This window comes from Asaia krungthepensis NRIC 0535 (assembly GCF_025995175.1).
GTDB lineage: Bacteria > Pseudomonadota > Alphaproteobacteria > Acetobacterales > Acetobacteraceae > Asaia > Asaia krungthepensis.
Genome location: NZ_BAPV01000060.1, coordinates 1 through 57,671, shown reverse-complemented (window position 1 = coordinate 57,671; position 57,671 = coordinate 1). Strand labels below are relative to the sequence as shown.

At 60.4% G+C, this 57,671-nt stretch carries 42 protein-coding genes, 1 tRNA gene and 2 pseudogenes (1 of these 45 running past the window's edge); 20 read left to right on the top strand and 25 right to left on the bottom strand.

Translation table 11 applies throughout. The annotated features are described in order from the left end of the window. Window positions 1-447 carry the 3' portion of a hypothetical protein gene (locus AA0535_RS13650; RefSeq protein WP_264817170.1) on the top strand. Its footprint begins 183 nt before the window's first position, so only the last 447 of its 630 coding nucleotides appear in the window; the start codon falls outside the window, past its left edge; its stop codon occupies window positions 445-447. A 47-nt stretch (window positions 448-494) separates the two neighbouring features. Here AA0535_RS13650 and truA read toward each other — a convergent pair whose 3' ends face one another. Genes truA through def form a run of 3 tightly spaced genes read right to left on the bottom strand, consistent with a single transcriptional unit; the run spans window position 495 to window position 2,740 of the window. After that, a complete protein-coding gene (gene truA / locus AA0535_RS13645) occupies window positions 495-1,286 on the bottom strand; it encodes a tRNA pseudouridine(38-40) synthase TruA (RefSeq protein WP_264817169.1) in 792 nt (263 codons plus the stop codon). Further along, window positions 1,276-2,190 (bottom strand): methionyl-tRNA formyltransferase, encoded by a 915-nt coding sequence (fmt, locus tag AA0535_RS13640; RefSeq protein WP_264817168.1) that lies wholly within the window; start codon window positions 2,188-2,190, stop codon window positions 1,276-1,278. The genes truA and fmt overlap by 11 nt, the downstream gene beginning before the upstream one ends. A gap of 4 nt (window positions 2,191-2,194) precedes the next feature. Continuing rightward, complete coding sequence (gene def / locus AA0535_RS13635) at window positions 2,195-2,740, bottom strand: peptide deformylase (protein WP_264817167.1); 546 nt, start codon at window positions 2,738-2,740, stop codon at window positions 2,195-2,197. 187 nt (window positions 2,741-2,927) lie between these two features. On the opposite strand from def, the gene AA0535_RS13630 reads away from it, so the two are divergent. From AA0535_RS13630 to AA0535_RS13620, 3 genes are all read left to right on the top strand, one after another. Further along, window positions 2,928-3,425, top strand: a complete 498-nt coding sequence (locus AA0535_RS13630) for an Hsp20 family protein (protein ID WP_264817166.1) — start codon at window positions 2,928-2,930, stop codon at window positions 3,423-3,425. An 85-nt stretch (window positions 3,426-3,510) separates the two neighbouring features. Beyond that, on the top strand, window positions 3,511-3,765 hold the full coding sequence (locus AA0535_RS13625) for a DUF1150 domain-containing protein (protein ID WP_264817164.1): 255 nt from the start codon (window positions 3,511-3,513) through the stop codon (window positions 3,763-3,765). A gap of 1 nt (window position 3,766) precedes the next feature. Then, entirely contained in the window at window positions 3,767-4,129 is a 363-nt protein-coding gene (locus AA0535_RS13620) for a RidA family protein (protein ID WP_264817163.1), read from the top strand. Between the two features lie 39 nt (window positions 4,130-4,168). Here the strand turns inward: AA0535_RS13620 and rpoN are convergent, their stop codons facing one another. The 7 genes from rpoN to AA0535_RS13585 all read right to left on the bottom strand — a co-directional run bounded on the left by rpoN (window position 4,169) and on the right by AA0535_RS13585 (window position 10,183). Beyond that, window positions 4,169-5,632, bottom strand: coding sequence for an RNA polymerase factor sigma-54 (gene rpoN / locus AA0535_RS13615; RefSeq protein ID WP_264817162.1), 1,464 nt, complete (start codon window positions 5,630-5,632; stop codon window positions 4,169-4,171). Between the two features lie 6 nt (window positions 5,633-5,638). Continuing rightward, entirely contained in the window at window positions 5,639-6,367 is a 729-nt protein-coding gene (lptB, locus tag AA0535_RS13610; RefSeq protein WP_373319353.1) for an LPS export ABC transporter ATP-binding protein, read from the bottom strand. 106 nt (window positions 6,368-6,473) lie between these two features. After that, complete coding sequence (locus AA0535_RS13605) at window positions 6,474-7,445, bottom strand: LptA/OstA family protein (RefSeq protein ID WP_264817319.1); 972 nt, start codon at window positions 7,443-7,445, stop codon at window positions 6,474-6,476. Beyond that, window positions 7,445-8,227, bottom strand: coding sequence for an LPS export ABC transporter periplasmic protein LptC (gene lptC, locus AA0535_RS13600; RefSeq protein WP_264817158.1), 783 nt, complete (start codon window positions 8,225-8,227; stop codon window positions 7,445-7,447). Before lptC ends, AA0535_RS13605 begins: the two co-directional genes overlap by 1 nt. Beyond that, on the bottom strand, window positions 8,224-9,258 hold the full coding sequence (locus AA0535_RS13595; protein WP_264817156.1) for a KpsF/GutQ family sugar-phosphate isomerase: 1,035 nt from the start codon (window positions 9,256-9,258) through the stop codon (window positions 8,224-8,226). The genes lptC and AA0535_RS13595 overlap by 4 nt, the downstream gene beginning before the upstream one ends. Before the next feature lie 121 nt (window positions 9,259-9,379). Further along, complete coding sequence (locus AA0535_RS13590; protein WP_264817154.1) at window positions 9,380-10,027, bottom strand: ribonuclease D; 648 nt, start codon at window positions 10,025-10,027, stop codon at window positions 9,380-9,382. A gap of 69 nt (window positions 10,028-10,096) precedes the next feature. Then, window positions 10,097-10,183 (bottom strand) — tRNA-Leu (locus AA0535_RS13585). 115 nt (window positions 10,184-10,298) lie between these two features. On the opposite strand from AA0535_RS13585, the gene AA0535_RS13580 reads away from it, so the two are divergent. The 3 genes from AA0535_RS13580 (at window position 10,299) to gltB (ending at window position 17,393) form a co-directional block, all read left to right on the top strand. Continuing rightward, window positions 10,299-11,228, top strand: a complete 930-nt coding sequence (locus tag AA0535_RS13580; protein WP_264817152.1) for a complex I NDUFA9 subunit family protein — start codon at window positions 10,299-10,301, stop codon at window positions 11,226-11,228. A gap of 178 nt (window positions 11,229-11,406) precedes the next feature. Next, a complete protein-coding gene (locus AA0535_RS13575) occupies window positions 11,407-12,867 on the top strand; it encodes an NAD(P)-dependent oxidoreductase (RefSeq protein WP_264817150.1) in 1,461 nt (486 codons plus the stop codon). A gap of 5 nt (window positions 12,868-12,872) precedes the next feature. Then, window positions 12,873-17,393, top strand: a complete 4,521-nt coding sequence (gene gltB, locus AA0535_RS13570) for a glutamate synthase large subunit (RefSeq protein WP_264817149.1) — start codon at window positions 12,873-12,875, stop codon at window positions 17,391-17,393. An 866-nt stretch (window positions 17,394-18,259) separates the two neighbouring features. On the opposite strand, the pseudogene AA0535_RS15850 reads toward gltB, so the two are convergent. The 3 genes and pseudogenes from AA0535_RS15850 to AA0535_RS13565 all read right to left on the bottom strand — a co-directional run. Further along, a pseudogene (locus AA0535_RS15850) lies at window positions 18,260-18,463 on the bottom strand (transposase); the annotation flags it as partial. A 173-nt stretch (window positions 18,464-18,636) separates the two neighbouring features. Next, window positions 18,637-18,726 (bottom strand): annotated as a pseudogene (locus AA0535_RS15845) (transposase); the annotation flags it as partial. 255 nt (window positions 18,727-18,981) lie between these two features. Next, window positions 18,982-20,400: an alpha/beta fold hydrolase gene (locus AA0535_RS13565; protein WP_264817145.1), complete on the bottom strand. Its 1,419-nt coding sequence runs from the start codon at window positions 20,398-20,400 to the stop codon at window positions 18,982-18,984. A 1,076-nt stretch (window positions 20,401-21,476) separates the two neighbouring features. Between AA0535_RS13565 and AA0535_RS13560 the strand changes: the two genes are divergently transcribed. The 4 genes from AA0535_RS13560 (at window position 21,477) to AA0535_RS13545 (ending at window position 30,963) form a co-directional block, all read left to right on the top strand. Continuing rightward, window positions 21,477-22,778 (top strand): sugar MFS transporter, encoded by a 1,302-nt coding sequence (locus tag AA0535_RS13560; RefSeq protein ID WP_264817143.1) that lies wholly within the window; start codon window positions 21,477-21,479, stop codon window positions 22,776-22,778. Next, window positions 22,775-23,689: a Gfo/Idh/MocA family protein gene (locus AA0535_RS13555; RefSeq protein ID WP_264817141.1), complete on the top strand. Its 915-nt coding sequence runs from the start codon at window positions 22,775-22,777 to the stop codon at window positions 23,687-23,689. Before AA0535_RS13560 ends, AA0535_RS13555 begins: the two co-directional genes overlap by 4 nt. Window positions 23,690-23,865: 176 nt before the next feature. After that, window positions 23,866-28,866, top strand: a complete 5,001-nt coding sequence (locus AA0535_RS13550) for an alpha-2-macroglobulin family protein (protein ID WP_264817139.1) — start codon at window positions 23,866-23,868, stop codon at window positions 28,864-28,866. A gap of 63 nt (window positions 28,867-28,929) precedes the next feature. Continuing rightward, on the top strand, window positions 28,930-30,963 hold the full coding sequence (locus AA0535_RS13545) for a transglycosylase domain-containing protein (RefSeq protein ID WP_264817138.1): 2,034 nt from the start codon (window positions 28,930-28,932) through the stop codon (window positions 30,961-30,963). A gap of 42 nt (window positions 30,964-31,005) precedes the next feature. Here AA0535_RS13545 and AA0535_RS13540 read toward each other — a convergent pair whose 3' ends face one another. The 4 genes from AA0535_RS13540 to AA0535_RS13525 form a co-directional block, all read right to left on the bottom strand. Next, entirely contained in the window at window positions 31,006-32,436 is a 1,431-nt protein-coding gene (locus tag AA0535_RS13540) for an efflux transporter outer membrane subunit (protein WP_264817137.1), read from the bottom strand. Then, complete coding sequence (locus AA0535_RS13535; protein ID WP_264817135.1) at window positions 32,433-33,626, bottom strand: HlyD family secretion protein; 1,194 nt, start codon at window positions 33,624-33,626, stop codon at window positions 32,433-32,435. Before AA0535_RS13535 ends, AA0535_RS13540 begins: the two co-directional genes overlap by 4 nt. Next, window positions 33,623-35,092, bottom strand: coding sequence for a hypothetical protein (locus AA0535_RS13530; protein ID WP_264817133.1), 1,470 nt, complete (start codon window positions 35,090-35,092; stop codon window positions 33,623-33,625). The genes AA0535_RS13535 and AA0535_RS13530 overlap by 4 nt, the downstream gene beginning before the upstream one ends. A 442-nt stretch (window positions 35,093-35,534) precedes the next feature. Further along, window positions 35,535-35,882, bottom strand: coding sequence for a DUF6525 family protein (locus AA0535_RS13525; RefSeq protein ID WP_264817131.1), 348 nt, complete (start codon window positions 35,880-35,882; stop codon window positions 35,535-35,537). Window positions 35,883-35,973: 91 nt separating this feature from the next. Here AA0535_RS13525 and AA0535_RS13520 point away from each other — a divergent pair, with 91 nt between their 5' ends. The 4 genes from AA0535_RS13520 to AA0535_RS13505 all read left to right on the top strand — a co-directional run bounded on the left by AA0535_RS13520 (window position 35,974) and on the right by AA0535_RS13505 (window position 42,031). Then, window positions 35,974-37,422, top strand: a complete 1,449-nt coding sequence (locus AA0535_RS13520; RefSeq protein ID WP_264817129.1) for an AMP nucleosidase — start codon at window positions 35,974-35,976, stop codon at window positions 37,420-37,422. Between the two features lie 123 nt (window positions 37,423-37,545). Further along, window positions 37,546-39,357, top strand: a complete 1,812-nt coding sequence (locus AA0535_RS13515; RefSeq protein WP_264817127.1) for a M3 family oligoendopeptidase — start codon at window positions 37,546-37,548, stop codon at window positions 39,355-39,357. 3 nt (window positions 39,358-39,360) lie between these two features. Continuing rightward, window positions 39,361-40,728, top strand: coding sequence for an ABC1 kinase family protein (locus tag AA0535_RS13510; protein WP_264817125.1), 1,368 nt, complete (start codon window positions 39,361-39,363; stop codon window positions 40,726-40,728). A gap of 352 nt (window positions 40,729-41,080) precedes the next feature. Then, window positions 41,081-42,031, top strand: coding sequence for an FkbM family methyltransferase (locus AA0535_RS13505; RefSeq protein ID WP_264817123.1), 951 nt, complete (start codon window positions 41,081-41,083; stop codon window positions 42,029-42,031). 279 nt (window positions 42,032-42,310) lie between these two features. Here the strand turns inward: AA0535_RS13505 and AA0535_RS13500 are convergent, their stop codons facing one another. Beyond that, window positions 42,311-43,672: a cytochrome P450 gene (locus AA0535_RS13500; RefSeq protein WP_264817120.1), complete on the bottom strand. Its 1,362-nt coding sequence runs from the start codon at window positions 43,670-43,672 to the stop codon at window positions 42,311-42,313. Window positions 43,673-43,741: 69 nt separating this feature from the next. Here AA0535_RS13500 and AA0535_RS13495 point away from each other — a divergent pair, with 69 nt between their 5' ends. Together AA0535_RS13495 and AA0535_RS13490 are read left to right on the top strand one after the other, a co-directional pair. Further along, a complete protein-coding gene (locus tag AA0535_RS13495; RefSeq protein WP_264817118.1) occupies window positions 43,742-44,416 on the top strand; it encodes a TetR/AcrR family transcriptional regulator in 675 nt (224 codons plus the stop codon). Window positions 44,417-44,839: 423 nt separating this feature from the next. After that, the gene (locus tag AA0535_RS13490; protein ID WP_264817117.1) at window positions 44,840-45,367 is read left to right on the top strand and encodes a 2'-5' RNA ligase family protein; all 528 of its coding nucleotides are present in this window, start codon (window positions 44,840-44,842) and stop codon (window positions 45,365-45,367) included. Window positions 45,368-45,645: 278 nt separating this feature from the next. On the opposite strand, the gene AA0535_RS13485 is transcribed toward AA0535_RS13490, so the two are convergent. Further along, complete coding sequence (locus AA0535_RS13485; protein WP_264817115.1) at window positions 45,646-47,268, bottom strand: ABC-F family ATP-binding cassette domain-containing protein; 1,623 nt, start codon at window positions 47,266-47,268, stop codon at window positions 45,646-45,648. Between the two features lie 164 nt (window positions 47,269-47,432). On the opposite strand from AA0535_RS13485, the gene AA0535_RS13480 reads away from it, so the two are divergent. From AA0535_RS13480 to purU, 3 genes are all read left to right on the top strand, one after another. After that, on the top strand, window positions 47,433-48,515 hold the full coding sequence (locus AA0535_RS13480) for a zinc ribbon domain-containing protein (RefSeq protein WP_264817113.1): 1,083 nt from the start codon (window positions 47,433-47,435) through the stop codon (window positions 48,513-48,515). Between the two features lie 10 nt (window positions 48,516-48,525). Further along, window positions 48,526-48,951, top strand: a complete 426-nt coding sequence (locus tag AA0535_RS13475; RefSeq protein WP_264817111.1) for a GNAT family N-acetyltransferase — start codon at window positions 48,526-48,528, stop codon at window positions 48,949-48,951. A gap of 246 nt (window positions 48,952-49,197) precedes the next feature. Further along, entirely contained in the window at window positions 49,198-50,082 is an 885-nt protein-coding gene (gene purU / locus AA0535_RS13470) for a formyltetrahydrofolate deformylase (RefSeq protein WP_264817109.1), read from the top strand. A 148-nt stretch (window positions 50,083-50,230) separates the two neighbouring features. Here the strand turns inward: purU and AA0535_RS13465 are convergent, their stop codons facing one another. The 6 genes from AA0535_RS13465 to AA0535_RS13440 all read right to left on the bottom strand — a co-directional run. Continuing rightward, on the bottom strand, window positions 50,231-50,845 hold the full coding sequence (locus tag AA0535_RS13465; protein ID WP_264817107.1) for a YagU family protein: 615 nt from the start codon (window positions 50,843-50,845) through the stop codon (window positions 50,231-50,233). Beyond that, window positions 50,832-52,040 carry a major royal jelly family protein gene (locus AA0535_RS13460; protein WP_264817105.1) on the bottom strand — a complete coding sequence of 403 codons (1,209 nt, stop codon included), beginning with the start codon at window positions 52,038-52,040 and terminating at the stop codon, window positions 50,832-50,834. The genes AA0535_RS13465 and AA0535_RS13460 overlap by 14 nt, the downstream gene beginning before the upstream one ends. Then, window positions 52,037-53,272 carry an SMP-30/gluconolactonase/LRE family protein gene (locus tag AA0535_RS13455; RefSeq protein WP_373319349.1) on the bottom strand — a complete coding sequence of 412 codons (1,236 nt, stop codon included), beginning with the start codon at window positions 53,270-53,272 and terminating at the stop codon, window positions 52,037-52,039. The genes AA0535_RS13460 and AA0535_RS13455 overlap by 4 nt, the downstream gene beginning before the upstream one ends. A gap of 495 nt (window positions 53,273-53,767) precedes the next feature. Continuing rightward, on the bottom strand, window positions 53,768-54,133 hold the full coding sequence (locus AA0535_RS13450) for a Hint domain-containing protein (protein ID WP_264817101.1): 366 nt from the start codon (window positions 54,131-54,133) through the stop codon (window positions 53,768-53,770). Window positions 54,134-54,211: 78 nt separating this feature from the next. After that, a complete protein-coding gene (locus AA0535_RS13445; protein ID WP_264817099.1) occupies window positions 54,212-54,709 on the bottom strand; it encodes a hypothetical protein in 498 nt (165 codons plus the stop codon). 1 nt (window position 54,710) lies between these two features. Then, window positions 54,711-57,671: Hint domain-containing protein (locus AA0535_RS13440; RefSeq protein WP_264817097.1), on the bottom strand; the 2,961-nt coding region annotated here is incomplete at its 5' end.

The window sequence follows — 57,671 nt, the reverse complement described above, 5'->3', positions numbered from 1 at the left end:
ACCTTCGTCCAGGGCTATAATTCCACCGAGATTACCAAGGTTCTCATCCTGGTTTCGGCGCTTCTGACCCGGCTTGTCGTCTCCCAGTATGCGGCGCGCTTCTGGTCACGCGAGGCACTATGGCCGCGCTATGCCACAGCCCTGCTCTGGAGCAGCTGGCTGCCCATGGTCCTGTCGCTGATTGTGATCTGCGTCATGCAGCTTCTGATGCCAGGCATGGCGACATCGCGACCGGCGTTGGCCGGGGTGATGATCGGCGTCGAGCTTTACGAGCTCTGGCTGGCCTGGTTCGTCGCCCGCGCCGGTCTCAATATTTCCGGAGGCAAGGCCGCCCTTCTGGTGGTGCTTATCAACGGGGCTGTCGCGGCGCTGTATCTGATCGCAGCACTTCTTCCGCCCCATTACAACGCGTTGAAGGAAATCATGGGACCGTTGCCCAAGCCTTGAGGGTACATTTCCCGCCTGCGCCAGCATTGGCTGGATAGCAGGCCGGATCAGGCGAAGGGATCGCTCTCATAGCCAACCGCGACAAGGCAGAGCCCCTCTGACGGGGCTGTCGGTCCGGCCTGTCTTCGGTCGCGAGCCTCGAGGACCTGACGCAGCTTGCTCACAGGCCATTGACCGCTGCCGATCATCTGGAGCGAGCCTGCAAGATTGCGCACCTGATGATGCAGGAACGACCGCGCCTGCACATCGATATGCAAATGTAGCCCTTGTCGCGTCACGTCCAGAACATCCAACGTGCGGATGGGGCTGCTTGCCTGACAGGACGCCGCACGGAAAGACGAAAAATCATGGCGGCCCAGCAGGCTCTGTCCTGCCTCACTCATGAGCTTGGCGTCGAGCGGTCGCCTCACATGCCAGACATGATCGGCATCCAGCACCGGGCGTGTCGGCCGGTTCAGGATGGTGTAGCGATAGCGGCGCCAGATCGCCGAGAACCGGGCGTGCCAGCCCTGTGGCGCAGCGGCGGCCTCAAGCACGGCGACACGATGTGGCTTGAGGTGGAAGCTGATCCCGTCCCTGATCTGTCGGGCGTCGAGCCTGTCCTGTTCGGGCAGGTCGAGCTGAACCACCATGGCCGAGGCATGAACCCCCGCATCGGTGCGCCCCGCGGTGGCGCTCATGACAGGCGCATCGCCAGCGAGTTTCGAGGCGGCCTCTTCCAGGAGTTGCTGAACGGAGAGGCCGTTATCCTGTCTTTGCCAGCCCACCAGACCGGTCCCGTCATATTCGATCTTCAGCGCCCAGCGGCGATAGCCCGGGGCGGGGCCGTCATGAACCAAGGATCGATCCTCTGGTCACGGGCGTGCCACGCAGATAATCCGTGGCCTTCATCATCGCCTTGCCCGGGCGCTGCAGGGTCAGGATTTGCAATGCCCCCTCGCCGCAGGCAATTGTCAGGGCGTCATCGAGCACCGTTCCCGGCGGGAGCGGGGACGTGGCAGAAACGAGGCGTGCCTGGCCGATCTTGAGCACCACGCCATCCTGCGTGGTGAAGGCCCCAGGCCAGGGCGTGAGCCCGCGTATCTGACGGTCGATGATTACTGCCGGTTTGGACCAGTCGATGCGCCCGCTCTCGCGTGTCAGGCGCTCGGCATAGGTCACGCCCTCACTCGGCTGGGGCGTCGGGAGGAACGGTCGGCGCAGGGTCTCGATCAGCAGCTCCGCGCCGAGATAGGAGAGACGATCATGGAGGGTGGCGGCGGTCTCATCGGGACCGAGATCGACGGCGGCTTCAGCCAGTACGTCACCCGTATCGAGGCCGGCATCCATCTGCATGATCGCCACACCGCTGCGCGCATCGCCCGCGAGCAGGGCGGACTGAATGGGGGAGGCTCCCCGCCAGCGCGGCAGCAGGCTGGCATGAATGTTCAGGCAGCCTTTCTTGGGGGCGTCGAGCATGCGTTGAGGCAGGATGAGCCCATAGGCGACGACGATGGCGATGTCGGCCCCGAGCGCTTCGAAAAAGGCCAGCTCTTCCTCGTTGTTTCTGATGCGCGTGGGAGAGCGCACGGCGATGCCCGCACGTTCTGCGGCATTCTGGACCGGAGAGGCGCGCAGAGCCTTGCCGCGCCCGGCCGGGCGCGGTGGCTGGGTGTAGACAGCCACGATGTCGTGCCCATCGGCCCGGAGTGCCTCAAAGACCGGCACAGAGAAGTCCGGCGTCCCCATGAAGACCACGCGCATGGTATCAGCGCCCTTTCTGTTCCTTGGCGAGGCGGCGCATGATCATGTTGCGCTTGAGCTTGGACAGGTGATCGACAAAGAGAATGCCGTCCAGATGATCGATCTCATGCTGCAGGCAGGTTGCCAGAAGATCGTCTGCCTCCATTTCCTCGATGGCCCCTTCGAGCGTGCGGTAGCGCATGCGCACGCCGACCGGGCGGATGACCTCAGCATATTGGTTGGGCAGGGAAAGGCAGCCTTCCTCGCGCGCCGCAAGCTGTTCGGTTTCTTCGATGATTTCTGGATTGATCAGCACCATCGGGTTGCGCTCGCCTTCATCGGATACGTCGACCAGCGCAAAACGCAGCCCGAGTCCGATCTGCGGAGCGGCAAGCCCGATGCCCGGCGCCTTGTACATGGCGGAAAACATGCCGGGCAGGTGGGACTTCACCAGCGCCATGTCATCTGCCGTGACTTCACGCGCGATCGCACGCAAGACAGGCTGGGGGGCGACCAGGATCGGTGTCGGGGCGATGGACTCGATGTCCGTGAGGAAGGAGAGGGCTGTCATGATGCTGCGGATGTAACGAGTCGGCCTCCAGAAAACCAGTTCTAAAGGGGCTAACCCTGCGAAACTTCATGGGTTTGTGCACGTGGCTGCGCTTGCAGCGCGCGCCAAATATGCCCATATCGGGAAAGTGATCTTGCGCCGTATTCGGGCTCGATCTCTCTTATGTCTCGCTCATGGAGGAGGCTGCATGTCAGGCCGTCTGTTTACGTCACCCATGTTCCTCGGTTTCGACCATCTCGAGCAGATGCTCGAACGCGCCTCCAAAACCGCGTCTGACGGCTATCCCCCCTATAATATCGAGCAGCTCAATCAGACCACCCTGCGAATCACTCTGGCGGTCGCAGGCTTCGTGATGGACGATCTTCATATTACCCAGGAAGATAATCAGCTCGTGATCCGTGGGCGTCAGACCGATGACAGTCAGGGCCGGGTTTTCCTGCATCGCGGTATTGCGGCGCGTCAGTTCCAGAAAGCCTTTGTGCTGGCAGAGAATATCGAGGTCGGCGAAGCATGGCTCGATAACGGATTGCTCCATATCGACCTGTTCCGTCCGCAGCCGGAGGTGAGGGTCAAGCGGATAGAGATCAGTGCCGGTCGGCGGGAGCATCCTGTGACGCGGGCTACCCATATCGAGATGCCCAAACCACGCCGAAGCCGCGCCATTCGCGATCTCGACGACGAGTGATACTGGAACAGACAGCCCTGAAGTCCCAGGCATCTGGGTTCCATCGGGTAGCTTGCCTGTTTCGATCTGAGTGAAAGTAAGCAGTATGACCAAAACCGTGCGCAATGAAGAAGCGGCAAGCCCCCAAGCGCTCCCGTCCGATCTGCGTCGCATGACGCATGAAGATCTGAAGGAGTTCGGCATGAGCCGCGTGGCTTACGTGAAGCCCGTGGTCTATGAGGGCGAAGCCGCTTTTGCCATCCACGCGGCCGATGGAACACCGATGGCGCTGGCCGAAGACAGATCGAGTGCTTTCGAGGCTATCGTTGACCATGAAATGATTCCGGCCTGGGTGCATTGAGATGAACCACCGTTCCGTCGATATCCAGCGTTTTGCGGAAGAGAACCGTCTGAGCGGCGCTGTGCGGCATGGCAATACGCTCTATCTGGCGGGTCAGGTTGCCGACGACTCGTCGCTCGATACTGAGGGCCAGACCGCCGATATCTTGCGCCAGATCGATGTGCTTCTGGCGGAAGCCGGTACAGACAAGACCCGTCTGCTCTCGGTGCAGATATTCCTGACCGATATCACCGAAATCGACGGGATGAATCGCGCCTGGGATGCCTGGCTGGATCACAACCACAAGCCTGCTCGCGCCACCGTCGAGGCGCGCCTCGTCAATTCCGCATGGCTGGTTGAGATCACCGCTGTCGCTGCGCTCTGAATCCCTGCAGGCGTCGGGCCGTCAAGCAGGGGGGATCGATCATCCCCGCGCTGCGAGGGTGGCTTTCATCCTGTAATCGCGCCGTCGCTGCGCCGAGCCTGCAATCCCAAGAGCTTCACGGTACTTGGCGACGGTTCGTCGCTGTATCGCAATCCCGTCCGCCTGCAACGTCGCTGTCACCGCATCATCCGACAGGATGGCGTCCGGGTTCTCTGCGTTGAGGATCTGTCGGATGCGGGCCTTGATGGCGTCTGCGCTGGTTTCTTCCGCTTCTTCCCCGAGAGCCGTCGAGAAAAACCGCCGCAATGGCAGGACACCATGGGGCGTTTCGACCAGGCGGGTCGCGGTGACGCGACTGACTGTGCTCTCATGCAGCCCCGTCGCACTGGCGATCTGTGCCAGTGTGAGGGGACGCAGGGCTGTGATGCCCTCGATCAGAAAATGAAATTGATGTCGGGCAACGGCCTCACAGATCAGAAGCAGAGAGCGTGCCCGCTGCTCGACGGCGCGAAGCAGCGTTCTGGCCTCTCCCTGCTTCTCCCTGGCGTATTCGTGATCAGTCTCCCGACCGCGCAGCAGCTTGCGATACAGGGCGTCGTCAATTTCCAGACGCGGCCATGTCGCAGGGTTGAGGGAAATGACGGGGTTATGGTCCTCCAGAGCGATGATCAGATCGGGAGCGGCCTCGTGGAATGAATCGGGATCATGAATCGCTGCATCCAGCCGGGCTTGCGCAAGCGCAGCGCCGGGGCGCGGATCCAGGGTCCGTAACTCCCTGAGAAGATCGGCATAGTCATTCTCGTCCAGACCGCAGGCCTTGCGCAGCCTCTCATGCTCGCCACGCGCAAGCCAGTCGAGGTGATTGAGCAGACATGCCACCGAGGGATCGTATCGGTTTTCCGCACGAAACTGTGCTGCGAGACACTCGGCAAGAGTGAGTGCAAAGCATCCGGGCGGGTCGAAGAGGAGCATCTGCTCCCTCATCGCCTCGATTTCCCCCGGCGTGCAGCCCAGCTCTGCCGCGAGAGTCTGCGGCGGGGTGTCGAGACGGCCATTCTCATCGAGCGCATCAAGAAGAGCGAGGGCGATGGCCTGTTCCCGAGGAAAGGGGAAACAACGCCGGATCTGCGCCAGAATATGATCGAGCACCGAGGGCTCTGCGGCCCTCGGCTCCAGCCCGGTGCGGTCTTCGCTATCGAGGGCACCGTGACGCAGAAGGGGATCGTCCTCCCAGCGCGACAAATCGGGTGGGGCAGTATCGGGGTCCAGATCGGGTGGCAGGTCGACGGAGCGTTCATCCAGGGCGGTGCAGGGACGCTCCTCATAGCCGGGCTCGTCCGCGCCGGGGGCTGAGACGATCAGAAGCGGATTGGCCTCCGCCGCCAGGGTGAGTTCGGTGAGGAGTTCCTGATTGGAGAGCTGAAGCAGGCCGATAGCCTGTTGCAGCTCGGCCGTCATGACGAGCCCGGTCGTCTGGCGCGGCTGAAGAGTGAGCCGCGCCATCAGCGATCAGAGGGAGAAGTTTTCTCCCAGATAGACGCGGCGCACGTCCTCATTGGCAACGATCTCCTCGGGGATGCCTTCCATCAGCACCTGACCGGAATGCATGATATAGGCCCGGTCGATGACCTCAAGGGTTTCGCGAACGTTATGGTCGGTAATCAGCACACCGATACCGCGATCCTTGAGATGCGAGACAAGATCGCGGATTTCGCCTACGGCAATCGGGTCGATGCCCGCCAGAGGCTCATCGAGCAGGATGTAATTCGGCTGGCTCGCCAGCGCACGAGCGATCTCGAGGCGACGTCGCTCGCCGCCTGACAGGGCGAGCGAGGGCGAATGGCGCAGATGAGAGATACCGAACTCGGCCAGCAGCCCATCGAGCATGGTCTGGCGGCGGTCATAATCGGGCTCGACCACTTCCAGAGCTGCGAGGATATTCTGCTCGACATTCAGCCCACGAAAAATGCTGGCTTCCTGCGGCAGATAGCCGATCCCGAGGCGGGCGCGGCGATACATGGGCAATTGCGTGATGTCGGCACCATCGAGGGTAATCGTGCCGGTATCCGGCTGGACCAGCCCCACGATCATGTAGAAGCTTGTCGTCTTGCCAGCGCCGTTCGGGCCGAGCAGCCCAACGGCCTCGCCACGCTGAACCTGGATCGATACATCGCGCACGACCTGACGCTTCTTGTAGCTCTTGCCGATACCATGGGCGATAAGCCCTGTGCTGGTCATCGGATCGTCCCTGAGCGTACGCAGGACGACGGTTTCCTCATTGTTCGTCACGGTATCGTTCATCCCCGTTCCACCGGCGCTGTCACAAGCGTTCCTTCTGCACCCGTCATTGCATCGTTCCGGGCTTGCTGCTCGCAGCCTCGTTGGGGATGACGAGTCCCTCGACACGCTGGCCTGGGGCCGGGTTCATGATAGCCACCCCGGTTTTCATGTTCACGATGGCAGAGGCCCCGTTATTCTGGTTCTGACCGCTGGTCACGTGCACATGGCCGATCAGGCGGGCCATCTGGGTGTCGAACACATACACGCCCCGGTCGCCGGTGGCAGTCTCGTTCGGTGTGCGCAGCATCACATGGCCCCATGCATAGGCACGATCGAGCTTGGACGACCGTGCAGTGCCATCACCGCCTGGGGCAGGAGACTGGGGAGTATTCGTCTGGGCGGAGTCGGGCTTGCTGAAGGCCACGAGCACATCGGCCTTGATTCGTTTACCATCATTGGTGGTCACGGTGGCGTCACCGCGCCCGACCGACATGCGGGTATTGGCGTGATACTCCATGACGTCACGCGCTGTCATGACGTCCTGAGGGGTGGTGAGCTTGAGTGCCTTGCCCGTCATGACCAGAACGGCTTGGTCGATATCGTAGAGCGCCTTGTCCCCCCAGGCCTGATCTGTGCTGGTATAGATATGCACGTGACCGATTGCCTCCATGCGGTAGAGCTCCATCGATCCCCCCATGGCACCATCGTCACCGGGTTTCTTGTCGGCGCCCTGGTCCTCAGCAGGCTTCGGGGCATTCGGATCCGGGGCCTTCTTGCGCAGAAAACCGATCAGCTGGTCGGCATCGATCGTCACATCCCCGCGTATGGCGCGCGCCTGATCAACAAACGTGACCGTCTGGGCGTCGTGATCATAGGTCTGGGGGCCGGCGGAGCTGATATTGACCTGCTCCCCGTGCGACATGTCGATCGCCTGGGCGCGGGCCGACGGTACCCCAAGGCCGGTAATCGAAGCGCCGGGAACCGGCAAGCCCGTCAGCAAGGTGCCGAGGGTCAGGGCAGGAAGGAGGCGGCGCATCATGGGGCCTTGTGTGCAGGTGAAGTGAGAGACGGCATGGCATCCTGGCGGTCATCATTGCGAATGACCCGCTGGGGCCCGACAAATTGCAGCAGATTGGCGTGCTGGTCGATAAAATAGCCTTGCGCGTCGAGGATGCCAAATGGCCCTTCCGCATGGACCCAGTCATTCGAGGCAATCACGCTGCGATGCAGATCGATATCGGCGGTCAGGCCGTTCAGCAGCGTGCCGTCATCGCGGTATAGAACGACATGCCCGGTCAGATTGAGTGTCTGCTCATGCTGCATGTAGACGCCCGTATCTGCCTTGATCTCTGCCCAGCCTCCACCGGCCATATGGGTATCGGCCACAGGATCGACCAGATCCACCCGGTCGGGTCCGTTCTGATGGGCGATGCGCGCGGTGATCATGTAAGGCCGGTTATGGGCATCGAGGCCGCGATAGATCGCCCCCTCGAGATTCCCACTCTCCACCTTCATGCGGGACATTTCCTGCATCACTGCGCGATTGGCGCTGAGCCAGCGAGCGATTTCCGGCCAGACGGCAATCGATCCGAGAAGCAGCGCGGCCAGAAGAGGGAGCGCCCATTTGGCTGTGTCCAGCAGGCGTCGGCGCGAAGCGAGGTCGGACGAGGTCGGGATATTGCGCTGGCGTGACTGGCCCTGGTCGCGCATGGCCTCGCGCAAAGCGGCCAGAGCGGCGGCATCGCGTGAGAAATCATCGCGCTGCGGGCGCTTGCGATCATCCGAGGAACCCGCGTCGGGGGTATTGGGCGCGGTCATGCGATTCCCGTCCTCAACAGATCATGAAGATGGATAATCCCGATCGGCCTTCTTGTCTCGTCCAGTACGAAAAGACTGCTGATGGCCTTTCGTCCGGCGGTCATGAGGTGGATGACCTCCTGAGCGAGGACGTCGCCATGGGTGGTGATGGGTGCGCGGTTCATGATCTCGCCCGCACGGGTCATGTTCAGATCCCGGTTCAAGGCGGGGCGCAGGTCTCCGTCGCTGACCAGCCCCACCAGCACGCCCGATTCATCGACGATGCCGATACAGCCGAAGGCCTTGCGCGTCATTTCGATGATCACGTTCGACAAACTCATGTCAGCCGTCCCCAGAGGCATGGCCGCGCCCTCATGCATCAGGCGGCGCACCGGTCTGAGAAGTGCGCCAAGAGACCCGCCCGGATGGAAAGCGCTGAAATCATTGGCCGTGAAGCCTCGACGTTCAAGCAGGGCGATCGCCAGGGCGTCGCCGAGCGCAAGCTGCATGATTGTGCTGGTGGTGGGGGCCAACCCCATGGGGCATGCCTCGCTCGCGCGTGGCAGGCACAGAACCACGCTGCTTGCGCGCGCCAAGGTGGAACTGCGCGATGCCGTGATGCCAATAACCGGAAGGGCATGGCGGGCAGCATGTTCAAGCAGTGCGGCAAGTTCGCTGGTTTCGCCCGATTGCGAGAGGAGAAGCATGACATCGCGGGATTCGATCATGCCGAGATCGCCGTGTGCTGCTTCTGCGGGGTGGACGAAGATCGCCGAGGTCCCGGTCGAGGCGAGGGTGGCCTGGATCTTGCGCCCGATGTGACCGGACTTGCCGATACCGGACACAACCACGCGTCCCGTCGTGGCCTCGATAAGGGCGACGGCCTCTGTAAAGGCGCTTCCCATCGACCCGGGCGTGGCAAGCGCCTCCTGCAGAGCGGCAAGGCCGGTGGCCTCGGAAGTAAGGGTAGCCTGTGCGCTGTCCAGCGCTGAGCGATGCACTGCCTTTGGCAGGATCACATTATCGGCACCTTGGTGGGGAAGCTCGGTCATGCGCTCTCTTCCCGCTTTGCAGGCCTGACGTCAATCACCCTGCCATGGGAAGCCGGGTCTTTCCAGCCGCTATTCCGGTTGAGAAAACAGGCGTTGACCCGTTAAAGCAGGTCTATCGGACTCAGGCGCGATGCGAGAAGATATCGGGCTCTTCATAGCCGAGAATGTCCAGACGGCCACGCGCGGGCAGGAAGTCGTAGCATGCCTGGGCGAGTTCGCGACGCCCTTCACGGATCAGCAATGCCTCGAGCTTGGCCCAGAGCGCGTGAAGGTGCAGGACGTCTGAGGCCGCATAGCTCAATTGTTCAGGGGTCAGGATCTGGGAGCCCCAGTCAGACGTCTGCTGCTGCTTCGCCAGATCGACACCCAGAAGCTCCCGGCACAGATGGGCCAGACCATGACGGTCGGTGAAGGTGCGGACCAGACGCGCGGCGATCTTGGTGCAGATGACGGGAGCGACCGTGATGCCGAGCGCATGCTGAAGCAGGGCGACATCGAAACGGGCGAAATGCATGAGCTTGGTCACGCTGTCATCGGCCAGGAGGGTCTTGAGATTCGGGCAGTCCTCATAGCGTCCGCCAAGTGATTTGGGGCGAATCTGGACGAGGTGGGCTTCACCGTCGCCTGCAGAAAGCTGCACGAGGCACAGGCGGTCACGATGGGGGTTGAGACCCATGGCTTCTGTATCGACCGCGACCACCGGACCCAGATCGAAATCGTCGGGGAGATCGCCATCATGGAGATGGATCGAAGCGCTCGCTGCGGCCATGTCAGAAAAACCCTGGGGCTAGAAAAAACGGAAGCCGACGATTTCTCGTCGGCTTTTCCGTTTTTCGTATGGTGCCCAGAAGAAGACTCGAACTTCCACGTCCTTGCGGACACAGGTACCTGAAACCTGCGCGTCTACCAATTCCGCCATCTGGGCTCAGAGGCTGTCCGGGGCGCCGTTTTTTTTCCGGCATCCCGTTCGGTGAGGTGGCGTTTACCGGTGGATGCGGGGAGCGTCAACACCCCCTTTGAGAAAAAGAGGAATTTTTTCCATGGACCGTTCGATCATCACCGTTTTCGGGGGCAACGGATTTATCGGTCGGGCGCTCGTGCGCCAGCTTGCCGATGTTGGATATGACGTGCGCGTGGCCTCACGCGCACCGCAGAAAGCCGCGGCGCTGGCGACGAAGCCGGGGCAGGGCAGTATCATGCCGGTTTACGCCTCCGTGACAGAGAAGGAGTCCGTGCGCGCCGCGCTGCGGGGCGCCGATGCGGCCATCAATCTGGTGTCGATCCTGACCGAAAAAGGGCACACGACATTTGAGCGCATGAATGTCGAAGCCGCTGAAAATGTCGCGCGGCGAGCAAGCGAGGCAAAACTGTCGCGTTTCGTCCATGTTTCGGCGATTGGTGCTGCACCCGATGCGCCATCACGCTATGGGCGTAGCAAGGCGGAGGGGGAGCGTCGTGTCACGGAGGCTTTTCCGAATGCAGCGCTTTTGCGGCCTAGTGTCGTGTTTGGTCCTGGTGACAGCTTCCTGACGCTGTTTGCCCTCATGGCGAAATGCCTCCCGGCACTGCCGGTCTATTATCCGCAAACCAAGCTGCAACCCGTCTATGTAGAGGACGTGGCGCGCGCTGCCTCCCTTTGCCTTACGGAAGAACACATGGGTATCTACGAACTGGGTGGACCGCAGCAGATCACCATGGAAGAGATCATGCAGTTTGTGGCGCAGACCGTTGGACGTACGCCCCGCCTGCTGCCGGTGCCGAACGGGCTGGCGGAAATCCAGGCAATGCTTTTCGAGCGTCTCCCCGGGAAATTGCTGACGCGTGACCAGCTCGCCATGCTCTCCGAAGACAATATCGTGACATCAGCGACAGGGTCGCTTGAAACACTCGGAGTCGTGCCGCAAAGCCTGTATGATCGAGCACCGGAATATCTGAGAAAAATCAGCGTGTTGCGAACTATTCTCAAATGAAAGGACCGTATCGGTCCTTTATCCCGCCACGAAACGCATATTTTATCGGATAAATGCGGATTAAGCGGGTTATAGGTCAGTAATTCTGACTTATGCCCGTGTGCCGCCTGCCGTACCTGTCCGTCATGTTTTGAAAGCGGCGCCCGCGGCGTCTGCTTGCCCATGGGGAGAACGTGTCGTGGCCGAACGGATGCTGCAATTTGTGTCATTGCCGCAGGAAATGCCTGAAAAGCGTGCGGCCTCGGAGCGCCGCGACGATTTCGGCGAGATCTACCGCGCTTTTGCCGTGGATCATGCCGAGCGTCAGGCCAGCCGTTGTTCGCAATGCGGCGTGCCCTTCTGTTCGGTTCATTGCCCGCTGGGCAACAACATTCCCGACTGGCTGAAACTGACGGCGGAAAACCGTCTTGAGGAGGCCTATCGCCTCTCCTCCGCCACCAACACCTTCCCCGAGATCTGCGGGCGCATCTGTCCGCAGGACCGCCTGTGTGAGGGTAATTGCGTCATCCAGAAGGATTTCGAGAGCGTCACCATCGGTGCGGTCGAGAAATTCATCACCGAGACGGCGTTTGATCAGGGCTGGGTCAAGCCACGCATGCCCTCCCGCGAGCGCGCGCAGAGCGTGGGCGTCGTCGGAGCTGGGCCAGCCGGGCTCGCCGCTGCGGAATGGCTGCGCGCACTGGGCTATCAGGTGCATGTCTATGATCGTCACGACCGTGTTGGCGGTCTGATGGTTTATGGCATCCCGAGCTTCAAGCTCGAGAAGCACGTGCTGGCGCGTCGGCATGAACTGCTCGAAGCTCAGGGTATCGTCTTCCATCTCTCGACCCCCATCGGGGAAGGCGAGGGTGGGCTTTCTTTCGAGGCGCTGCGTGAAAAGCACGATGCGGTCTTCCTCGGGACTGGCGTTTATCGCTCGCGCGAGGTTTCCGTGCCGGGCAGTGGGCTCGGCGGTGTGGTTCAGGCGCTCGATTTCCTCACGGCGTCCAATCGCCGTGGCTATCGCGAAACGCCGGGCGATGACGCCGTGCTCCATGCCAGGGGCAAGCATGTGGTTGTGATCGGTGGCGGCGACACGGCCATGGACTGCGTACGCACCTCCATCCGTCAGGGCGCCGAGAAAGTGACCTGCCTGTACCGCCGTGACCGCGCCAACATGCCGGGATCGGTTCAGGAAGTGAAAAACGCTGAGGAAGAAGGCGTCAATTTCGCCTGGCTCGCTGGCCCGGAAGCTTTTCTGGGCGATGGCAGCGTCAGCGGCGTGCGCGCCCACAAGATGCGTCTGAGCCTGCCCGATGCCTCCGGCCGCCAGTCGGTCGAGGCCGTGCCCGAGAGCAGCTTTGTGATCGAGGCCGATCTTGTGATCAAGGCGCTGGGTTTCGACCCCGAGGATCTGCCGGGCGACTGGAATGCGCCTGAACTGGCGGTAACCAAATGGGGCACCCTCAAGGTCACGCCGGGGCGCTTCGAGACCAGTGTGCCGGGCGTCTTTGCGGGCGGTGATATCGTGCGCGGGGCCTCGCTCGTGGTCTGGGCCATTCGCGACGGTCGCGAGGCTGCGGCTGAAATGCATCAATTCCTCTCTGGCGCAGAGAGCATGACATCAGACCATGCCGCACAGGCAGTGGCGGCGGAGTAAGGGCCATGACCGAGAAGAGCTTCATCCAGTCCTATCAGGACAATGTCCGCGCCCTCGAAGGCCTTTATGACCCGACCATGGAGCGTGATGCCTGCGGCGTCGGGCTGGTGGCCGCGCTGGACGGCAAGCGCCGTCGTGACGTGGTTCTGGCCGGTATTGCGGCGCTCAAGGCGCTCTGGCATCGTGGTGCGGTCGATGCCGATGGCAAGACCGGCGACGGTGCCGGTATCCATGTCGAGATCCCGCAGGATTTCTTCGCCGAGGCGATCCACAGCGCGGGTGACGACCATATCGAGGGTCGTATTGCCGTTGGCATGATCTTCCTGCCCAAGACCGATCTGGCTGCGCAGGAAGCAGGGCGCGCGATCATCGAGAGCGAGATCCTTGATTTCGGCTATGGCATCTATGGCTGGCGTCAGGTGCCGATCGACACCGCCTGTATTGGTGAAAAGGCCAATGCGACACGTCCCGAGATCGAGCAGATCATGGTGCGTAACCGCCTGAACCGCTCCGAGGCCGAATTCGAGCGCGATCTCTACGTGATCCGCCGCCGTATCGAGAAGTCCGCCGCCGCCGCGCAGGTCGATCTCTACGTATGTTCGCTGTCGTGTCGTTCGCTCATCTACAAGGGCATGTTCCTCGCCGAGAACCTGACCGATTTCTATCCCGATCTGCTGGATGAGCGTTTCGTCTCACGCTTTGCGATCTATCATCAGCGCTACTCGACCAACACCTTCCCGACGTGGAAGCTGGCCCAGCCTTTCCGCCGTCTGGCGCATAATGGCGAGATCAACACGCTTTCGGGTAACGTGAACTGGATGCGCAGCCACGAGACGCGTCTCGCGAATGCCGAGCTCGACCCCTATATGGGCGATCTCAAGCCTGTCGTGCAGGCGGCGGGCTCCGATACCGCGATGTTCGACAACGTGTTCGAACTGCTCACCCATGCCGGGCGCGATGCCCCCATGGCCAAGACGTTGATGGTGCCCGCAAGCGCCGGTGGCAATGCGGCCATGACCGACAAGCATCGGGCGCTGTTCTCTTATTGCAATGCCGTGATGGAGCCCTGGGACGGCCCGGCCGCCATCTGTGCGACCGATGGACGCTGGGTTGTAGCCGGGCTCGACCGCGCCGGTCTGCGCCCGCTGCGCTACACCATCACGCAGGACGATCTGCTCATCGTGGGGTCCGAAGCCGGCATGGTGCGCGTGCAGGACGCCAATACCCGCATGAAGGGGCGCCTCGGGCCGGGTGAGACGCTGGGTCTGGACCTGCAGGAGGCCAAGCTCTACGCGCCGCAGGAACTGCTCGATCTTCTGGCCGAGCGTCAGGATTTTGCCTCCTGGACGAAGAATATCCGCAATATCGGTTCGGTCGTGCGCTCGGATGTCGCGGAGCCCGTGCTGTTTACGCCCGACCAGCTGCGTCGTCGCCAGCTGGCCATGAGCCTGACCCATGAGGAGATGGAGACCATCCTTCATCCCATGGTCGAGACCTCTGCAGAGGCCATCGGCTCGATGGGCGACGATACACCGCTTCAGGTTCTCTCGAGCACCTATCGCGGGCTTGCCCATTACTTCCGTCAGGGCTTCAGCCAGGTCACGAACCCGCCTATCGATTCCCTGCGCGAAATGAACGTGATGAGCCTCGTCACGCGTCTCGGTAATCTGGGCAACATCCTGGATCAGTCCCCCGAGCAATGCGACCTGCTGCAACTGCCGAGCCCTGTCCTCACCACGGGTGAGTTCGAGGCGCTACGCAATTTCTGCGGCAAGGATGGCGCGACGGTGGATTGCACCTTCCGCGCTGCCGATGGCGAGGCCGGGCTGCGCGATGCCATCGCGCGTATCCGCCACGAGGCCGAGGATTACGTGCGGGGCGGTTGTACCCATCTCTTCCTCTCCGACGAGGGACAGAGCGAAGAGCGCGTCGCGATCCCGATGATCCTCGCGACCGCCGCTGTGCATATCCATCTTGTGCGTCAGTCCCTGCGTACCTTCACCTCGCTCAATGTCCGCTCCTCCGATGTGATGGATGTGCACGGTATGGCGGTGACGGTGGGTGTGGGGGCCACCACGGTCAATCCCTATCTGGCGCAGGAATGCATCGCGGACCGCTTGCAGCGTGGCCTGTTCGGCGAGCTGTCACTGCGTGAGGCGGTGGAGCGTTATCGCAAGGCGCTCGACAAGGGTCTGCTCAAGATCATGTCGAAATCCGGCATCTCCATCGTTTCAGCCTATCGCGGGGGCTATAATTTCGAGGCCATCGGCCTGTCGCGCGCGCTCGTGGCCGAGTTCTTCCCCGGCATGCCGTCGCGCATCTCCGGCATTGGGTTGCCGGGTCTGGCCCGTAATGCGCTCAAGGCGCACGAAACGGCCTATGCGGGCGGTGTGGATGCCCTGCCGATTGGCGGCCTCTACAAGCTGCGTCGCAAGGGTGAAGTCCACGCCTTCAGTGGCCAGCTCATCCATATGCTTCAGACGGCCGTCTCGACTGACAGCTTCTCGCTGTTCAAGCGTTACGCCGATGCCGTGCGTCGTCAGCCGCCGACCGCTCTGCGCGATCTGCTCGATTTCCGCCGGGTGCGCGAGCCGATTCCCGTGGAAGACGTCGAAAGCATCACCGCCATTCGCCGTCGTCTCGTGGCACCGGGCATCTCTCTCGGTGCGCTGAGTCCCGAAGCGCATGAGACCCTCGCGATTGCCATGAACCGTATCGGCGCGAAGTCGGATTCGGGGGAGGGTGGTGAGGACGCGTCGCGCTTCACACCGCGCGAGAATGGCGACAATGCGAGCTCGAAAATCAAGCAGGTGGCCTCGGGGCGCTTTGGCGTCACGGCGGAATATCTGAATAATTGCAGCGAGATCGAGATCAAGGTCGCCCAGGGTGCCAAGCCGGGTGAGGGCGGGCAGCTGCCCGGTTTCAAGGTGACGGAACTCATCGGCAAGCTGCGCCATGCCACACCTGGCGTGACGCTCATTTCGCCGCCGCCGCATCATGACATTTATTCCATCGAGGATCTGGCTCAGCTCATCTATGACCTGAAGCAGATCAATCCGGAGGCGACTGTCACGGTCAAGCTCGTGGCCCGTACCGGCATCGGCACCATTGCCGCTGGCGTGGCCAAGGCGAAGGCAGATGCGATCATGATCTCGGGCCATTGCGGTGGCACGGGGGCGAGCCCGCAATCTTCCATCAAATATGCGGGTCTTCCCTGGGAGATGGGGCTCACCGAGGCCAATCAGGTGCTGACACTCAACCGTCTGCGCCATCGCGTGACCCTGCGTACCGATGGCGGTCTCAAGACCGGGCGCGACGTGGTGATGGCGGCCATGCTGGGCGCCGAGGAGTTCGGCATCGGCACAGCGGCCCTTGTGGCCATGGGCTGCATCATGGTGCGCCAGTGCCATTCCAATACCTGCCCGGTGGGCGTGTGCGTTCAGGATGAGGCGCTGCGCGCCAAGTTCGAGGGCACACCCGAGAAGGTGATCAACCTCTTCTCCTTCATCGCCGAGGACGTGCGCAACATTCTGGCCGAGCTTGGCTTCAAGAGCGTCGAAGAAATCATCGGTCGCACGGATCTTCTGCGTCAGGTCTCGCGCGGTGCGGATTATCTGGACGATCTGGATCTGAACTCGTTGCTGGTTCAGGCCGATCCGGGGCCGGATGCGCGCTATTGCACCCGTGAGGGGCGCAACGAGGTGCCGGAGACGCTCGACGCTCAGGTTATCGCCGATGCGACGCCGCTTTTCGATCATCGCGAGAAGCTGCATCTGCACTACACGGTGCAGAACACGCATCGCGCTATCGGCACGCGCGTTTCATCGCTGATCACACGCAAATTCGGCATGAAAACCCTGCCCGAGGGGCATCTGACCCTGCGTCTGCGTGGTTCAGCCGGTCAGTCGCTCGGGGCGTTCGCCGTGCAGGGCCTCAAGCTCGACGTGGTTGGCGATGCCAATGACTATGTGGGCAAGGGTCTGTCGGGTGGCACGATTGTCGTTCGTCCTTCACCCACCGCGCCGTGGCGGTCCGACGACAATGCGATCATCGGCAATACCGTGCTGTATGGCGCGACCGCGGGGTCGCTTTTCGCGGCCGGGCAGGCGGGTGAGCGCTTTGCAGTGCGCAACTCGGGAGCGACCGCTGTGGTGGAGGGCTGTGGCTCGAATGGCTGCGAGTACATGACCGGCGGCACGGTCGTGATCCTTGGGCATATCGGCGATAATTTCGGAGCCGGGTTCACGGGGGGCATGGCCTTCGTGCTCGATCGTGAGGGGGCTTTCGAGCGTCGTGTAAATCCCGATACCGTGTTGTGGGGACGTGTCGAAGCGGGAAGCGAATGGGAGGAAACCCTGCGCGGACTCGTTCAGCGTCATGCGGATGAGACGGGCAGCGCCCATGCTGCCGAGCTGCTCCATCGTTGGGACCGTGTCCTGTCGCAGTTCTGGCAGGTTGTGCCACGGGATTACGCCCGTATCATTGGGTACGAGCTGCCAGGCACGAACCAGGCCCTATCGGCCTAGAACCAAAAATCTCTGTCTCCGACAGGCCTTCGTAAGGGCGCGTTGGGAGACAGAGTATTCTTAAACGCGTCCGTCTGCGCGGCGTTGCGAAACCGCAAACTATACGGATTCTGATCGGTTGCACGTTTTTCCCATGAGTGAAACGACGTTGTGCCGCGGCGCTGTCTACGATGAGTGGCCGATTACAAACTCCAGTATTCGCAGTGTTCAGATCTAACGCGACAGCTTCAGTTAACGGCCTCGGGAGAGGGCTCCACATGATACCGAGAAGAATGGCGCGGACATCCTGACGCAGATTCAGGTGGCACAACTTTTGCGAGTGATTCAGTGTCGAATAAAACGATCAATATTTGTTTAGTATATACAAAAGCTTACCAGTATAGTTTCTTGTTGTTCGGGGGTATATGCGTCCTTCAGTAATCAACGACTGATAAGAGACTTAGATGCCGCGATAGGAACTGCCGCCGTTTGCCGCATTCGTGTCGAAGGAAGCGAACGCGATGATTATGGTGGGAGTTGTCGAACCTAAGTTGCGCGTGCTCGCGCATGAACTTCAGGTGCTGGCGAATTCGTCATCAGAGGGAGCTTTTTGCTCGGATATTCGGCCATATGGGCCAAGATTTATCGAGTACCCTGATGCTAGGCCGCGTTGACAAAAGACCGGAGCCATAGCCTGGCGGCTGCAAGATTGAGGAAGCTATCGAAAGACAGGATGCTCTTGTCGCAGCGGGTGGCGCTCCGGCGTCGCTGCTTGAGCTTACCAAACATAAGTTCGATGCGGTTTCAGTCCTGATAGCGGCGATAGTCGGGATGCTCTGGCGCTTTACGGTTCGAGCGTGGCGGGATGATCGGTAGGATGCCCCGCATCAGCAGGCATTGGCGGAACCGTCACCATCGTATCCTTTGTCTGCCAGCAATGCCCTCGGCGTAGCGGCCGGGATCGCCATGAGCGGCTCGGCGCCAGTGTAGTCCGATGCTTCACCACCAGTCAGGATGAAACCAAGAGGGCGTCCCTGATTGTCTGCCCGGGCGTGGATCTTGCTTGTAAAACCGCCGCGTGATCGACCAGGAGCGTTCGCACGAGCCTCCCTTTTCCGCCCGCAGCCGAGACGTGGCCGCGAATGCTGGTGCTATCGATCATGTGCTGCCAGTCATCGGTGAGGCCCAGATCGACCAGGGTTTGCAGCATTGCGTCCCATACGCCCTGCTCGGCCCAGCGGCGAAAGCGGACATAGACCGAGTTCTACTTGCCGTAGCGGTCATGTATGTCGCGCCAGGGACAGCCTGCGCGCAATACATAGAGCATGCCGTTCAGGAAGCGGCGGTTGTCGCCTGCAGGCCGCGCCCGCCTCGCTCAGGCGGCAATAGCGACCCAATCACGTCCCACTCTGCGTCCGATAGGTCTACGCAATCCATGGCTGCCCCATAAAAAGCAGCCTTGAATCAGAATGGAGCTTCTCTAAATACCCCTTTTGGCAACGCGACCTAGAAGAGGCTCATAAACACTCACGAGGTAAATGTGCTCAGGCTACGCCCATGAGTATCAATGCGTAGAATTTTGAGATGCTGCCTCGCGACATCAACGATGCTATGAAATTGCGCTTGCAGTTCTCTCGCTCAGGTTGAGTAGGGTCTTCGCTCCATCAATCGCAGGGACGAGAATTAGCGCCTCCCATTGCATGTCACGATCAGAGTACTCCATGCATCCTCCAGGAAGGAAGCTTGCAAACCCGTGATCTGTCGCCAGAAGGTAAGCACGTTCTGTCCTGGAAGCACTGAAACGCAGGTGGGACCACATCCCGCTCAGCGACTCGACAAGTCTCGCACTTCGATCTGACTCGACGCACAGCTTCATCTCGGCTCCTGCGGCTTTCAGGTAATATCGTTCACCGTGAAACTCCACGAAGGGATTTAGCTCAACGTCTCTCGAATCTATACATAGCCTTAACGAGTTAGCGTTGGCATGTGTCGGATGGCCGCCGAACACACGTTCACTGAGCAGGTCGAGGTATACCGTCTGACCATGAAAGGTAAGTAGGTTGAAAACTCCTGGATCGGACGGATCACCTCTTCGTATTGAATAAAAGGAAGGGGGGCAGTCCCTGGTGTCGAGTAGTCTCAAGCAATCGCTGGTCGCCTCGTGATCTGATCTGAGTGAGAACAGGAGGCGGGCCAGTACCACCGGATCGCGGGATATTTTGCGTCCATCGATTCCTGGTTTGCCCGCCTCTAGTTTTCTCATGAGCGCTAGGCATAAGTGTGGGTGCCTGCGTGCGCCATGTTCAATTATAATTCCGCGCATCATGTTGGGATGTTGTCGGCGAATTCGTTGCACCATCGAAACAAAATTTGGCGGGGTTAATTCCGCCAGGCCTCTAACAATAGCGCCAATGTTTGTTGAACCAGAGATAACAGGGGGGAGATAATGTCCTACGTAGAAGAATGGGATCGGTATAATGTTCGATAACTCGGACATTATCTTGCAAGCGTGCGCAGAGTCCGTCTCATCTTGAGGATCATAGGCTAGATAGATGCGGGCAACATTTGCTGTGCCCTCTTTGTCTATCTTCATTCCCCGCATCCATGGTCGAAAATTCTCGAGCACGTAGCGCTCCGGTACCGAGGGAAAAACGGCGGGATCGAGAGACCATTTTGGAGCAAGCGCCAGAATCGCCTGAGCTTTCAACCTGGACGCATAACGAAGCGCCGCGTGGGCCCCCATAGAAGCAGCCAAGATTACAACATTCGTATATTGCGCAGCGAGCTCGGCTACGAGAGCCATTACTCTTATTTCTTCAGTGGGGTCCTCGGTGTAAAGCCAGTGATCACGTTTGGACATTATTCCGATGGCAGAAATACCTGACTTCGCCAGCGGCTTTTGGGCAAAAAAACTGGTCTTTGCTTCATTCGTGTAGCCGAGTGGTGGGAAAGTAATGCAAACAAGGTCGCCACCATTGGGAGCAAAATGGACCACAAGGTCTACGCCATCATATTTCAGCGTTTGCACGATCGATCAGCTTCCCCTCAGCTTATCTCGCTGGGTCGCACAGAGGCGGCCGAGAGCCAGATCCGGAGCCTGGCGGTTAACTTTAGTATCACACGAGATATCCTCACATCACGCGGGTGTCTCTATTCTATTTGATGTTTTTTTATGTCTATATTCCGGTATCAGAACAGTGTCGACTCGCTCTTATTGCTCAATCCTTGGTATCAACTTAATGTTATCAGTGTTACGTGAGGGACATACATGGAGACATGTGGTTCACGCGCTGAGCGAGTACCTGATAATGATCTCGGCGACAGGGGCCGAGTTCGAGCAGACTTGCGATCCTGGGAGATCTTTGATGCGGTTTGTCAGGTCGGATCGCTAATTCGCTGTGCTTGAATCTCTACCGCGGATCGTTGAGTTCCGCAGGCCCGATCTTGTGCTCACCCATCGAAGCGGATTTATCTGCTGGTACCAATTCAGCGCATAGCCGCGAGCGCAGATTACGGACCAGAAAAATATCCGTATCCATGACCTGTGGAACCTGCCCATATTTCTCTGCTGTCTTAAATATATTAAGCTGGGCTGCCGCTCGAAGTGCGCTGTCACTATCACCCATCAGTCCTGGTGTTCGGCAGCCTCGAAAGCCACAAGGAATGTTCCCTCAAGCCCCTCTATGTTTCAGGACATCGGCCGTCCCGCGGTCCCCTGAGCGCGCCTCAGCAAGAAAGTCGAAGCGCACTGCACGTATCAGGCGCGTGTTTGCCAGTCGGGATGAGGCAGGCAAGGCCTGGGAAGAGAGAGGCCAATCGGCCAGTTCCAAGTAGCCTATCCCAGGAAATTAACAAGGTGACATGCGTGTCAGGGTAACGGCTGGAACTCGTGCTGGTCACGACCGGCGTCTCGACTGCGCGCGAGCCAGAGGCCCGTGCGATATGAGCGGGTTGGCAGATGCCCCCCTATCCCCCGACGCTTCACATAATCAAATTGGAATATATGACGCCGCATTAACTATTTTATTGCATAAAATTCATCCGCTAGGGTCGGCGTCATGCCTTCGGCCATTTGGCCGGAATTCCCGTATCCCAGGGGTGCCCATGCTTTCTTCCGTCCGAAAACCCGGAGCGGCGACGTCTTCCGTCGCGGCTCTTGCCCTGCTTGCCAGCGTGTTCTTCATGTGGGGCTTTGCGACCGTCCTCAATGATATTCTGGTGCCCCATCTCAAGGCGGCCTTCTCGCTAAATTACACCGCCTCGCTGCTGGTGCAGTTCTGTTTCTACCTTGGCTATCTGGTCATTTCCCTCCCGGCCTCGCGTCTCGTTTCGGCGCTGGGCTACAAGGGAGCCGTCATCCTCGGTCTTGTCGGCATGGCGGTGTCCTGTCTGCTTTTCATCCCTGCCAGTGCCTTCTTCTCCTACGGGTTTTTCCTCGTCGCGCTGTTTCTTCTCGCAGCGGCCATCACCCTGTTGCAGGTCGCGGCCAACCCCTATGTCGTGGTCATTGGTGACGAGGCTTCCGCCTCCAGCCGCCTCACCATGGTTCAGGCGTTCAATTCGCTCGGAACCACCCTGGCCCCCCTTTTCGGTGGCGTGCTGATCTTCGCGCGCTCCCATGAGGACAATGCCGCGGGCGATGCCGCCGCCTCCCTGACCCAACGGGTGCAGGACGCCCAGATGGTCCAGCTTCCCTACGGGCTGATCGCGATTGTCCTGCTTATCATGGCCGTTATCGTCTGGCGTTTTCCCCTGCCGGCTATCGACCCGGGACGCCACGCGGCTTTGGAACATGGCGATGCGGGCAGGGCCGCATCGGGGAGCGTATGGCGGCATCGCAACCTGTTCTGGGGCGTACCTGCCATCTTCCTTTACATGATCTGTGAGATTGGTATTGGCAGCACATTGGTCAATTTCATCTCCCAGAAGCAGATCGGCAATATGAGCCACGCCGAGGCCGCGCATTACGTGGCTTTCTTCTGGGGCGGGGCGATGGCAGGGCGTTTCCTTGGCGCCGCGCTGATGCGTCGGGTCAGCCCGCACCTGTTGCTTGGGCTCGTCAGCCTCGCCGGGGCGCTGCTTATTCTCGTGGTGATCGCCTCATCCGGCCCGGTGGCCATGTGGGCGCTCATCCTGACCGGACTGTGCCATTCCATCATGTTCCCCACGATTTTCTCCCTTGGCATCGCCGAACTTGGTCCCCAGACGGAGCAGGGGGCAGGCTGGCTGATCATGGCGATTGCAGGTGGGGCGGCAGCGATTTTCCAGGGAGTCCTCGCGGATCGCATCGGACTTTCCCTGTCCTATCTTCTGCCTTTTGCGTGCTATCTCTATCTTGTCTTTTATGCGCGCTGGGGCTCCGTGCCCGGCACCCGGTCCCCCGTTCTGCAGGAGCCGCGTCCATGATCCGTATTGCAGTTATCGGTGTCGGGCATATTGCCCGTCATGAGCATCTTCCCGCCCTGAAACAGAGCCCGTCTTTCGACCTTGTCGCTGCGGTCTCACCCGTGCCGGTCGACCTGTCGGTTCCCGTGTTCGAGAGCATTGCGGCACTCATGGAAAGCGGGATTGCGGTTGATGCCGTGGCGATCTGCACCCCGCCAGACAGGCGCTACATGCTCGCTAGGGAAGCCATCGAGGCGGGTTGGCATGTGCTGCTTGAAAAGCCGCCGACATTGACCCGCTCCCAGGCCCAGGCGCTGCGCGATCTGGCCCGTTCCGAAGGGGTGACGATTTTTGCGGCCTGGCACTCGGTCTATGCCTCGGCCATCCCCCGTATACGGTCCCTGCTGAGCGATATCGACCCCGTTTCGATTGCGATTACATGGAAGGAAAATGCTGATAAATGGCATCCTGGTGCGGACTGGCTGTGGCGTCCTGGCGCTCTGGGTGTTTTCGATGCCGGGATCAATGCCCTGTCGATCCTGACCGTAACCAACGCGGAGCCGGTGGTTTTTCAGGAGGCGCGCCTGGATTTCTATGGTGATCAGCAAGCCCCGGCACGCGCGGAACTGAGCCTGACCGGGGGCAGAACGGCCTGTCCGATCACGGCGAGTTTCGACTGGCGGCACGACCCGGCGAGTGAGATCTGGGAGATCCGCTGGAGCCTGCCTGAGGGCGATACGCTCTGTCTCGCCAAGGGGGGGGCGCATCTGAGCCGGGGAGAGCACGTGATTCCTCTGGAGGAGAGTCGGGAATATGCAGGGGTTTATCGCCATTTTGCACAGTTGATCGACACGGGAGAGTCGTCTCTGGATCTTCGACCGCTCGATCTGGTGAGCGAGGCACTGGCTTATGGAGCGCGCCGCCGACATTGACACAATATGGCATAGACATGCGTATTGACCGGAAACACCAGGCATAATGCTGATAAAGGGCGCCCCGGAACACTAGTCTCAAATATCGATCCATGAAGATTGAGTGATCGATACTTGTTTTCCGCTTCTCCTCGGCTCATCACGGAGTCTCGTTTCCAACCGGCGGGGCAGAAAACATGGCGCGGCGAGTTCACAGCATCTGGTGGGGCGAGAGCCTTCTGGCATTTTCCGCGGCCTCGGTTGTGCTTCTTACCGGGGCGGCCCAGGCCGGAACGATGCAGTTCCAGCGCAGTCTGCTGAATACTGGCGGCAAGACCCCCGAATTCTGCCTGCGCTTCGCCGCCCCGCTCGATAGTCAGGCTGGACCGCATTACGCCGATCATGTCCAGATCGCTCCGGCCATTCGCCCCGATATCGCCATACGCAATCGCGATCTCTGCCTCGGCGGGCTGGCCTGGGCGACACGCTACAAGGTCACACTCACGACCGGTGTCCATGATGCGCGTGGCAATACGCTCGACGCGCCGATTTCTGTCGGCATGTCTACCGGGGACCGGACACCTAGTTTGAGCCTAGCCGGTGAAGGCTTCATTCTGCCACGCCGGAGTGTAGCCGGGCTGGATGTCCAGACGGTCAATATGGGACAGGTGCGGGTCAGTGTCTGGCGCGTATCGCCCAATGCCAGCCAGAGCATGAGCGGCGACGGCAGCTATCCGCGTATCGATATGGGCGCGACCGCGCTGGACGGCTACGAGTTCAATGCGTTGCGCGAGAAGCGTTTGAGTCAGGTCTGGTCCGGTACGCTCGATACGCCGGGCGGGCGCAACGCAACCGCGGTAACGGCCTTCCCCATCGCGCGCGTGATCCAGGGCCAGAAGCCCGGGCTTTACCTCGTCACCGCCGAGAATGCGCGTACGCCCCGGGCCGAGAGCGCTATTGCCGCTCCTTTGCCCAGAGTGCGCACCGGCAATGAGGGGTATGACCCGCGTGAGGAGCAATCGATTGCGGCGCATTGGGTGAATGTGAGCGATATGGCGCTCACGACCTATCGTGGCGCTGACGGGCTGCATGTCTATGCCCGTGCCCTCTCCACGGCCCAGCCCATGAAGGGCGTCGCCATTCGCCTTGTCGCTCAGGGCGGGGATGATCTGGGGCAGGCGGTGAGCGATAGCGAGGGGCTGGTCACATTCGCGCCCGGACTGCTCAAGGGCAAGGGCGCCGATCAGGCGGTATCGCTCATCGCGACCGGGCCGGATGGTGATTACTCGATGACCTCGCTGAACCAGGCATGGTTCGATTTTTCCGATCGCGGTGCCGAGGGTCACCCTGCGCCGGGACCGCAACAGGCCGTCATTGTCACCGATCGTGGCATCTACCGCCCCGGTGAGACGGTCAATGCTACACTCCTTCTGCGTGATTCGACGGGCAAGGCGCTGCCTGATCTGCCCCTGACGCTTGTCCTGCGCCGACCCGACGGGGTTCGTGCCAGAACGGACCTGCTCAGGCCGCAGGCCGATGGCGGCTTCGTGGTGGCGCTGCCACTTTCTCCTGGCGCAGCGGCCGGGAGCTGGACGATCGAGGCCCTGGTCGATCCGACCTCCGCCCCGATCGGACGCGCCACCCTCCTTGTGCAGGATTTCGTGCCGCAGACGATTGCCGTAGATGCCACGCCCGAGCATCCTGCAATCACCGAGGGTGAGCCGCTGGATGTCACCCTGACTGGGCGTTATCTCTACGGCGCGCCAGCCGCGCATCTGAGGGGGGAGGCGTTCACGCGTATCATGCGCGATGAGGCTCCTGTACCCGGTGCGCAAGGATATGCTTTCGGGCTGCAGACTCAGGAATTCAGCCCTGATCAGGAGAATGTTGAAGTACCCCAGACCGATGAGTCCGGTCACGCCCGTCTGACGATCGCCCCGGAATTGCCGCAGGGGCTCAGCCTGCCGCTCAAGGCAGAGCTTCGCGTCAGCCTGTTTGATCCGGCTGGCCGCGCTGTCAGCAAGACCTTGACCCTGCCGATCAGGCGCAACAGGCCTCTCATCGGGGTGCGTGTGACGCCACCGCCGTCGAGTGGCGAGAGCGCGCCCCAATCCGTGCCGGTCGATGCGCTCCTCGTCGGGCCGGATAATCGCCCCCTGGCCGCTCATACGCTCAAATGGACTCTCGTGCGCGAAAACGAGACCTATGACTGGATCATGAATGGCGGGGGCTGGCACTTCGTGCGCCATGTGATCGACGAACCGGTGAAATCGGGCGACTTTGTCACTGATGCTCAGGGGCGCGCGCATTTCGCGACCGATCTCGATAGCGGGCGCTATCGCATGGTGATTGCCGACCCCCAAAGCAACGCGGCCAGTTCACAGCGTTTCACCACGGGCTGGTGGTCCGACGCGGCTGAAAAGCCCAATGCCCCTGACCGCCTCAGCCTGTCGATCCGGGACAAGGTGCTGCCCATCGGCGGCAAGACCGTCGTTCATGTGCAGGCACCCTTCGCCGGGAAAGCCCAGATTCTCATCGCGACCGATCGTATCGAAAGCGTGCAGACGGTCACCCTGCCCAAGGACGGACTGGATATCCCTGTCACTGCCAGCGCGAAATGGCCGGGTGGGGCCTATGTTCTGGTCACGGCCTTCAGGCCGCTCGATACCCCGTCGCGCCCTCACGAACCCTCTCGCGCGGTGGGGCTTGGCTATATCGGGATCGATCAGTCGGCGCATCGCCTGCAACTTGACGTGGCTGCGCCGTCCGTTGTCCGTCCCCGGGTCGCGACAAATCTTCCGATAACGGTCAGAGGGGCCAAACACGTGCATCTGGTGGTCTCGGCCGTGGATCAGGGCATTCTGGCCCTGACGCGCTGGAAGCTGCCCGATGTGTTCGATCTGGTCTATGGCCGCCATGCCTTCGCGCTCGAGGTCAAGGACAGCTATGCGCATCTGATGACCCCGATCGGTCAGGGCGGAGAGATCCGCGAAGGGGGCGATGAGGGCGATGACGGTGGGGCAGGCCTTGCCGTCACCTCTACCCGCGTCGTTTCGCTCTTCTCGGGAGAGGTCAGCGTTGGCGATGACGGCAAGGCCGTCGTGCCTCTGGCTGTACCCGATTTCGAGGGGACGCTCCATGTGATGGTTACCGCATGGTCCGACGATGCGCTTGGTACATCGGAATCCGATATGCTCGTGCGTGACCCCGTCTTCGCCGATCTGACCCTGCCGCGCTTTCTCGCGCCGCATGACGTGACGGAGAGCCTCGTCTCGCTCGTGAATACGGAAGGGGCGGCTGGCCGTTACAGCGTCACGCTCTCAGCGAGCGGTCCCGTGCGTTTGACAGGTCAGACCCACGTCGAGGCTGAGCTGGCGAGAGGCGCGCGTCAGTCGTTCCGCATCCCGCTTCAGGCGCAGGAGGCGGGTATCGCCCATCTGATGGCAAAGCTGCAGGATCCGAAGGGACGCGTGATGCTCGAGCGCAGCTGGGACATCCAGATACGCCCCGGCCATCTGCCCGTCACCCGCTCCAGCCTCCAGAGCCAGGCGCCGGGTGAGAGCTATCAGGCCTCGGCCAGTCTGCTCGACGCGTTTGAACCCGGAAGCTCCGCCGTCACGCTGGGCTATTCCGGAGTGAAGGGCATTGACACGATAGGCCTGCTTCAGACGCTTGAGTCGGGCATGGGGGCCGATAGTCTGAGCCTTGCCGCGTCGGCGCGCGGTCTGCTGGCGCTCAAGGGGCATGAGCAGATTGCCCGTCTCGTCGTTCCTGAAGGGGCCGACAAGCGTATCCGGACCGCCATCGATATGCTGATCGACCGGGAAGACGCTGGTGGACGGTTCGGGTCATGGCGACTGAATGACGGCGCGCTCTTTCCATGGGAGCAGCTCTACGTCGTCGACTTCCTCATCCATGCGCGCGAGGCGGGCTACAAGGTTCCGGCTCATGCGCTCGACCATGCGCTGGACTGGCTTGAAACCTCCCAGGTTCAGTCACCGGGCGATGAAGATCGCTTTGCACGCGGGACCGAAGCAGCCGTCACGCCCGAGACACGCGCTTATGCGCTCTATCTGTTGGCCCGCGCAGGCAGACTCGATATTCCAGCCCTCAGGGCTTTGGGCGATCGGGCGACCACGCGGCTGTCGGACGGGGCAACCCGCATCTTCTGGGGAGATAACGCGGCCAGCGCGACCTTCGCCAATTCCCTGGCTCTGGGTCATCTGGCCGGCGGTCTGGCACTCGGCAATGAACGCCCGATGAGCAACATGCTGTTCGGCATGGCGGTCAATGCCCTTGGTCCCGTTCGCTCGGGGCGTCCGACCCTGTTCGATCTCGGCTACTGGACGTATCTGCGCGATCTTGGCGGCCTGGTCTCCCTGGCGGCTGAGAGCGGCAATAACGGGATGGCCCAGAAACTGGCTGACCGCTTCGCCATGCTCGACGTGCCTCTGGACTGGATGTCACAACAGACCATCACGGCTCTGCTGGAGGCCGCACGCGCCATGGACCGCCCGGACCCGACGCGCGGTATTGCGGTCAATGGCAAGGAGCTTCCGCGTCCGATCGCGATGCCCGCTTCCTTCATGCCCGCACCGGGAGAGCTGGACGGTTATCGCCTGACCAATACCGGCACGACACCGCTCTGGCTGACGGTCACGCTCTCCGGTACCCCGAAAGAAGTGCCTGCTGCGGTGGTATCCGGCTTCACCATGCATGTCTCGACCCTGAACCTGGATGGCACGGTCTATGATCCCGCCAAGGGGCGACAGAATGATCGCTTCCTCGTGGTGATCCAGGGAGAGGCGCAAGACCGCAACGCGCATCACTGCATTCTCACCGATCTGCTTCCCGCCGGTTGGGAAATCGAATCGGCAGTGAAGGGACAGAGCCATGACGATGAGGAATCCGAGACGCGCCGACCTGATGCCGGGCCGGCATTCCTGGGCGAAACGACGAGAACGACTCATGTCGCGTTGCGCGATGACCGCTATGTGGCCGCGTTCGACCTCGCCGGGGGAAATTACCGCCCGAGCGGGAGCGATCAGCTTGGCTCCAGCGCGTTCCGGCTCGCTTATATCGTGCGTGCGGTGACGCCGGGGCAGTTTCTGCGGCCCGAAACACTGGTCCGGGATCGCTTCAATCCTGGCGTCATGGGAAGCTCGGCGGCCGGTCGGATCGTCATTGCGCCTCGCTGAGGCCGCGTGACGATGACCACGCCGGAGAAGGGGATGCGCGCTGGGGGGAATGCGGGAGCGAGAATGGGTCGGGTTCGTTCCGTACGCACGCTGTGGCGGCAATACAGGCCGCTGAAGCGGCGAATGGGGTTTCTGCTGGGCGCTCTGGCGGTCCCTCTGGTGGCCGGATGCGGGCTGTGGGGGGCGGATCGCCTTTTTCCGCCCGACATGCAGCGCGCCCGGCAACAGGCCCTGCTTCTGCAGGATCGGCGGGGCGAGATTATCGATGGCCGCGTGAGCATCGACGGTGCCTGGCGATTTGCCACCGAACGCGCGAATACGGACCCGCGCTATCTTGCCCTGCTCCTGCGCATTGAGGACCGCCGTTTCTGGCAGCATCCGGGGATTGACGCTCCCGCACTGGCGCGCGCCTTCTTCCAACTCGTGACGCGTGGCCATGTCGTCTCCGGGGGATCGACCCTGGCCATGCAGACCGCGCGTCTGCTGGAACCGCACCGTCACAGCGTGCGGGGCAAGATGCAGGACATGGCGCGCGCTTTGCAGCTCGAGTGGCGCTATGGACGCAAAGGGGTTCTCGATCTCTATCTGACGCTCGCGCCCGAAAGCCGGAATATCGAGGGAATAAGGGCCGCTTCCCTGCTCTGGTTCGGTCATGAACCCCTGCATCTGAGTGAGGAGGAATCGGCGCTGCTGATCGCCATGGCGCGCCATCCCCACGCCTTGCGGCCCGACCGCCATCCTGAGGCTGCACGCGCGGCTGTGTCACGGCTCTTGGACGCTGTTTCCGATACCGGCTGGTCGCGACGGGGGGCCATGCCCTATGCCCTCCATGTAGAACGCATCGTTCATGAGGCGCCTGGAGCTCTGACATGGCAATGGCGTGAGGGCCAGCGTGGCGTTTACAGGTCATCGCTGGATCGTCGCCTCCAGACCGGGCTGGCCGAGATCCTGCGTGAAACGCCCCCGCCTGCGGGCGGCACCTGGGCTGCGCTGGTGGTCCGGCGCGATGGCAGCATCGCCGCGTGGCAGGGTCACGCAGGGAATGGATGTGCAGGCTGCGCGGGCGATATGATCACCTCCTGGCGCTCACCGGGCTCGGCGCTCAAACCGGCCATTTACGGGATGGCATTTCAGCTCGGTCTGCTCGCGCCCGATACGCTCATTCAGGATCGCGCCACGCGTTTTGGCTTTTATGCGCCCCGTAATTACGACCGCATCTTTCATGGGACCACGACGGTGCGTACGGCGCTCCAGCGCTCCTATAACCTGCCTGCCGTCCGTGCGCTGGACATGATCGGGGCAGGATATTTCGCCGGGACACTGGACGCGGCGGGGATCGTGCTGAAACTCCCCGCGAACACTTCGCCCAGCCTTGCCCTGGCCCTCGGGGGTGTCGGCATAAGGCCACTCGATCTCGCGCGGCTCTATACCGCCTTTGCCAATGGGGGGGTATCGCGCCCCCTCACGCTCGACTGGCCCGTGGAGCCGCGTCCCGGCATCCCCTTGATCGGAGCGCGCGCGAACCGTCAGATCCTCTCGATCCTGAGTGGCACACCCTTGCCCAGAGGGCGGGCCGACACTGGAGGCCTGCGTGTGGCTTTCAAGACCGGCACCTCTTATGGCCAGCGCGATGCATGGGCAGCAGGGCTTCGAGGGGACTGGGTGGCCGTGGTGTGGGGAGGGCGGCCCGATGGCACGGCGGTACCGGGTATTACCGGCCTCACTACCAGCGCACCGGTCCTGATGCGCGTGTTCGATATCCTTCCCGAGGAGGGCGAAACCGCGGTGGATAGCGCCTTCGTGCCCGCGCGGCTGTCTCCTGCCTTGCAGAAGCTCGAGGGGCGCATGGGCCCCCAGATCGTGCAGCCTGCCAATGGGGGCATTGTCGAAAGTTTCGCCGATGACGGAAGCGCAACACCGCTCGGTCTGGTCGCCACGGGGGGCGTCGAGCCCTATCGATGGCTGATCAATGGCGTGCCGCTCGACACGCCGGTCGGGATCACCCCGTCATGGAAACCCGATGGACCGGGTTTCGTCCATATCGCGCTGGTCGATGCTACGGGAGCGGGAAGCGCGGTGGATATACGTGTTCGATAGGGCATTTCGCCCGCCTCCTTATGGCAGGCGGGCGTTTAACATTCAGCCCTTTCTGACCGGCGGGTGGGTGGCGGGCTTCTGGTTGTCCGGCGGGCTCCAGCCCCCGCCTACCGCCTGATATAACGTGGCCAGCTCGGCCAGACGCGAGGCCCGGATCTGCACTGTCTGCAATTCTGCCGAGAGCGACGCCGTCTCGGCATCGGCGACATCGAAATAATTGACATAGCCGGTACTGAGTTCCTTGCGGGCATCCTCGAGCGTATGGCGGCGTGAGGCAAAGCTGTTGCACAGGCTGACCTCCTGGGCCGCCAGATGGGTCGTCCCCGAGAGGGCATCCTGCACTTCGCGAAAGGCCTGTATAGCGGTCTTGCGATAGGTCCATGCGGCCTGGTTACGCTGCGAAACCGCAATTTTTTCCTTCGCACGCAGGGCCCCGCCTTCGAAAATCGGCGCAAGCACACTGCCACCGAGCGCCCAGACCGTACCGGAGATAGGCGAATCCCCCCCTGCGGTGCCGATTCCGGGATTGAGCGTGATATCGGGCAGGAAGGCAGCGCGTGCGGATTTGAGCGAGTGATCGGCTGCGATGACCTGATCGGCTGCCGAAACCAGATCTGGCCGGTTCGAGAGTATCCGCGCCGGGATGGGCGCCACGACAGGGGGCATACGCAGCGCCTCGAGCGGCAGTCCTGCGGTCATGGTCCTGATCTGATCGCCCGGAATATCCCCCAGCAACACGCTCAGGGCGTCTTCCTGCTGGGCGATCTGCAGACGGGTCGAGGCGATCTGGGCCTCCGCATCGCTGACCTGGGCATTGGCGAGATCGAGCGAGCTGGTTTTTTCATAACCCGCCTTGAGCTGATGGCTCATACGCGCCTGTTCGGCGGTGCGCACGCTGAGTGTGCGTTCAAGGATGGAGAGCGCGCTGCGCGAGGCCTGCAACGCCACATAGGCGCGTACCGTATCGCCTATCAATGCCAGTCTGACCGTTTCACGATCGGCTTCGCTCGCCAGCGTCTGGGCACGTGCTGCGCGCGTCTGTTCGCGTAGCTTGCCGAACAGATCCACATCGAAGGTGAGGCCGCCGCCCATGATATAGGTGTTGAAATTCTGGCCGATGAGATGCCCGTTGCCGATACCAAGCCCCTGACCGTCAATATGCGGCAGCTGGGCGCTCAGGGCGAGACGCAGCTGCGCACGTGCCTGGAGTACGCGCTCCGATGCCAGAGCCAGGTCCGGGTTGGCGATCAGAGCCTGTGTGACCAGAGTCACCAGAACCGGGTCGCCGAACTGGGCCCACCATTGCGGGTCGAGCCCCTCGACATTTTGCAACGTGCTGTCGGCGCGCCACGAGGCCGGTGCGGTGACACCGGAGCCTTGAGGCAGGATGAAATCCCCCTTCTGACACCCATCGAGCAGCAAGGGCAGGGCAGCCAGCCCCGCCATCAGACCGGTAAGGCGAAGGCGGCTCACGAGGCACCATCCTTCGCCACGGGTTGAGCTTGCGGATTGGTTGCGGGGGGCGCAGCCGCAGTGCTTGTTCCAGGCGTTGCGACATAGGATTCCACCGACATGCCTGGAGCCAGTCTCTCGGCATTGGGCTGGTTGGGGTCGATCGCGATATAGATGCCGATACGCTGTGGGATCTTCACGAAGTTGCCCGTTGCGTTATCGGGCTTCACCAGGGCGAACTCCGAGCCGGTCGCCGGGGCGATGCGAAACACATGGCCCGTGAATTTCTGGCCGTTCAGCCCGTCTACCGTGAACGACGCCGCCTGTCCCACGCGGATATTGCCGGTCTGGGCTTCCTTGTACTCTGCCACCACCCATCGCTCGTTCGGCACCAGCGAGAAGAGAGCCGTTCCCGCACCGACATAGGCACCGATATGCGTGCCCCCCGTGCGGCCGATGACCCCGTCACTTGCGGCGCGTATATGGGTGCGGTTCAGATCGATACGTGCAGAGTCGAGTACGGCCTGGGCCTGGCGGACATCGGCGCTCAGGACATCTTCCTGCACATCGGCTGATTTCACATCCGCCTCTGCCGCGCGCACATCAGCCTGGGCCTGGCGCAGCGAAGCCTCGTCAGAATGGAAGCTGTCCAGCCCCGCGTCATATTCCTTCTGCGAGACACTCTGATCGCCCACGAGTGCGGCCTGGCGACGATGATCGGCGCTGCTATGCGTCAGATGGGCGCGCGCTGTCAGAAGGGCTGCCTGGCGCTGGTCAAGCTTTGCGCGAGCCGATGCCTGGTTCTGCCTGTTATTGATCAGGGCGGCCTGACGGCTGCCGAGATCGGCCTCTGCCTGGGCCACGCGCGCCAGATAGGTGCTCTGATCGATCTGGACCAGAAGCTGGCCCTTATGCACGGGTACATAATCGGTGACATAAACCCCTTCGATATAGCCCGGAACTTCGGGGGCCACGATGGTCACATGACCCTGCAGATAAGCATCATCTGTGCTCACTCCGTCCGCCCCGAAAGGCGTGAGATCAAAGGCGGCCAGAACGCAGGCGATCACGATCACGGTCAGAAGGGCCACAAGCGCAAGGACAGGCAGCGTGCGCCGTGGCGGGTGCCAGACCGGAGGCGGAGCACTGTTTTGGGGCACAGCTGAGGACGCCGCAGCGTGGCTTGAGGAGGAGGGGGGCTGGTCTGTCATGAGAAGCGTCTGTTCGTGAGATCAATGAGGTGTTTGCACAGAAGGATACCCAGGATCAGCCCCGCCGCGGCGAGCGCGAACACGCTCACGAAGCCGAAGAGATTGAGATATCCCATCACACTGGCCTGGGAGTTCAGCGTGCTCGAAAGCGATGAAAGCCCCAGCTTCGAGGCAGCAAGCGAGGACGAAGCCGTGTCGGAAAGGCGTGACGCAAAACCGACCATCGCATAGCGCTCGTAGTAATATTGGAGGCTACCCAGCAGCGCAGCGCCCGTCACGCTGCCAACACTTTGGGTGATGGCGAATACGTAGATGGTTGAGATAAAATGGCTGGTGTCCGATTTGAGGACCAGAATGACGCCATAGAGCAGGGCGGGCCCGACAAACAATGTGGTACCAAAGCCAAGCAGAGCCTGGGAGAAATACATGTCAACGGGACGCGTCAGGGCGTTGCTGCCGGCATCCATCCATGACGCGAAAGCAATAGCGAGGAGTGCGGCGACGCATTGGAAGGGAATGGCTCTGGCAGAAAGGGTCAGGCCCATGACGGTCGTGCCTGTGACCATGCCCAGGATCACGAACAGATAAAGCGTGTGGTACTGGTCGTTAAGCAGACCCGCCTGTGAAAGCAGACCCGTCGCACCGGTGGTCTGCTCGGAAAGAAGCAGTCGCTCGACAATCGCAACGATGGCAAAACGCAGGATCGTGCCGGTGCTGAGCCAGCTGATCTGCAACAGGGGACGTGTGCGGCAACTCTCGAACGCGAAGGCCGCCGCGGCAAAACCGATTGTGCCGATCAGGAGCCAGCCAATCCAGGGGGTGTCGGTCCACCACATGGTCTTGCCCAAAGTCAGGAACGAGGCAAGACAGACCGAGACGCCGCACAGCAACACGGCCGAGAGGGCATCGAGCCCTTCGAAAACACGCCCCATATTGGTGCGTGGCAGGGGAAGCAGCAGAACCAGGATAAGCTGAAGGGCCCCCATGGCGGTGGCCAGACAGGCAAAGCCATGATTGCTCCCGCGCGTCAGCATCTCTACGGGGAACAGGGCCGCGATCGGATTGGCCATCTGAAGGCAGGCAATCGCAATCGCGATAGCCAGCACGCGATGCGATTTGGGCAAGGCCTGGATGAGATAATAAACGCCCCCTGCCACATTGGTGGAGACCATGAGCCCATTGCTGACCCTGTTGATGGTCAGGGTGGTGAAAGACGGGAACAGGATCAGAAGCAATCCCGTCAGCACGTTCACGCCAAGCAGGGTGGTCAGAAAGAACATGATACCGAATTGCTGACGCCCCTTGATGACGACGAGATTGGCGAAAGCTGCGGCCCCGACAAACGCGGCAATCAGCCATTCGGCCTCGGCTGTGGTCAGGCCAGCCTCACCGGCGGCGCTGCCGATATTGCCCGTCAGCAATCCGTTCTGCGCCGAGGCGACAATCGGCATGAAGACGCCCATCATGGCGTAGAGCGCGCGCCTCCAGAGCGGGTGATGCGCGATATAGGGGGCGCCAAGCAGGGGAGGCCGTTCAAGCCCTGCAGTGGGATCAGGAGGCGTCAGAACGACAAACCGTCACCAGGCGGCCCTCCCATAATATCGGCATGTATCTGACGCACCGGACAGGTAAAGCGGCAAAGAAAAAAACTGTTTGGCACAGCCGATTGTTGTTTTTCGTAATTCATGATGTCTCACCACTATGCCTGAAGGAGTCATTGCGTGGCGTGACAAAACAGTGAGCCTGACCCACACGCTGTCATTTATCCGCTATCGGTCGTGAAAAACGCGACAAGAAGCCGAAGATCCTTTTGCGGCACTGGCTTGTTGTGACATCGGCTTGCAGGGCATGAGTTGTTCAGGCGCGGGTCCCGGCATGTTCAATCCACAAATCGGGCAAGGCTGGTCTTCAGCGACTGGAATCGTAGCGTAGCGGCGTCGCGCCAGCCTGTTGATGGGGCAGTGGGCCATTTTGCGCCACGAAAGCACTCTGTTCGAGGCGTTCGCAGTAATCCAGATAGCGGATCATCGCGCGTTCGGCGCGCTCGGTCGCGCCATGCACCTTTTTGTAATGCTTCCACAGAATGAGCGCGTTAACGGACCAGGCATCATAGACATGCTCGGCCAGACGCTGGCGTATGGCTTTGGGCAGGGCATCGAAGGCGGCCCAGGAATCGCCTTCGTGGCGGCGCCAGAGGGCCTTGCGGCAGGTGCCATCATTATCGGCTGGCGGGGAGCAGAGCTGGAGATGCGTCATATATGGTATGTTATAACGTAACTTTTTCTGCGTCTATCGCTCCCTTGTGCAACAGGCTAGCCTGTCGAAAACACGAAGCCACAGGTGGAAGATGAGCGCAGCAGAACAGGACACGCTTTTCGATCGGGTCGGGAGCGGCTTTACCCCCTTTCATGATCCTGAAGCTGCACTGAACCGTATCGAGGCGCTCTATGAAGAGGGGGTGACCCGTCTTCGGGATGCCTTTGCTGCGCGCCAACCCGCTGAATCCTTTTATCCCTATCTTGCTTTCCCTCTGGCGCGTGGCACCATTCCCGCCGATGTCAAACCGCGTTTCGGCGTTCTGCTCGAACCGGGGTTCTATGGCACCACGCTCACCCGCCCGGCATTGTTCCGCAGCTATTGGCGCGCCCAGATCGAGAACCTGATCGAGTGCTACAAGCAGCCGGTCTATGTCGGCCTGTCGCAACGACCCATGCCGCTTCCTTATGTGATGGAAGAAGCGGTGACCGGTCTGACCGAGGCGGACCTTAGGCTTCTGCAGGATAACTATGCCCTGCCGGACCTGCATATGACGGATGATACCATCGCCAATTGCGAGATCATCCCCGACCCGAATGCACCTCGGGCATTGGCGCTCTTCACAGCCGAGCGCACGGATTATTCGCTCGCACGGCTGCACCATTATACCGGTACGGCTCCACGCCATTTTCAGCGCTTCATCCTGCTGACCAATTATCAGCGTTATGTGGACGGGTTTCGCGACTATGCGCGTGCCCAGGTCGATACCGGGGGCGAGTACAGCGCCTTTGTCGAGCCGGGGGATGCGATCTACACCAAGGACGGGCAATCGGGTCAGCCAGCGGCCTCGCTGCCCCAAATGCCCGCCTATCATCTTTGTCGCCCCGATGGGGATGGGATCACTCTGATCAATATTGGGGTCGGGCCCTCCAATGCGAAGACGATCACCGATCATCTTGCTGTGCTTCGCCCACATTGCTGGCTGATGGTCGGGCATTGTGCCGGGCTGCGCCGTACCCAGCTTCTGGGCGATTATGTGCTCGCCCATGGCTATGTGCGTGACGATCATGTGCTCGATGACGATCTGCCGACCTGGGTGCCCGTGCCGCCCATTGCCGAGGTTCAGGTGGCGCTGCAGGAAGCCATGGAGCGCGTGACCGGGCTGGATGAGCGCGACATCAAGACGCGGCTGCGTACGGGGACGGTACTGACCACCGATAATCGCAACTGGGAGTTGCGGCTGCGCGCCTTGTTCACCCAGATCAACATGAGCCGGTCGATCGCCGTCGACATGGAATCCGCGACGATTGCGGCGAACGGTTTTCGCTTCCGTGTGCCCTATGGCACGCTGCTCTGCGTTTCAGACAAGCCGCTCCATGGCGAACTCAAGCTGCGCGGCATGGCCAATGCGTTCTATCGTGAGCGCGTAAGCCAGCATCTGATGGTCGGTATCGAGACCATGCGGCTTCTGCGTGAGCGCGGGGTGGACAGCCTGCATTCGCGCAAGCTGCGCGGTTTCGACGAGCCCGCTTTTCGCTGAGTTTCGCGCCTCAGGCGCGATTCAAGATGTGCTTTTCCCCATCAAGCCGGGGTGAGGCCCACTGGCCAATCGGTCGGGAAGACCCCAGATCGAACGGCACGAGATTTTCAAGGACCCGAATTCATGGCCCAAGCCGATAGCGCCTCCTTGCCCCGCTGGGATCTGTCTGACCTCTATGCGGGGCTGTCCGATCCTGCCATCGCGCGCGATCTGGCCTCGTGCGAGGCTGAGGCGCGCGATTTCGCCGAGCGCTGGAAGAACCACCTTGACCAGGCCGGCGCGTCAAAGCTGGCGGCAGCCATTGTCGATTACGAGCGTATCGATCAGCGCATGGGGCGCCTCGGGGCCTTTGCCCAGCTGAGCTTCGCCGCCCATACGAGCGATCCTGAAACCGGGCGTTTCTCGCAGGGAATGACCGAGCGGCTGACCGCCATCTCGTCGCATCTGCTCTTTTTCACGCTTGAGTTGAATCGTCTGGATGAGGCTCATCTTGCGGCACTGCTCGAACAGCCCGATCTGGCCCGCTGGGCCCCGTTCCTGCGCGATTTGCGCGTGTGGCGGCCCTACCAGTTGTCTGACGCCGTCGAGCAGGTTCTGGTCGAAAAATCGGTGACGGGTCGCGCCTCCTGGAACAGATTATTCGACGAGACCATGGCCTCGCTGACCGTTACACTGGAGGGAGAAGAGCGCCCGCTGGGCGACGCGCTCAACCAGATGTCCAGCCCGGACAGGGAAAAGCGTCGCATTGCGGCGGCAGAGGTCAGCAATGTTCTCGGCGCTAATCAGCGTCTTCTGGTTCTGATCACCAATACGCTCGCGAAGGACAAGGCGATCGAGGACGGGCTGCGGGGCTTTCCACGTCCGACATCGAGCCGTAACCGCGCGAATATGGTGGAAGACGAGGTGGTCGAGGCCCTCGTCTCGGCCGTCGACGCAGATTACGCCCGTCTGGCGCATCGCTATTACAGCCTCAAGGCGGGCTGGCTTGGTCTTGAGAAGCTGCAGCACTGGGATCGCAACGCGCCTCTTCCCGGTGACGAGGACAGGCTGATTCCCTGGGATGAGGCCAAGACCATCGTGCGCGACGCCTATGAGCGCTTCGATCCGCGTCTGGGTGAGCTGGTCGGGCAGTTCATGGAAAATGCGTGGATCGATGTCCCGCCGGTGCCGGGAAAATCATCCGGGGCATTCGCGCATCCGGTCACTCCGGATACGCATCCCTATGTGCTGCTCAATTATCATGGGCGTACGCGCGACGTGATGACCCTCGCCCATGAGCTCGGGCACGGGGCGCATCAGCTTCTTGCGGCAAAACAGGGTTATCTGCTCTCCTCCACGCCGCTCACACTGGCCGAGACGGCCTCGGTGTTTGGTGAGATGCTGACCTTCCAGGCCCTGCTCGATGCCGAGACCGATCCGAAGCGTCGTCAGCGCATGCTGGCGGGCAAGGTGGAGGACATGCTGAACACAGTGGTGCGTCAGATTGCCTTTTACCAGTTCGAGGTCCGGGTGCATGACGAGCGCAAGCAGGGTGAGCTCTCTCCGGAGCGTCTTGGGGAGATCTGGCGCGAGGTTCAGACCCGCAGTCTCGGCCCCGCCTTCGAGTTCACGCCCGATTACGACAGCTACTGGTCATACGTGCCGCATTTCGTGCACTCGCCGTTCTATGTCTATGCCTATGCCTTCGGCGATTGCCTCGTGAATGCGCTCTATGGCGTGTATCAGGGCACGACCGAGGGGCAGGGGGGAACAGGCGCCTTCCAGGATCGTTATGTCGCGATGCTGGAAGCTGGTGGGACCAAACGTCATGCCGAGCTGCTGGCGCCTTTCGGGCTCGATGCAACCGATCCCGGTTTCTGGCGCAAGGGGCTGGACGTGATCAGCGGTTTCATCGATGAGCTCGAGGCTCAGGAAAAACAGGACGAGAGCGCTTAACCGATGAGCACCCCCAAGGATCTGGATCAGACAGGCTTGTTCGGCGAGATCAAGCGTATGGCGCGTGCCTCCGGCACGGTGGGCGGTATCGCGACACGGGTGATCGGCAACAAGCTGGGATTCAAATCCAATCAGGCCATTCACGCGAATGACCTGCGCGCGGCATTGGGCGGGCTCAAGGGCCCGCTGATGAAGGGCGCGCAGATCCTCTCGACCATCCCAGGCGCCCTGCCTGAGGAATACGCCAACCAGCTGGCGGAGCTTCAGGCCAATGCCCCGCCCATGGCCTGGAGTTTTGTGCGCCGCCGCATGGTGACGGAGTTGGGCGTGAACTGGGAGCGACAGTTCCGCTCCTTCTCCCATCAGGCCATGGCGGCAGCAAGCCTCGGTCAGGTGCACCGCGCTGTCACGTCAGATGGTCAGGATGTGGCCTGCAAGCTGCAATATCCGGATATGAATGCGGCGGTGGAATCCGATCTGCGCCAGTTTCGCGCCGTCGTCGGGCTGGTTCAGCAATTTCTGCCCGCCATCAAGCAGGATGAGGTGGTGCGCGAGCTCGAGGAGCGCTTGCGCGAGGAGTTGGACTATGAGCGCGAGGCGTCGCATATGCGCCTTTATCGTGCGATGCTCGAGCATATCCCTGAGGTGACGGTGCCTTTGCCGGTCGAGGCGCTCTCGACGCGTCGCCTGCTGACCATGGAATGGGTATCGGGGCGCGGTATTCAGAAAATCCTCGACACGAATCCCAGTCAGGAAGAGCGCAATGCGATTGCAACGGCGCTTTTCAAGGCATGGTACACGCCCGTCTATCGTTACGGCATTATCCATGGCGATCCGCATATGGGCAATTTTACCATCCGCTCCGATTGGGGGCTGAACCTGCTCGACTTCGGGGCGATCCGTATTTTCCCTGCGCATTTCATCAAGGGGATCATTGATCTGTTTAATGCGCTGCGTGACAATAACGAGGAGATGGCCTTTGCGGCCTATGAAGCCTGGGGCTTCAAGGGGATTTCCCGGGATACGGCGGCCGTGCTCAATGAATGGGCGCGTTTCATTTACGGACCGCTGATGGATGATCGCGAACGCTTCATTCAGGAAAGCGACGATCCGAATTTCGGGCGCGACATCGCCGAGCGTGTGTATGAGGGGCTCAAGCGTACTGGTGGAGTACGCCCCTCGCGCGAATTCGTGCTGGTCGATCGCTCTGCTATCGGGCTGGGGAGTGTCTTTTTGCGCCTGAAGGCGAAGCTCAACTGGCACAAGCTGTTTCAGGAACTCATTGCTGATTTTGACGAGGTCGCTCTCGCGCAGAGACAGAAACAGGCACTTGAGGCAGCCCGCGTACCCCCTCCGCTCAACGGGCTCTGACGGGGGAGCCATACGGAGATGACAACAAAGGGGATGCCGTTCCCGAATGGCATCCCCTTTTTTCGTGTTTCACTTGGCGTTGTAGATTGGTGAATATCGATTTATTCATATAAATAAATAAAAATTCGATGAAAATTGAACAAAAACTATGAATATCAGAATTAATTGTGCAGTTATTCAGCATTTGGGTACTGTAGTGAAATTCTGACTTATTGGTCGATATCCGAGAAATACAATGTCATGATACATGATGACATTTAATTTTTCTGTATCCTCCGCAGCCTTTGCTTCTATATGGCAAACAAGCAATGCAGGCCACCTACCGGTGGCGCGTGAGAGGGAGCAGATTGTCGTGAATGCAATAACGAACCCCTACGCATTGGTCGAGGCGCGTTATGGCACGATGCTTGCCAATCGTTTCGATACCTATATCGGGCAGGCTCTGATCCAATATGGCGAATATGGCGAGCACGAACTCGATTTGCCGAGGCAGTACATCACCCACCCGGGCACTGTCGTAGAGGTGGGCGCCAATATCGGGAGCCAGACCGTCGCTCTTGCCCAGGCTGCTCGCGCTGTGGGAGGGGATCTTGTTGCATTCGAGCCCCAGCCATTTCTTTTTCAGAACCTCTGCGCCAATCTGGCATTGAATGGCATCGATAACGCAATTGCCTGGCCATTCGCAGTTTCTGCCCAGGCAGGATCGGTGGCGTTCGGCGCACCGGATTACAGACAGCCCGGCAATTTCGGTTCGGTATCAATGCGGGAGCAGGGTAACGTTGGCGATGTCATCGTGCCCAGTGTGCGTCTTGATGATGTTCTGGCAGGGCGCCAGGTCAGATTGATCAAGATCGATGTCGAGGGCTTCGAGATGCAGGTGCTCAGGGGGGCGGCCGCTCTCATCACATCATGTCGGCCGGTGATCTATATCGAGAATGATCGACCTGCGCAGTCGCAAGCTTTGATCGAATATCTGTGGCGGCGCGGTTACCGCCTATGGTGGCATGTCACTACTCTGTTCAATGACCGGAATCATCGGCAGCGGGCAGACAATGTTTACCAAGGGTTTTATTCCTACAATATGATCTGCCTGCCATTTGAGTCTCAGGTGACACCGGAGGATCTGCCCGAAGTGACGGATTCAGGCGCTCATCCCGGACTGAAAACGCACGAGCCTGAGACCCTCCCTGAGATGCAGGCCGCTATCGACATGCCGACCCCCTCTCTTGATGGGGTGACACTGGAACATTCGAACCTCGTGGGATCGGTGTGTGCCGAAGAGCGCTCTCTCGAGCCCGTCTGAACGCAGCGTCATCCATTACAGGATAGCTCCGCGGTGGATGACTTCGGGCACGAGCGGACGCCGTCGGGCTTCGTGTCGGGCCCCGCGTTATTCCGCAGCCAGACTGGACGGTCATCAGGTCTTTGGAGCGTAACCGGTGAGGTTCGCGCTTGGGGGAGTTCGGACTCCGGCAGGGAAGGCGGTTGCAACCAAGCGAGCCGCATCATGCGCCTAAGTGGGTGTCGGTGTGACATTGAAGGCCCTCCCGCGGACCTAGAGAACAAGGCGTGTCGCGGTTTTTCACCGTGACGTCACCGACATAAGCAGGGGTCGTGCTGGCCGAAGTGTGATTTCCATCTTGCCCGGTGGGGTCGCGGCCAGTTCAGGGGTCAACACCAGACGACGCAATATGAGAGCCAATACGGTCAGGGCCTCTGTCTCGGCAAAGCGCGCACCGATGCAAATGCGTGGACCAGCACCGAAGGGCATATAGGCATATCGATCATCCTGAGGCCGCTCTCCTGCGCGCGGGCTGAAACGCTCGGGATCGAAAATCTCTGGGGATTCCCATATCTGACGATGGCGGTGCAGGGCATAGATGGGCACGACGAGCCGAGTGCCTTTCTCGAGCGACACACCCTCAAGCTCGAAGGGAGTACGCACTTCACGGATGATGATCGGTGCAGGAGGGGTCAGGCGCATCGATTCACGCAGGACGCGTCGGGTCAGATCGAGCTGGTTGAGAGTCGAAGCATCGAGTGCGCTCTCCTTTCCGGGCAGAATACTGTCCAGTTCCCTCTGCACCCCCCTCATGATTTCGGGGTGACGGGAAAGGCGATCAAACGTCCAGGCCAGCGCAAGCGCCGTGGTTTCATGACCGGCAGTCAGAAATGTCAGCAGGTTATCGATGATTTCCTCGTCACTCATCACGCGTCCGGTATCGGGATCACGCGCGGTCAGGAGACGGTTCAGCAAATCATCCGGCCCATCGTCAACGTTGAGGGCCCGACGCGCACGTATCTGGGCAAGAGCCTGCGCCCTCAGGGCACGGGCAGCGGCCAGGCCCTTTGCCTTGCCAGGATGAGGCAGCCATTCCGGAGTCCCCAGGAGGTCGCCAAGCAGGCTCCAGCGCGTTTGTTCGAGGAACACGCCGAGACCCTCGGCCATCGCGTCAGCATCCACCGCGTCGGGGGAGGAAAGCATGGTCTCGATAATGATCCGCCCAGTCAAACGCATCATCGCCTGCTCGATGGCGACGATACCTCCCTGTCGCGCAAGCTCCTCCACACAATGTTCGGTGGCCCGGACCATGGCGGGCAGGAAGGCATCGGTTCCGCTGGCGCGGAAAACCGGGGCCAAGGCCTGCCTCTGCCATTTCCAGTCTGCACCTTCAGCGGTGAGCAGCCCGTTTCCAAGTCCGGGGCCGATGGCTCGCCTCAGCCCCTCTCCCTTGTCCAGGGCGGCTGAATGGGTGACCAGCGCCTCGCGCACAAGGTCTGGTGCACAGACATACACGATATGCTGCCTCCCCAGATGACGCTCGACAATCCTGTCGTGGAACACGGATGGGGGGAGCGCCTCGATGGGATTGCGCAGAGTGGCACTCACAGCCCTGATCTGCGACGGCAGGGAGGACAGGGTCTGGCGCAGGGATGACGACACGGGCGGGCTCCGCTATCTAAGGTCTATACCTTAGATTATATAAGGTGAACACCTTAGAAATCGAGTGCGATGATGGCGTCTATTTCTTCCACAAAGTCACGAATTCTTGAGGAGGCGAGACGTCTCGCCAATGAGGCCGGATTCGATCGCCTGACCACGCGTGAACTCGCCGAACGCTGTTCGATCAATGAAGGCAATCTCTACTATCACTTCAAAACCAAAGCCCAGATTGCCGAGGCTCTGTTCAGGGCTTTCGAGCACGAGGCCCAGGACCTCTTTGAGGGGGCATTACTGCCTGGAGCGTCAACCTCGCCCGGGGAAGTGGGGGAGTTGCTCCGACGCGCCATCGACAGGTTGCGCGGCTGGTGCTTGCTCAGCTGGAAATACAGGGCGCTCATGCGTGATGGGCATGTTCTCTTCCGGCTCGAGCCCGCGCTTCAGCCGGCAGTCGCTGAACTGACTGCAACGCTCTCGTCGCGGGTCACCCTCTTGATCGATGAACTGAGGCGCGCACGGATTCTCTCAATAGACGAGGCTCAGCTTGCCCCGTTAGTGGCCAATATCTTCATCGTTTCCACGTACTGGCTCGGCTACGTGGTGCAGCAGACCGGAGAGAGTTATCCCGACGAATCGTGCCTGGACTGGGGCTTCGACCAGATCATGGCGCTGATCATGCCGTACCGGACATGGATTACCCGGCTCATTCTGCGTCGTCGGCCTGAACTGCTTCGCCTGCGACCCTGAAGCGAGTTTTACCGCTGTACCTCCGAGGCGGGAAAAGCAGCCTCAAATCCCGTCGGTGCCCGGGGGGGATCAGAGAGGACAGAATTTGAGGTGGCGGCCGTTTCATCAGCCCGGTCACAGTTCCCGCATCAGTCGGAAGCCTCAGGTCTGGCTCGCCAGATAGTGGAGATGCCGGATTTGCTTCTGTCCGGTTTTCGCGCTTCAGGCATCTGCAAGACAGGAAAGGTGGGAAGCGCCGAGCCGAGAGTCATCATGGGATAATCTCGAGCCTCCGAGACACGTCCTCCGCGCCGAGGAGGGATCCGAACCATCGTTGCCGAGTTAGAGGACGATCATTCGGGTGCTGATCGTCACGACCATTCCTCCCGGGACAATGAGCTTTCACGATCTCCAGCACGAGGTAGGACCATGCAGGCAGACACCATGGCGCCCCTGATTCTCACTCTCGAGTTCGAAGCGCCGTATCAGGACTGGGCCCAGGCCCTCCGCACGCAATACTTCCCGCCAGAGCGCAATATCGTCCCGGCTCATGTGACCCTGTTTCATGCTCTGCCGCCGGATGTCTCGCAGGCAATACAGCTTCGTCTGCGTCAGAGGATGGATGCCCCTGGTGTCAGGATCGATGCACCGTATTCTTTGGGGCGCGGCGTCGCATTCCGTATCCACAGTGCGGGATTGAGCACCTTGCGCGCGTCGATCGTGTCCCTGGTCGGGCGTGACGTCCTCACCCGGCAGGATGCCGCTGCATGGCGGCCGCATCTCACAGTGCAAAACAAGGTTGAGCCCGACCGGGCGCGGCGCTTATTACGTGATCTCACCGAGGGCTTCGAGCCCATTGTGACAAATGCCGCAGCCCTGAATCTCTGGCGTTATGAGGGCGGCCCCTGGACCCTTATCGAGCGCTTCCCCTTCGGGGGAGAGGGTGAAAGGTCCGAGTGTTCAGCAGCCTGACAGCTCGGACTCTAATCTTTTGCTGCCCTTGCGCTGATCTCACACCCTGCGCGAAGTCTTCCTGCCTTCCCGCAAGGCGATCCGAAACGCCGGCTGCCTGTGCTTCAACCAACGTTCGACTATGTCGGTTCGACGCGCGCGCACACCAGATGAAGATACCCGGCTAGAGACAGGAGCGCGTCGTCAGAGACTTGGCACCCCGGCCGGTTCAGCGCCCCATGCATCCGTTTCCCGTCATCCATTAAGTGTCGTTGATGCAACTGGGCCAGGTGAATGCCTCAGACATGCAGGCCGGGGGCCTCCTGACCGGTCGCGGCAACGTATTCGTGATATCCACCCTCATAACGGTGAAGCCCTTCGGGCGTCACTTCCAGCACGCGGTTGGACAGCGCCCCGAGAAAATGGCGGTCATGCGAGACAAAAAGCATCGTACCTTCGTAATCGCTCAAGGCGCGGATAAGCATTTCCTTGGTGTCAATATCCAGATGGTTGGTCGGTTCGTCGAGTACCAGGAAATTGGGCGGATTATAGAGCATGAGTGCCATGACCAGACGCGCCTTCTCGCCACCCGACAGTACGCTGACATATTTGTCGACATCGTCACCCGAAAAACCGAACCCACCCGCCAGAGCGCGCAGCGAACCTTGGGCAGCGAGGGGGAATTCATGCTCCAGCGTCTCGAATATTGTGCGACTGCCATCGAGCAGATCCATGGCATGCTGTGCAAAATAGCCCATCTTCACGCTGGCGCCGATGGTGACGCTGCCTGAATCGGGTTCGCTCACGCCGGCAATGAGTTTGAGCAAGGTTGATTTACCCGCACCGTTGATGCCCAGAATACAGCAGCGCTCCTGACGACGTATCTGGAGATCGAGCCCGTCATAAATGGTGCGCGTGCCATAGCTCTTGCTCACCTGCTTGAGCAGCGCCACAGAATCCCCCGAGCGCGGTGCCGGGGCAAAGTCGAATGAGAGGGTCTGACGACGGCGCGGCGGCTCCACGCGATCGATCTTGTCGAGCTTCTTGACCCGGCTTTGCACCTGCGCGGCGTGAGAAGCGCGCGCCTTGAAACGCTCGATAAACGCAATTTCCTTGGCCAGCATCGCCTGCTGGCGGTCGAACTGGGCCTGTTGCTGCTTTTCGTTAAGGGCGCGCTGCTGCTCGTAGAATTCGTAATCGCCCGAAAAACCGGTCAACGTGCCGCCATCGATCTCGAGGATTTTGTTGACCACGCGGTTCATGAAGGCGCGGTCATGCGACGTCATGAGCAGGGCGCCATCATAGGTTTTCAGGAACTGCTCCAGCCAGATCAGACTTTCCAGATCCAGATGGTTGCTCGGCTCATCGAGCAGCATGACATCGGGTTGCATGAGCAGAATACGGGCCAGAGCCACGCGCATCTTCCACCCGCCCGAGAGCAGGCCGACATCGCCCGACATCATTTCTTGCGAGAAGCCCAGACCATGCAGCACTTCGCGTGCCTTGCTATCGAGTCCGTAACCGCCGAGTTCCTCGAAACGCGCCTGCACATCGCCAAAGCGTTCGAGAATGGTCTCCATCTGATCCATCTTGTCGGGATCGCACAGATCGGCCTCGAGCTGGGCCAGTTCGCTGGCGATTTCGGCGACTTCGCCCGCGCCATTCATGACCTCTGCCACGACAGAGCGCCCCTCCATCTCACCGACATCCTGGCTGAAGAACCCGATGGTGATGCCACGATCCTGGAAAACCTGACCTTCATCAGGGCTCTCCTGCTTGGTGATCAGCCTGAACAGCGTGGTCTTGCCGGCGCCATTTGGGCCGACGAGTCCGATTTTCTCGCCCTTCTGAATGGCGGCGCTTGTCTCAATAAAGATGACGCGCTGGCCGTTCTGCTTGCTGATCGAATCAAGGCGGATCATGGAACCTCTGGGTCGCTTTCTGGATCACGGGGGAGGGGGCGTTGATAGGACCTCGCCTCGCGATAAGCAATTGCGATCACGCGGCTGCAATTTGACGCCGCGGTCAGATCGCGCTTCCCTCGTCTGTGAGGTCCAGTCAGGACGCCGCGATGATCGGAAAAATAATGAAAAAAGGGAATCGTCTGCCGGAGCGTCTTTACGCGCTGGCCATGTGGGCCGTCTCAGTTGTTTTCGCCCTGTTTTTGGTGGGGCTGGGTGGCCTCGTTATCAATGATCTGCCGCGCAAGGCAGGTGATGTCACATACAAGCCGATCTATCCTGTTGAGATGACGCGACGCCAGGTAGCGCTCCGTGACGAGCGCGCGGCGATTGCTGCCGAGCGCCAGCTGAACGACGTTGCATTAGAGGCTGCGCAGAGCGCCACGCGCAACGCACGCGAGGGATTTCAGGCTTGGCTCGAAACGCGCAAGGCGACGACCGACCCCCGTCAGGATACGGAACTCCTGACGCGCACGGCGGCGCTTGAGCGCCTGCAACAGGCGGAACACGAGGTCACACGCAGGATCGAGGCGCTCGATCAGCGCCGCCATATCTACGACGCCAGCAAGGCGCAGCTCGCCCGTGATCTGGAGGCCGTTGACGAGGCGTATCGTCCCGTGTTCCAGCGCGCTGTTTTCAGGGCGCAGCTCCGGGTATTTGCCATAAGGCTGGCCTTTACCCTGCCACTCCTGCTTCTGGCCAGCTGGCTGGTCATGCGCAAACGACACAGCCAGTACTGGCCGCTTTATCGTGGTTTTGTTCTCGCCTCGCTCTACGCATTCTTTGTGGAGCTCGTTCCCTATCTGCCAAGCTATGGTGGCTATGTGCGCTATGGCGTGGGCGCGCTTCTGACCGTACTGGTCTGCGTGGTCCTCATCCGCAATATGCAAAGCTATCTGGCGCGGCGTCGCGTGGCCGAAGCAGATTCCGAACAGGAGCGGCGTCAGCGCGTCGATCGGGAGCAGGCCTATGCCAAGATCGATCGCAAGATCTGTCCGGATTGTGACAGGCCCATCATTCTGGTCGATGGGCTTGAAACCAATTACTGCGTTCATTGCGGGCTCACACTGTTCGAACACTGCAGTCGCTGCGAGACGCGCAACCTTGCTTTCAACCGGTTTTGCTTGAGTTGCGGAAGTGCGAGTCTCGGTCATCGTGACAAGACGGACGAAGCCTCCCGTGATGCGCCTCCGCTCGAATCAGCTTGAAGGAACGCCCATGAGTCCCGCCATTCGCCTCGCCCGTATCGCTACCGATGACTGCCTCCCGCTGCGCCGTGAGGTGCTCTGGCCCGGTCTGACAGAAGAGGAATGCCGCGTCCCACAGGATCCGGAAGCGACGCATCTCGGTGCCTTTGACGGTGATCGCCTTGTCGGATGTCTGTCGCTCTGCCCTATCGGGCCCGGTCTGGTCCAGCTGCGCAAATTCGCTGTTGTGGCGGATCTGCAGGGACAGGGGATCGGCGCGCAGATGATGCACGAGGCCATCGCCATCTGTCGGAAAGCAGGGGTGGGGCGCCTGGAACTCGATGCCAGAAGCAGCGCGCTCGGGTTCTACCGCAAATTCGGCATGGTCCCGATGGGGGAAATATTCTTCAAAGGGCCCATCGAACATCAGCGTATGGCGCTCGATCTCAGGACCTGATCTCAGGGCGGGAGGAGACCCCCCGAGATATTGTCGGGCAGGAAGGGTTCCTTAAGTCTTTCACATTGCGATATGCACATGGAAAGAGGGCAGACTCAGCGCCGAAGCGCTCATCCCTGCAACGACCCGGTCCTATGCAGGAAAAGACGGAATTGCTAAGCGCAGGCTTGGGATCGTGCGATGCCAGTGCGCGTAGCACTGTCTTACGGTCCCGTTCAGGCCAGAGATAGAAGGAAGAGGTCGGGAATGAGCCGTTATTGCGTCACGGTGACATGTCAGGCACGGCGCGGGATCGTTGCGGCCATTTCTGGTTATCTGGCCGAAAAGGGCTGCAATATCAGCGACTCTGCCCAGTTCGATGACAAGGAGACGGACCGCTTTTTTATGCGAACCAGTTTCGTTGCTGAAACAGGGACAACGCTGGAAACCCTGAGGCGCGATTTCGCGCCCGTAGCGGAACGCCATGGCATGCAGGCGCAGTTCCACGACGAAAGCGAGAGGCTGAATGTCGTGGTGATGGTATCGCGCTTCGGCCATTGCCTGAACGACCTGCTCTATCGCGTGCGGATCGGGGCGCTACCCATCAATATCGTGGCGGTGATCTCGAACCATCTGGATTTCCAGAAGCTGGTCGTGAACCATGATATTCCGTTCCACTACATAAAGGTCACGAAGCAGAACAAGGCGGAAGCCGAGGCGCAGCAGCTGGCGATCATCCAGGAAGCGGGAGCCGATCTGATCGTGCTTGCACGTTATATGCAGGTGCTTTCCGATGCGATGTGTCAGGAGCTTTCCGGGCGGACCATCAATATCCACCATTCCTTTCTGCCCAGCTTCAAGGGCGCGCACCCCTATCATCAGGCCCATGCCCGCGGTGTGAAGCTGATTGGCGCCACGGCCCATTATGTGACGGCCGAACTCGATGAAGGCCCGATCATCGAGCAGGACATCATCCGCGTCTCGCATAATCAGTCACCGGAAGATTATGTGGCATTGGGGCGTGATGTGGAGAGTCAGGTTCTCGCGCGGGCGATCCATGCCCATGCCCATCGACGGGTATTTCTTAGTGGCAAAAAAACCATCGTTTTTCCCGCCAGCCCTGGCTCCTACGCGTCCTCGTTCAGGGGGTGAATGCCAGCCTGCAGGGACTCAGGAAGGCTGCAGGTGAAAACGTCAAACCGGCGCGGTATTCCGGATACGTCAAAGGTGCCGGCGAAATTGTTCGAAGGGCCGGTACCCGATCGCCGACTCCGCTTGTTTTCCGGCGCTTGTCCCACCGTCAGAGAGTGCCGGAGCTGACCTCTGCCGAGGCGCGCGGCAGCGACGCTCCCATGATCTCTCGTCGCACCAGATCGATCACCCAGGCCCAGAGAAGATGACCCAGGGTTTCGGACATGATTTCCGCGGGCGGAAGTGCCCAGAGTGGCGGTGCCCATTGCCCCATTGGAAGCACGACGCCGTGAAAAAGGATCGTGACGACGAGACCGAAAGCCAGACCCTGGGCGAGAGCGATGCGCGGGCAGAACCGACAGAGCACGCAATAAAGCAGGGCGAACACGATCGAAAACAAATGATGCACCAGAAGCACGCCACCCTGCACCAGATGTCCTGAATAGCTGTAAACGAGGTGATCGACCGAGACGCCGAAATCCCGCAGCATTTCCGCAGGAGGGCTTGGTCGGTCTGGGGTGCGGGGCGGAAGCGGCATTTCTGTCCCCCATTTCACAAAACTCGCGATATTCCCGCCCACGAACCCGGCCCAGAGCATGCGTGGCAGCGAGGGAGGGGCACATGGGCTGAGGATGGTCGTTTTCCCCCTCGTATCGAAGGGAGACATGCTGTGCGGCTTGATGCCGGTCATGACCAATGCGACACGCTCATTACCGCTTAGCATGGCCCGTGTCCGTATCATCGGGTGCCGAGGAGGGTGCCGTCGTCGGCGGACAGGGGGGCAGCTTCATACGGTAGATGGTGGTTGGCCCCTGAAGCGGGCGGCTATTCTGGAACGCGATTTCATCGAGCCGGGAGTCGCTGATATAAAGCCAGCCCTGTGCAATCGCGAACCCATCCGCCCAGTCAAGCACGGCGGGATTATCGTAGACTTTCCGGGTGCGCAGCTTGGGTTCGTCTCCCGCCAGCGTCAGGGCATAGAGCCCGTGATTTTCGATATCGCCGACCCAGAGCCGATTGCAGGTATCCATTTCTATCCCGCCGCTCATGACGGACTGGCCGAGATATTGTGCTTTCTTGTCCAGATCGGCATCGCCCAGATGGGCGTTGAGCAGATCGGCCGTCGCGATGCGCCAGTAATGATGATCGGTGAGTGGGCGGTAATACAGCCAGGCACGATCGGGTGAGAGGGCAATCCCGTCATCCTGCGTGACGGGCAGGCTGCCATCCTTTTTGCGCGCCAGTTCGCCATAGATATGAAGGTGCTGTTTCGGGTCTGCGATGCCCGAGCGCGTATTGGCCAGAACCAGACGATAGGCCCCGGTGTCGAGATCCATCACTACCAGCCCGCCACGTCCCCATTCATTGGTGATGTAGGCCGTGCGCGTGCGGGTATCCACACGTACGTCGTTGAGGGAGTCTTCAGGGGTGATGTCAGGACCGAAATGATAGATCTGAATCAGCCTTCCCGTCTCGGCATCGAACTCTGCGAGCTTGGGGGGCAGGGCTTTCTGGTCCACCGAGGGGAGGGAAGAATCCAGCACCCAGAGATGGTTCTCATCGTCCACCCAAAGTGCGGGAACGGAAACCCAGAGTTCGCGATTGACCGGCTTGGGCTCGAACCGGTTCCAGTTGGCATCCGGAAACGGTACGAGCGCGCCGGTTTTCGGGTCGATGCGGACCACGCTGGCGCTGTAGCGCTTCATGGTGGCGGGGGCAGAGGCATAGACGAGGCCTGAACGGGACACAGCCACGCCGATCATGTTGAAATCGGACGGGAAGCGTTTGACCACCTCGAGTGCGGGCTGTTCCGGGGAGGCCGAGGTCGCGGCGTAAGCGGCTGGGCTCGAGCCGAAAGGAGCGAGCCCTGCGCCAGCGATGCAGGCCGAGAGGGTAAGGGTCTTGAAAAAAGAGGTCATGACAATCCAGCTCCCTGCGTGGCGACGTCGAGTGTGAAGATCGTATTTTCCGCACACATGAACAGGCGATCGCGCTGCGTACCCCCGAATGTCAGGTTGGACACACTGCGTGGCAGACGCAGCCGCCCGATCATCTTGCCTGCGGGGTTATAGATGAACACGCCGCACAGCCCGAGCGGGCCATTGGCCGCCACCCAGAGATTGCCCATGCGGTCGGCCTTGATGCCATCGGGCATCAGTTTCTGACCTGCAAGGGTCATGTCAGCAAAGACACGCTGGTTCGAGAGGGCAGCATTTTGCACGTCGAAGGCATAGATATTGCGGTAGCCGCCGCCCTTGGGACGGCGTGCGCCCTTCTCACTCGAGACGATATAGAGCGTTTTCTGGTCGGGTGAGAAACAGAGCCCGTTTGGTCCGGAAAGCTCAGCACCTGTGAGTACACTACTGAGCTTGCGGGTTTCCGGATCAAGATGAAACACATGGGTCTCCTGACCCGCCTGACCGCCAAGCTGTTCGGTCGCCTCCAGATCGAGATTCCAGGTCAGATTGCCCTTGGTCGGCTTGCCGTCCTGGGGGGCATCGGGATGTCCTTCCCAGAGTCTGTCGCCATAGGGCGGATCGGTAAACCAGATGCCGCCCTGGGCATCCACCACGATATCATTGGGGGAATTTAACCGCTTGCCCTCGAAGCTTTCGGCCAGGATCGTGCAGCGTCCATCATGCTCCCAGCGAATGACGCGACGCATGCCGTGCTCACAGGTGATCAGACGCCCCTCACGGTCGAAGGTATTGCCGTTGGAGTGATAGCTCTCCTTGCGAAACACCGTCATGCAGCGTTCCTCAGGCAGGTAGCGGTACTGGGTGCTGCCCATCACGTCGCTGGTGATGAGAAACCGCCCGTCGCTGGACCATGCCGGCCCTTCAAGCCAAAGCGCCTTGCCCTTCCAGGCCTGAACGAGCGGCGCATTATCGAGAATGACCGTCGAAAATGAGGGATCGTAAAACAGGATATCCGGGTCGGGCGTGAACGCCACCGGAGCCTCGGGCCCCCAGATCCGGGGTGGGGAACTCACGACGCTGGGGGGCGCGATCACTGAGTCTGCCGATGGCGCGGCGTGTGCGCGCGAGAGCGAGGCAAGAAGCGATGCGCCCACTACAGCATTGCCGAGAGACAAGGCTTTGCGCCTTGTCAGAGCCCCAGGATGAGCTGGGCACTTTTGTATTTCCACCATAAGGAGCTTTTCCGCCGATAAGGCACCGTTATCACAGTACGAACAACCACAGATATGCGCTTCCTCGGCAACTCGATGTGCCAACCTAGAAAAATAGAGGATGTTGAACACTACATTCTGTGGATGTGTAAGATAATGTGACGAGATGTCTTGAGATAGAGGCGGAATTGGAATGACTTGATCAATATATCTGATCGACTTGGCTTTTGGTGCCGATACACACCACCGTCGAAGCGCTGCTTCCAGGTATTATATGAAGTTCTGACGGCATTGTAGTTATCAGCCCTTTGCCGATTTATCGATTTGATGCCCGATAGTCAGAAAACGCGCGGCAAAGAGGGGCGGGTGAAGTCGCGGGAGTTGGCGGAGTGTCCGATATATGCGCGCGGATTCCGGCGCGCGTATTTGCTCGACATCTATAAGGACAGATAAGTCGGGCTGGGCAGGCGGTCTTAGCATTAAGGCAGCCAAGCCGCACCCCCGAAGTGGTCGACGCTAGGATTTGGCTTTCAGGGCAATCCCGTTTACGACGACGATGATTGTCTCACGTAAGGCAAATGACCTGGCTACATAGCTTGTGTAGTCAGTATCGAAATAGATACTCACACCGTTCACGAGACGCCTTATCGGAATGAAAAGATTGTCGATAAAGATCTCATGACTGGCCGTGACCAGGAGATCGGCGCACGGTATCTGTTCCGCGATCGCATTTTTGCGAATACGTACTGGATATCCCGCCAAGACGTCGGGGAGAGACTCATCGACTTTGACGCGATACCCACCGACCCATGAGACGAAATCGTTTCTGATTTTATGGTCGTGGAGCGAGAGTAGCTGCGCGCCGACCGTGAGTTCACTCACAAAGATGCTGTGTCCCTCTGCATTTAGAAGGGACATCGGAACATCACTCAGGACAAACGGCATTATTCTCTTTTCATTCTAATCGATGGCGTATTGGCCAGTCTCTGTGATTTCAACGGCGAGAATTCGGCTGAAATGATTGCAGCTTTCATTCAGGGAAAGGCAGGCAGCACCATTGGTCCAGCGGCTGGCCGGGCTGTCTATCTGATGCCAACCCGGAAGATACTTCGAACGGAGGTGTTTATCTTCCGACGTGGTTTTGTTGGGGCCGAAAAGAAGTATCTCCCCAATTTTTACGCCGAGAAGTCGGGTGTCATCCGTATAGGCTCCAACTGTCTCATAGCGCCGGAAGGTTCTGGATCTCAGTATGGCAGTCCTTTTTACATCGTGTCCGATGCTAAATATGGTGTATTTCGATGTTGATCTACTTGGGTTGATTGTCTTTCCGGTGTCTGTCTCGAGGTAGACTTGTGGGTCCGTGCTGAATTTTGGACGTGAGCCGACGGGTGGGGTTCTTGCCAGAATATCGAGATAAATGCTTCTGATTGCCTCAAGATTTTCATCGATGATCATCATTTCAGGCCCTTAAAGATGAGAGGCAATGCTGTGTGTAAGCCAGACTTGTCTCTGTCATTTCGTAATCGACCGAGGAGGCAATTTCGACCGCCACAATGCGATCAATGCGCGATTGCGATATTCCAAGCGTCAGCAGCCCTGAGCCGACCGTCCATCTGAACGAGGGCTGATCGAGGGCGCCCCAGCCAGGCAAATCTGGCATGCGCAAATGATCGTCATGCATGCGATACGTGTCGTAATCATAGATCTCGATAGCACCTACCAGAACGCCCAGGACGCGTCTGTCGTCAACAAACGGCCCTATAATGTCACTGGGTCGCATTGTCGCGGAGGCGATATACACCTCGCGGTATTGCGGAGGAACGTCGAAGATATAGCGTGCTTCGTCACGTCGGCTCGGCCACAGCCTCCGACCGTCCCTGGTAATGAGATGTATGCCCGCCTCGGAACTTAGATCATGCCGAGTTTGGATGCGGATACCAGCGTGCCCACGGAGGCGGTGCCAGACTTCCTCAATGAACTCGCTCGATGTGGCTAACGGAGCCGCAGCATCCCGGGCCCAGGTTTTACGCGGCAGAGCGTTGTTCCGCTCGGCGATGTTCTCAAGAATGAACCGTTCGCGATTGCCGGTATCGAGATAGCTCTCAGTCAGGGCACCGTTAGCGATGATGACCGAATGGCGTTCTGTTTCGACATGATAGTAGTCGTATTGCTCGAAAGTGCGATCGTAAAGAATGCTCACCCCGTTCACAAGCATACGTACCGGGATGAAGACACCGTCAATGAACAGGCAGTGTTCGGGCGTGATTAGGAGATCCTTCGCAGGAACATTCAGATCGAGCGCGCCCGCTTTGACCCGCACGGGATAGCCGGCTTCGTCGATGAGGCGTACATCGTCGCAGACCACATGCCCTTTGCCGATAAAGACGATTTTTTCAGGAAAACGTTTTCCATCGACAGACACCAAGATTTCGTCCCCGGTGCTCAGCTTTTCCACTGCCCGCGGCCCATTGGGCGTTTCAATCATCGTCCCGGGTAGGAAGCATACCTCGTAAAGCGTCGAGCCGTTGGGACCATCACTGAGGGTGTAGCCTTGCTTCTTGACACCCGGGATAGACATTGTGAACGTTCCCCCGCTTCTCAGGTGCAGCGTCACGTGGTCATCATCTGGATAACTGACACTCAGTATGTCGCTATGCTTGATATCACTCAGAACGATCTGGTCGGATTGACCTGATTTTGTGCCATTGAACCCGGCAAGAACCGTCGAAGGGCTCCCCGTGCCGGTTACGGTCAGTTTGGTGTAGCTGTCACCCGCAAGATTGACTGTGCCTCCGGCACCCCCATCCAGCATCGCATTCGCGCCCGCAGAGAGGTCCAACGCACCTGTAAGCTTCCCTCCTTGATTGATCGTAACAGATCCTCCGGAAAGCACGCTGCCTCCTTGCAACGTGCCGCCGCTGTTGACGCCGACCTGGCCACCAAGGCTAACCACAGGGGTGAGACTTGTACCACCCCCGAAAACTGTTTCAGTGCCGCCTGCGGAAATAACGGTGTTGGCGGCTGAACCCCCGGACCAGACGAACTGCTTGGCATTGCGCAGGATGGTACCGGAGGCAACACCGCCTCCTGCGGCACCGGTGCGATTGTTGTTGCCGATATCCTGCCAGCCATTTGCTGTGATGACAGCATCGCGCGAAACGGCGCCGGTGCCCTGCACGGCCAAGTAGCCGCCACTCACAGTCTCGCCGATGCCGGTGCCACCACTGCCGATCAGAATGGCACCAACACCTCGGTTATCGCCGGACCCATCGCCAATTCCCGAGCCAAATGCGGTCATGCCCGAACCGGTGCCGTTTACGATGGTCTCAGTACCTCCCGGTGATACTTGCCCGACCCCGCCGGTTCTGACCTGCGTGTTGATGCTCGTGCCGCCGGAGTAAACTACGATTGTACCGCCTGAGAGTATGGTAGTCCCGCTTGTTAAACCTCCGTTCGATACGGAGACGGCACCGCTGGCAGTGGCGGATACATTATTCGCCACGCCGCCAGATTTGATCAACGCAACTGCTAGATTTCCTGAAACCAAGCCTCCATTGAGTGTGCCATACACGGTCGGTTGGCTCGTGATGAGCGTATTCGGATCGAGTGTTGCCGTCCCCCCGCCAGAAATGGTGCCGCCGTCGAGGGTGGCACCACTGGCACCGGTCAGGGTACCGCCGGAGCTTACAGTTGCGTTCTGCGCGTAACCGCCGCCGAGGACGGAGACGGAGCCCCCGGAATTAATGACGGTGTTGTTGGCTCTTCCCCCTGTGGAGATGACTTCCGTACCGCCCGCGGAAATTACCGTGTCCGCGGCTGATCCCCCGGAGCTGATGAACTGCTTGGCATTACGCAGGATGGTGCCGGAGGCGACACCGCCTCCTGCGGCACCGGTGCGGTTGTTATAGCCGATATCCTGCCAGCCATCGCCCGTGATGACAGCATCGCGCGAGACGGCGCCGGCGCCCTGCACGGCCATGTAGCCGCCATTGACGGTCTCGCTGAGGCCGGTGCCGCCGCTCCCGATCAGGATGGCGCCGTTACCGGCGGCGTTGCCGCCACCGGAGCCAAAGCCTGCCCCATTGGCCGTGAAACCTGAACCGGTGCCGTTTACAATGATCTCGGTACCGCCCGCATAAACTGATCCATCGCCCCCAGCCTGGATCTGCGTGTTGAAACTCGTACCGCCGGAATAGGTCCAGATGGTGCCCCCCGAGAGGGCTGTAGCGCCAGTTAGCGTGCCGCCGCTCGATACATAGATCCCACCCTGCGCGCTCGTTCTGACACCGGAGACCGAGCCGCCGGATTGTATGCGGACAACGATAAATCCGCCTGAGGCCAAGCCACCCGAGAGAGACCCGTAGACATTGGGTTGTCCCTTGATCAGAGCGTTTGGGTCGAGTGTCGCAGAGCCGCCGAA

Coding starts and splice junctions, on each gene's coding strand:
- fmt (WP_264817168.1), bottom strand. CDS start 2,190: ATGCGCGTGGTCTTCATGGGGACGCCGGACTTCTCTGTGCCGGTCTTT.
- def (WP_264817167.1), bottom strand. CDS start 2,740: ATGACAGCCCTCTCCTTCCTCACGGACATCGAGTCCATCGCCCCGACA.
- AA0535_RS13630 (WP_264817166.1), top strand. CDS start 2,928: ATGTCAGGCCGTCTGTTTACGTCACCCATGTTCCTCGGTTTCGACCAT.
- AA0535_RS13625 (WP_264817164.1), top strand. CDS start 3,511: ATGACCAAAACCGTGCGCAATGAAGAAGCGGCAAGCCCCCAAGCGCTC.
- AA0535_RS13620 (WP_264817163.1), top strand. CDS start 3,767: ATGAACCACCGTTCCGTCGATATCCAGCGTTTTGCGGAAGAGAACCGT.
- rpoN (WP_264817162.1), bottom strand. CDS start 5,632: ATGGCGCGGCTCACTCTTCAGCCGCGCCAGACGACCGGGCTCGTCATG.
- lptB (WP_373319353.1), bottom strand. CDS start 6,367: ATGACCAGCACAGGGCTTATCGCCCATGGTATCGGCAAGAGCTACAAG.
- AA0535_RS13605 (WP_264817319.1), bottom strand. CDS start 7,445: ATGCGCCGCCTCCTTCCTGCCCTGACCCTCGGCACCTTGCTGACGGGC.
- lptC (WP_264817158.1), bottom strand. CDS start 8,227: ATGACCGCGCCCAATACCCCCGACGCGGGTTCCTCGGATGATCGCAAG.
- AA0535_RS13595 (WP_264817156.1), bottom strand. CDS start 9,258: ATGACCGAGCTTCCCCACCAAGGTGCCGATAATGTGATCCTGCCAAAG.
- AA0535_RS13590 (WP_264817154.1), bottom strand. CDS start 10,027: ATGGCCGCAGCGAGCGCTTCGATCCATCTCCATGATGGCGATCTCCCC.
- AA0535_RS13580 (WP_264817152.1), top strand. CDS start 10,299: ATGGACCGTTCGATCATCACCGTTTTCGGGGGCAACGGATTTATCGGT.
- gltB (WP_264817149.1), top strand. CDS start 12,873: ATGACCGAGAAGAGCTTCATCCAGTCCTATCAGGACAATGTCCGCGCC.
- AA0535_RS13560 (WP_264817143.1), top strand. CDS start 21,477: ATGCTTTCTTCCGTCCGAAAACCCGGAGCGGCGACGTCTTCCGTCGCG.
- AA0535_RS13555 (WP_264817141.1), top strand. CDS start 22,775: ATGATCCGTATTGCAGTTATCGGTGTCGGGCATATTGCCCGTCATGAG.
- AA0535_RS13550 (WP_264817139.1), top strand. CDS start 23,866: ATGGCGCGGCGAGTTCACAGCATCTGGTGGGGCGAGAGCCTTCTGGCA.
- AA0535_RS13545 (WP_264817138.1), top strand. CDS start 28,930: ATGGGTCGGGTTCGTTCCGTACGCACGCTGTGGCGGCAATACAGGCCG.
- AA0535_RS13535 (WP_264817135.1), bottom strand. CDS start 33,626: ATGACAGACCAGCCCCCCTCCTCCTCAAGCCACGCTGCGGCGTCCTCA.
- AA0535_RS13530 (WP_264817133.1), bottom strand. CDS start 35,092: ATGATGGGCGTCTTCATGCCGATTGTCGCCTCGGCGCAGAACGGATTG.
- AA0535_RS13525 (WP_264817131.1), bottom strand. CDS start 35,882: ATGACGCATCTCCAGCTCTGCTCCCCGCCAGCCGATAATGATGGCACC.
- AA0535_RS13520 (WP_264817129.1), top strand. CDS start 35,974: ATGAGCGCAGCAGAACAGGACACGCTTTTCGATCGGGTCGGGAGCGGC.
- AA0535_RS13515 (WP_264817127.1), top strand. CDS start 37,546: ATGGCCCAAGCCGATAGCGCCTCCTTGCCCCGCTGGGATCTGTCTGAC.
- AA0535_RS13510 (WP_264817125.1), top strand. CDS start 39,361: ATGAGCACCCCCAAGGATCTGGATCAGACAGGCTTGTTCGGCGAGATC.
- AA0535_RS13495 (WP_264817118.1), top strand. CDS start 43,742: ATGATGGCGTCTATTTCTTCCACAAAGTCACGAATTCTTGAGGAGGCG.
- AA0535_RS13490 (WP_264817117.1), top strand. CDS start 44,840: ATGGCGCCCCTGATTCTCACTCTCGAGTTCGAAGCGCCGTATCAGGAC.
- AA0535_RS13485 (WP_264817115.1), bottom strand. CDS start 47,268: ATGATCCGCCTTGATTCGATCAGCAAGCAGAACGGCCAGCGCGTCATC.
- AA0535_RS13480 (WP_264817113.1), top strand. CDS start 47,433: ATGAAAAAAGGGAATCGTCTGCCGGAGCGTCTTTACGCGCTGGCCATG.
- AA0535_RS13475 (WP_264817111.1), top strand. CDS start 48,526: ATGAGTCCCGCCATTCGCCTCGCCCGTATCGCTACCGATGACTGCCTC.
- purU (WP_264817109.1), top strand. CDS start 49,198: ATGAGCCGTTATTGCGTCACGGTGACATGTCAGGCACGGCGCGGGATC.
- AA0535_RS13465 (WP_264817107.1), bottom strand. CDS start 50,845: ATGCTAAGCGGTAATGAGCGTGTCGCATTGGTCATGACCGGCATCAAG.
- AA0535_RS13460 (WP_264817105.1), bottom strand. CDS start 52,040: ATGACCTCTTTTTTCAAGACCCTTACCCTCTCGGCCTGCATCGCTGGC.
- AA0535_RS13455 (WP_373319349.1), bottom strand. CDS start 53,272: ATGGTGGAAATACAAAAGTGCCCAGCTCATCCTGGGGCTCTGACAAGG.
- AA0535_RS13445 (WP_264817099.1), bottom strand. CDS start 54,709: ATGATGATCATCGATGAAAATCTTGAGGCAATCAGAAGCATTTATCTC.